This window comes from Phormidesmis sp. 146-20, assembly GCF_052939475.1.
On record NZ_JBJPHT010000006.1, the window covers coordinates 1 to 57,671 of the forward strand.

Annotated in this window: 47 protein-coding genes (1 of these 47 running past the window's edge); 19 read left to right on the forward strand and 28 right to left on the reverse strand. The window is 48.9% G+C overall.

Translation table 11 applies throughout. From position 1 onward, the window contains the following. Nucleotides 1-198: 198 nt before the first annotated feature. The 5 genes from rsgA to grpE all read right to left on the reverse strand — a co-directional run bounded on the left by rsgA (nucleotide 199) and on the right by grpE (nucleotide 5,966). Nucleotides 199-1,302 (reverse strand): small ribosomal subunit biogenesis GTPase RsgA, encoded by a 1,104-nt coding sequence (gene rsgA / locus ACKFKH_RS07040; protein ID WP_446857548.1) that lies wholly within the window; start codon nucleotides 1,300-1,302, stop codon nucleotides 199-201. Between the two features lie 17 nt (nucleotides 1,303-1,319). Next, entirely contained in the window at nucleotides 1,320-1,553 is a 234-nt protein-coding gene (locus ACKFKH_RS07045) for a sulfurtransferase TusA family protein (RefSeq protein ID WP_446857549.1), read from the reverse strand. Next, nucleotides 1,550-2,692, reverse strand: a complete 1,143-nt coding sequence (gene dnaJ / locus ACKFKH_RS07050; protein WP_446857550.1) for a molecular chaperone DnaJ — start codon at nucleotides 2,690-2,692, stop codon at nucleotides 1,550-1,552. Before dnaJ ends, ACKFKH_RS07045 begins: the two co-directional genes overlap by 4 nt. Before the next feature lie 173 nt (nucleotides 2,693-2,865). After that, nucleotides 2,866-4,833 carry a molecular chaperone DnaK gene (gene dnaK / locus ACKFKH_RS07055; RefSeq protein WP_446857551.1) on the reverse strand — a complete coding sequence of 656 codons (1,968 nt, stop codon included), beginning with the start codon at nucleotides 4,831-4,833 and terminating at the stop codon, nucleotides 2,866-2,868. Nucleotides 4,834-5,270: 437 nt separating this feature from the next. Next, on the reverse strand, nucleotides 5,271-5,966 hold the full coding sequence (grpE, locus tag ACKFKH_RS07060) for a nucleotide exchange factor GrpE (RefSeq protein WP_446857552.1): 696 nt from the start codon (nucleotides 5,964-5,966) through the stop codon (nucleotides 5,271-5,273). A 528-nt stretch (nucleotides 5,967-6,494) separates the two neighbouring features. Between grpE and ACKFKH_RS07065 the strand changes: the two genes are divergently transcribed. From ACKFKH_RS07065 to ACKFKH_RS07080, 4 genes are all read left to right on the forward strand, one after another. Next, nucleotides 6,495-8,492: a GspE/PulE family protein gene (locus tag ACKFKH_RS07065; RefSeq protein ID WP_446857553.1), complete on the forward strand. Its 1,998-nt coding sequence runs from the start codon at nucleotides 6,495-6,497 to the stop codon at nucleotides 8,490-8,492. A gap of 138 nt (nucleotides 8,493-8,630) precedes the next feature. Beyond that, the gene (locus ACKFKH_RS07070; protein WP_446857554.1) at nucleotides 8,631-9,740 is read left to right on the forward strand and encodes a type IV pilus twitching motility protein PilT; all 1,110 of its coding nucleotides are present in this window, start codon (nucleotides 8,631-8,633) and stop codon (nucleotides 9,738-9,740) included. Between the two features lie 195 nt (nucleotides 9,741-9,935). Continuing rightward, on the forward strand, nucleotides 9,936-11,165 hold the full coding sequence (locus tag ACKFKH_RS07075) for a type II secretion system F family protein (protein WP_446857555.1): 1,230 nt from the start codon (nucleotides 9,936-9,938) through the stop codon (nucleotides 11,163-11,165). Between the two features lie 107 nt (nucleotides 11,166-11,272). Beyond that, complete coding sequence (locus ACKFKH_RS07080; RefSeq protein WP_446857556.1) at nucleotides 11,273-11,857, forward strand: hypothetical protein; 585 nt, start codon at nucleotides 11,273-11,275, stop codon at nucleotides 11,855-11,857. Nucleotides 11,858-11,913: 56 nt separating this feature from the next. Here the strand turns inward: ACKFKH_RS07080 and ACKFKH_RS07085 are convergent, their stop codons facing one another. Genes ACKFKH_RS07085 through ACKFKH_RS07095 form a run of 3 tightly spaced genes read right to left on the reverse strand, consistent with a single transcriptional unit; the run spans nucleotide 11,914 to nucleotide 13,018 of the window. Next, nucleotides 11,914-12,381, reverse strand: a complete 468-nt coding sequence (locus tag ACKFKH_RS07085; protein WP_446857557.1) for a ferredoxin — start codon at nucleotides 12,379-12,381, stop codon at nucleotides 11,914-11,916. Continuing rightward, on the reverse strand, nucleotides 12,381-12,767 hold the full coding sequence (locus ACKFKH_RS07090) for a DUF1257 domain-containing protein (RefSeq protein ID WP_446857558.1): 387 nt from the start codon (nucleotides 12,765-12,767) through the stop codon (nucleotides 12,381-12,383). The genes ACKFKH_RS07085 and ACKFKH_RS07090 overlap by 1 nt, the downstream gene beginning before the upstream one ends. A 44-nt stretch (nucleotides 12,768-12,811) precedes the next feature. Beyond that, nucleotides 12,812-13,018 carry a DUF2997 domain-containing protein gene (locus ACKFKH_RS07095; RefSeq protein ID WP_446857559.1) on the reverse strand — a complete coding sequence of 69 codons (207 nt, stop codon included), beginning with the start codon at nucleotides 13,016-13,018 and terminating at the stop codon, nucleotides 12,812-12,814. Between the two features lie 541 nt (nucleotides 13,019-13,559). Here ACKFKH_RS07095 and ACKFKH_RS07100 point away from each other — a divergent pair. Then, on the forward strand, nucleotides 13,560-15,416 hold the full coding sequence (locus ACKFKH_RS07100; RefSeq protein ID WP_446857560.1) for a protein kinase domain-containing protein: 1,857 nt from the start codon (nucleotides 13,560-13,562) through the stop codon (nucleotides 15,414-15,416). Between the two features lie 62 nt (nucleotides 15,417-15,478). Here ACKFKH_RS07100 and ACKFKH_RS07105 read toward each other — a convergent pair whose 3' ends face one another. The 3 genes from ACKFKH_RS07105 to ACKFKH_RS07115 form a co-directional block, all read right to left on the reverse strand. Next, entirely contained in the window at nucleotides 15,479-16,834 is a 1,356-nt protein-coding gene (locus tag ACKFKH_RS07105; RefSeq protein WP_446857561.1) for a DUF4335 domain-containing protein, read from the reverse strand. A 22-nt stretch (nucleotides 16,835-16,856) separates the two neighbouring features. Next, nucleotides 16,857-17,468 (reverse strand): DUF3038 domain-containing protein, encoded by a 612-nt coding sequence (locus ACKFKH_RS07110; RefSeq protein ID WP_446857562.1) that lies wholly within the window; start codon nucleotides 17,466-17,468, stop codon nucleotides 16,857-16,859. A 212-nt stretch (nucleotides 17,469-17,680) separates the two neighbouring features. Continuing rightward, nucleotides 17,681-18,379 (reverse strand): diacylglycerol/polyprenol kinase family protein, encoded by a 699-nt coding sequence (locus ACKFKH_RS07115; protein WP_446857563.1) that lies wholly within the window; start codon nucleotides 18,377-18,379, stop codon nucleotides 17,681-17,683. Between the two features lie 258 nt (nucleotides 18,380-18,637). On the opposite strand from ACKFKH_RS07115, the gene ACKFKH_RS07120 reads away from it, so the two are divergent. After that, entirely contained in the window at nucleotides 18,638-19,747 is a 1,110-nt protein-coding gene (locus ACKFKH_RS07120; RefSeq protein WP_446857564.1) for an SGNH/GDSL hydrolase family protein, read from the forward strand. On the opposite strand, the gene ACKFKH_RS07125 is transcribed toward ACKFKH_RS07120, so the two are convergent. From ACKFKH_RS07125 to ACKFKH_RS07155, 7 genes are all read right to left on the reverse strand, one after another. Then, complete coding sequence (locus ACKFKH_RS07125) at nucleotides 19,707-21,353, reverse strand: B12-binding domain-containing radical SAM protein (RefSeq protein ID WP_446857565.1); 1,647 nt, start codon at nucleotides 21,351-21,353, stop codon at nucleotides 19,707-19,709. The genes ACKFKH_RS07120 and ACKFKH_RS07125 overlap by 41 nt on opposite strands. Nucleotides 21,354-21,553: 200 nt before the next feature. Beyond that, on the reverse strand, nucleotides 21,554-26,944 hold the full coding sequence (locus tag ACKFKH_RS07130) for a trifunctional serine/threonine-protein kinase/ATP-binding protein/sensor histidine kinase (RefSeq protein WP_446857566.1): 5,391 nt from the start codon (nucleotides 26,942-26,944) through the stop codon (nucleotides 21,554-21,556). Between the two features lie 302 nt (nucleotides 26,945-27,246). Continuing rightward, complete coding sequence (locus ACKFKH_RS07135) at nucleotides 27,247-28,266, reverse strand: aromatic ring-hydroxylating dioxygenase subunit alpha (protein ID WP_446857567.1); 1,020 nt, start codon at nucleotides 28,264-28,266, stop codon at nucleotides 27,247-27,249. Between the two features lie 73 nt (nucleotides 28,267-28,339). Beyond that, a complete protein-coding gene (locus tag ACKFKH_RS07140) occupies nucleotides 28,340-29,305 on the reverse strand; it encodes an ABC transporter permease (RefSeq protein ID WP_446857568.1) in 966 nt (321 codons plus the stop codon). Nucleotides 29,306-29,308: 3 nt separating this feature from the next. Beyond that, the gene (locus ACKFKH_RS07145; protein ID WP_446857569.1) at nucleotides 29,309-30,370 is read right to left on the reverse strand and encodes an ABC transporter permease; all 1,062 of its coding nucleotides are present in this window, start codon (nucleotides 30,368-30,370) and stop codon (nucleotides 29,309-29,311) included. A 3-nt stretch (nucleotides 30,371-30,373) separates the two neighbouring features. Then, nucleotides 30,374-31,918: an ABC transporter ATP-binding protein gene (locus ACKFKH_RS07150; protein ID WP_446857570.1), complete on the reverse strand. Its 1,545-nt coding sequence runs from the start codon at nucleotides 31,916-31,918 to the stop codon at nucleotides 30,374-30,376. An 83-nt stretch (nucleotides 31,919-32,001) separates the two neighbouring features. Further along, on the reverse strand, nucleotides 32,002-33,057 hold the full coding sequence (locus ACKFKH_RS07155; protein ID WP_446857571.1) for a BMP family protein: 1,056 nt from the start codon (nucleotides 33,055-33,057) through the stop codon (nucleotides 32,002-32,004). A gap of 696 nt (nucleotides 33,058-33,753) precedes the next feature. Between ACKFKH_RS07155 and ACKFKH_RS07160 the strand changes: the two genes are divergently transcribed. Further along, entirely contained in the window at nucleotides 33,754-35,145 is a 1,392-nt protein-coding gene (locus ACKFKH_RS07160) for an SGNH/GDSL hydrolase family protein (protein WP_446857572.1), read from the forward strand. Nucleotides 35,146-35,157: 12 nt separating this feature from the next. Here ACKFKH_RS07160 and ACKFKH_RS07165 read toward each other — a convergent pair whose 3' ends face one another. Together ACKFKH_RS07165 and ACKFKH_RS07170 are read right to left on the reverse strand one after the other, a co-directional pair. Next, entirely contained in the window at nucleotides 35,158-35,682 is a 525-nt protein-coding gene (locus ACKFKH_RS07165; protein ID WP_446857573.1) for a helix-turn-helix domain-containing protein, read from the reverse strand. 256 nt (nucleotides 35,683-35,938) lie between these two features. Then, nucleotides 35,939-36,805, reverse strand: coding sequence for a DUF2382 domain-containing protein (locus ACKFKH_RS07170; protein ID WP_446857574.1), 867 nt, complete (start codon nucleotides 36,803-36,805; stop codon nucleotides 35,939-35,941). 259 nt (nucleotides 36,806-37,064) lie between these two features. On the opposite strand from ACKFKH_RS07170, the gene ACKFKH_RS07175 reads away from it, so the two are divergent. From ACKFKH_RS07175 to ACKFKH_RS07185, 3 genes are all read left to right on the forward strand, one after another. Next, the gene (locus tag ACKFKH_RS07175) at nucleotides 37,065-37,616 is read left to right on the forward strand and encodes an alpha/beta hydrolase (RefSeq protein WP_446857575.1); all 552 of its coding nucleotides are present in this window, start codon (nucleotides 37,065-37,067) and stop codon (nucleotides 37,614-37,616) included. Nucleotides 37,617-37,927: 311 nt separating this feature from the next. Next, nucleotides 37,928-38,977 carry a YsnF/AvaK domain-containing protein gene (locus tag ACKFKH_RS07180; protein WP_446857576.1) on the forward strand — a complete coding sequence of 350 codons (1,050 nt, stop codon included), beginning with the start codon at nucleotides 37,928-37,930 and terminating at the stop codon, nucleotides 38,975-38,977. 79 nt (nucleotides 38,978-39,056) lie between these two features. Beyond that, on the forward strand, nucleotides 39,057-39,569 hold the full coding sequence (locus ACKFKH_RS07185) for a BON domain-containing protein (RefSeq protein ID WP_446857577.1): 513 nt from the start codon (nucleotides 39,057-39,059) through the stop codon (nucleotides 39,567-39,569). A 357-nt stretch (nucleotides 39,570-39,926) separates the two neighbouring features. Here ACKFKH_RS07185 and ACKFKH_RS07190 read toward each other — a convergent pair whose 3' ends face one another. The 3 genes from ACKFKH_RS07190 to ACKFKH_RS07200 form a co-directional block, all read right to left on the reverse strand. Beyond that, nucleotides 39,927-41,183 carry an allantoate amidohydrolase gene (locus tag ACKFKH_RS07190; RefSeq protein WP_446857578.1) on the reverse strand — a complete coding sequence of 419 codons (1,257 nt, stop codon included), beginning with the start codon at nucleotides 41,181-41,183 and terminating at the stop codon, nucleotides 39,927-39,929. A gap of 129 nt (nucleotides 41,184-41,312) precedes the next feature. Then, nucleotides 41,313-42,122: an ABC transporter permease gene (locus tag ACKFKH_RS07195; protein WP_446857579.1), complete on the reverse strand. Its 810-nt coding sequence runs from the start codon at nucleotides 42,120-42,122 to the stop codon at nucleotides 41,313-41,315. 3 nt (nucleotides 42,123-42,125) lie between these two features. Then, nucleotides 42,126-42,629, reverse strand: coding sequence for an ABC transporter permease subunit (locus tag ACKFKH_RS07200; protein ID WP_446857580.1), 504 nt, complete (start codon nucleotides 42,627-42,629; stop codon nucleotides 42,126-42,128). Nucleotides 42,630-43,015: 386 nt separating this feature from the next. Between ACKFKH_RS07200 and ACKFKH_RS07205 the strand changes: the two genes are divergently transcribed. The 6 genes from ACKFKH_RS07205 (at nucleotide 43,016) to ACKFKH_RS07230 (ending at nucleotide 49,617) form a co-directional block, all read left to right on the forward strand. Next, on the forward strand, nucleotides 43,016-43,717 hold the full coding sequence (locus ACKFKH_RS07205; RefSeq protein ID WP_446857581.1) for a GntR family transcriptional regulator: 702 nt from the start codon (nucleotides 43,016-43,018) through the stop codon (nucleotides 43,715-43,717). A 53-nt stretch (nucleotides 43,718-43,770) separates the two neighbouring features. Then, the gene (locus ACKFKH_RS07210) at nucleotides 43,771-44,178 is read left to right on the forward strand and encodes an allophanate hydrolase-related protein (protein ID WP_446857582.1); all 408 of its coding nucleotides are present in this window, start codon (nucleotides 43,771-43,773) and stop codon (nucleotides 44,176-44,178) included. 204 nt (nucleotides 44,179-44,382) lie between these two features. Next, nucleotides 44,383-45,309: an Rpn family recombination-promoting nuclease/putative transposase gene (locus ACKFKH_RS07215; protein ID WP_446857583.1), complete on the forward strand. Its 927-nt coding sequence runs from the start codon at nucleotides 44,383-44,385 to the stop codon at nucleotides 45,307-45,309. Nucleotides 45,310-45,391: 82 nt separating this feature from the next. Further along, nucleotides 45,392-45,964, forward strand: coding sequence for a nucleotide exchange factor GrpE (locus ACKFKH_RS07220; RefSeq protein ID WP_446857584.1), 573 nt, complete (start codon nucleotides 45,392-45,394; stop codon nucleotides 45,962-45,964). Nucleotides 45,965-46,127: 163 nt separating this feature from the next. Then, a complete protein-coding gene (locus ACKFKH_RS07225; protein WP_446857585.1) occupies nucleotides 46,128-47,696 on the forward strand; it encodes an Hsp70 family protein in 1,569 nt (522 codons plus the stop codon). Nucleotides 47,697-47,784: 88 nt separating this feature from the next. Then, the gene (locus tag ACKFKH_RS07230) at nucleotides 47,785-49,617 is read left to right on the forward strand and encodes an ATP-binding protein (protein ID WP_446857586.1); all 1,833 of its coding nucleotides are present in this window, start codon (nucleotides 47,785-47,787) and stop codon (nucleotides 49,615-49,617) included. 253 nt (nucleotides 49,618-49,870) lie between these two features. Here ACKFKH_RS07230 and ACKFKH_RS07235 read toward each other — a convergent pair whose 3' ends face one another. The 3 genes from ACKFKH_RS07235 to ACKFKH_RS07245 form a co-directional block, all read right to left on the reverse strand. Then, entirely contained in the window at nucleotides 49,871-50,089 is a 219-nt protein-coding gene (locus tag ACKFKH_RS07235; RefSeq protein WP_446857587.1) for a CopG family antitoxin, read from the reverse strand. A gap of 110 nt (nucleotides 50,090-50,199) precedes the next feature. Next, complete coding sequence (locus ACKFKH_RS07240; protein WP_446857588.1) at nucleotides 50,200-51,447, reverse strand: DMT family transporter; 1,248 nt, start codon at nucleotides 51,445-51,447, stop codon at nucleotides 50,200-50,202. Between the two features lie 92 nt (nucleotides 51,448-51,539). Continuing rightward, nucleotides 51,540-52,808 carry an inorganic phosphate transporter gene (locus tag ACKFKH_RS07245; RefSeq protein ID WP_446857589.1) on the reverse strand — a complete coding sequence of 423 codons (1,269 nt, stop codon included), beginning with the start codon at nucleotides 52,806-52,808 and terminating at the stop codon, nucleotides 51,540-51,542. Between the two features lie 99 nt (nucleotides 52,809-52,907). Between ACKFKH_RS07245 and ACKFKH_RS07250 the strand changes: the two genes are divergently transcribed. Then, nucleotides 52,908-53,396, forward strand: coding sequence for a hypothetical protein (locus ACKFKH_RS07250; protein WP_446857590.1), 489 nt, complete (start codon nucleotides 52,908-52,910; stop codon nucleotides 53,394-53,396). Nucleotides 53,397-53,450: 54 nt separating this feature from the next. Beyond that, nucleotides 53,451-54,164, forward strand: a complete 714-nt coding sequence (locus tag ACKFKH_RS07255) for a hypothetical protein (RefSeq protein WP_446857591.1) — start codon at nucleotides 53,451-53,453, stop codon at nucleotides 54,162-54,164. 95 nt (nucleotides 54,165-54,259) lie between these two features. Here ACKFKH_RS07255 and ACKFKH_RS07260 read toward each other — a convergent pair whose 3' ends face one another. Then, nucleotides 54,260-54,433 (reverse strand): hypothetical protein, encoded by a 174-nt coding sequence (locus tag ACKFKH_RS07260; RefSeq protein ID WP_446857592.1) that lies wholly within the window; start codon nucleotides 54,431-54,433, stop codon nucleotides 54,260-54,262. Nucleotides 54,434-54,785: 352 nt separating this feature from the next. Here ACKFKH_RS07260 and ACKFKH_RS07265 point away from each other — a divergent pair, with 352 nt between their 5' ends. Beyond that, nucleotides 54,786-55,499 carry an RNA ligase family protein gene (locus ACKFKH_RS07265; RefSeq protein WP_446857751.1) on the forward strand — a complete coding sequence of 238 codons (714 nt, stop codon included), beginning with the start codon at nucleotides 54,786-54,788 and terminating at the stop codon, nucleotides 55,497-55,499. A gap of 362 nt (nucleotides 55,500-55,861) precedes the next feature. Here the strand turns inward: ACKFKH_RS07265 and alaS are convergent, their stop codons facing one another. Continuing rightward, nucleotides 55,862-57,671, reverse strand: the 3' portion of a protein-coding gene (alaS, locus tag ACKFKH_RS07270; protein ID WP_446857593.1) for an alanine--tRNA ligase. Its footprint extends 812 nt past the window's final position; the window shows 1,810 of its 2,622 coding nt (coding positions 813-2,622); the start codon falls outside the window, past its right edge; the stop codon is at nucleotides 55,862-55,864.

Sequence of the window (57,671 nt, forward strand, 5' to 3'; positions counted from 1 at the left end):
GGGGGCAGAAGCGTTAAATACCGAAGCGAAAAAACTCTATCGAATTCACGTTAAAACTGGGGCTGACTCAAACTTCGACTCAAACTTCACAAAATCATCCTTGCTTCTTCAACGTTGAAATATTGCGTCTACTTAGTTGGCGTTCTGTAGAAACACTGCCCAAACACTGTAAATCCGCAAGACCTGTGGAAGGCAAATTTATTCTTCGTCTGCGTCAGTCTTCATCAAGCGATCAATGTCATTCTTCAGCGACTGAAGCGACTGTTGACGAGTCCGGCGAGATTCTTGGCGATACTTCTTGGTGTCTAGCCTCGGTTCGTACTTTGCCTCGCCCTTACCTTTTGATTTCAGCTTCATTACTGCATCGGGGTCAGCCTGCTGATTGAGTTGGGTTTGATAGTCGATCGCTTCCCCCAAAAAGTTCAAATAATGTTCATATCGCTCCCAATCCCCGCGCACGACACACCCCGGCTCATCTCGATGAGAGCAATCATTAAACTGACAACGTGCGATCGCCAGCCGCTCTCGAATCTCAGGGAAATAATTCGCCAGTTCTTCAGGAGCATAATCGACATCAGGCTGATTAAATCCTGGAGTATCCGCCAACAATCCGCCCAGCGGTAGCTCAAACAATTCCACATGGCGCGTCGTGTGCCGACCTTTTGCCAGCTTGCCCGATACCGCTCCCACTCGGATATCTAGCGTAGGAATGAGTTGATTGATCAAACTCGATTTACCCACACCAGAAGGGCCCGACACAATGGTAATTTTCTGATTGAGACGGTGCTGAATTTCGGTTAGCCCGATCGCCTGTTTCACACTAATAAACAGTGGCTCATATCCCCATTCAGACAAGCGTTTCCACCAGTGGTCTTTTTCTTCAACACTCGCTAAATCGCTTTTACTCAAGCACAGACAAACTTCTATCTCGATCGATTCAGCTTTGACCAAAAAACGGCTCAGTTGATAAGGCTCGATCGTCGGTTCCGCCATCGCAAACACCAGCAGAATTTGGTCTGCATTGGCGATCGGCGGTCTATCTAGTTGCGATCGACGAGGCAAAACCTGGGAAACTACGCCGCGCTTTTGTGTCCAGTCAGGTTCCTCTACCAAAACACGATCGCCCACCATGACGCGCTGACCGATTTTTTTGAGCAGCGATCGCCGCGTACAAAGCAAAACAGGCGGTTCTTCAGTCTCAGAATCCAACCGCACGGAGTAGTAGTTTGCTTGAACAGCCACCACTGTCCCCGTAAGGGAATCTGACGGCGCATCTAGAACTTTTTCCGACTCAGAACTCATAACGTTGAGAGGGCGAATCACCGACGCACCTTAACCGCAAAAAATCCCGATCGGTCTTCGATCGCCTCAATGCGGTAGCCTTCCATCGTCAAACTGTCGGGAACCTGTTCGATCGGCTCTCCGGGGTCAAGCCAGACTTCTAATAGCGAACCAGGCTGCATCTGTTCTAACCGCAGCTTAGTACGAACGAAATTAATCGGGCAGGGCGTGCCGCGCAAATCCATCTGCATATCAGAATTGAGTTGACTCATCCGCCAAAAACCTTGCCGAAGAATCCTTCAATGCCGCTCTTACCGATGCGATCGCCTCGCAGTTTAGCCAGTTTTTCCAGATGTTCCCGCTCCTCAGCACTGACGCGAGTCGGAATTTCAATCAAAATAGTGATCAAATGGTCGCCTCGACTGACCGGATTCCCCAGTTTGGGCACCCCTCGATTCTCTAACGTCAGAACGGTGTTTGGCTGTGTCCCGGCTGGAATAATCAATTCTTCGCTGCCGTCCACCGTGTTCACCTCAATGCGACAGCCTAAGATTGCCTGCAAATAGCTAATCTTGATCTCAGAGAGAATATTGATGCCTTCTCGCTGAAACTCAGCATCTTCATTGATGAACAGGTAAACATACAGATCGCCGGGCGGCCCATTCTTCTGCCCTGCGTCTCCTTCACCCGAAACCCGCAGTCGAGTGCCATTGTCCACACCTGCGGGAATTGTGATCTTCAGCTTCTTCGTTTCTTGCCGTTGACCATCGCCCCCACAAACCTCACACTTCTCCTCGATCACCTGACCCGTCCCATTACAGGTCGGACAAACCGAAACTTGAGTAAAGCTCCCAAACGGGGTACGAGTAGCTCGACGCACTTGACCTGCGCCAGAACAAGTCGGGCAAGTTCGAGCGCGAGTGCCGGGTTTTGCACCAGAACCACTACAGTTTGTGCAGCTCTCCAAGTGGCTGATGCGAATTTCTTTTTCTCCGCCGAAAACAGCTTCGCGGAAATCTAATTTGAGGTCGAGTCGAAGATCGTCACCTCGAACCGGCCCGCCTCTTCTGCGAGTGCCCGCTTGAGCACCTCCCGGAGCGCCCCCCGCAAAACCGCTGAAGAAGCTCTCAAAGATATCGGCAAAACCTCCCATGTCACCAAAGTCCTGGTAGCCAGCCGCACCCGCAGCCGAACTGACCCCCGCTTCACCAAAGCGATCGTACCGGGCCCGCATTTCTGGCTCAGACAGTACCTCGTAAGCGTGATTGATCTCTTTAAACCGTTCCTCGGCTCCCGCTTCTTTGTTGACATCGGGATGGTACTTGCGAGCTAAACGGCGGTAGGCTTGCTTAATATCTTCCTTGTCCGCTTCACGAGAGACACCAAGAATTTCATAATAATCACGAGCCATAGAACGCTGCGTCAGGGTAGAGGGGCTAGGGGATCAAACGTTTTTGTGAGGTAATCACGGATGCTTCAGACCTAAATCTAGCATTTATCTCAAGAATCGATGGAAATACGGATGGGGTTGTGGAAGGCAGCCACTCGCCAAAATCTTCCACATCCATTACCCTACAGGGTTATTTAGTCAACTGCCTCATAATCTGCCGTCATCGTGGCATCATCAAAATTTGCTGTTACTGTGGCATCGTTGTCAAAGTCAAAGTCAGGATCTGGGCTAGAGGGGTTTCTGGAAGTGCCGCCATTCACATCATTATTGTCGTCATCGTCATTATCATGACTGGTATCCCGGTAGACATCGGCTCCGATCGCAAAGAGAACCTGCTGTAGTGCGTCAATCCGTTGTTCTAGATCACTGACGCTGATTTTGGGATCAGAAATGGCGGTTTTGAGTTCGGCGACTTTCTCGTTTGCCTGAACTTTGAGCGTTTCGCTGATACGATCGAGATTTTCGCGCATCGTCGTTTCGTAGGTTGAAAATAGATTGTCTGCTCGGTTTCGCAGTTCCACACGCCGCTTACGAACGCTGTCTTCATCAGCAAAGAGTTCGGCTTCTTGCTTCATCCGCTCAATTTCGCTACCGCTCAAGCCGCCTGTATTGGAAATTTCGATGCTTTGTTCGCGTCCGGTTCCTTTATCTCGCGCTGACACTTTGAGAATGCCGTTGGCATCGATATCAAACGCCACTTCGATTTGAGGAACGCCTCTAGGGGCGGGAGGAATGCCCGTTAGCTGAAATTTTCCCAGACTCTTGTTGTCTTTCGCCATCGCCCGCTCACCTTGCAGGACGTGAATTTCGACCGAGGTTTGCCCATCCGTTGCCGTCGAGAAAACTTGAGTTTTGCTGGTGGGAATCGTTGTGTTGCGCTCAATGACTTTGGTAGAAACTTCACCCAGGGTCTCGATTCCCAATGAGAGCGGAGCCACATCTAATAGCAGCAGGTCTTTGACTTCTCCGCCCAGCACCCCTGCTTGAATAGCTGCACCCAGAGCGACGGCTTCATCAGGATTGATCGAGCGATCAGGCGCTTTACCATTAAAGAATTTGCGAAGAGCCTCTTGCACCGCCGGGACACGAGTCGAACCGCCCACGAGAATGATGCGATCGATGTCATCGGTTGTCAGTTCAGCGTCTTTGAGCGCAAATTTCATTGGCTCGATCGTGCTCTCTACCAGACTGGCGGCCAGTTCTTCAAACTTAGAGCGCGTTAGCTCCATTTCTAAATGTTTGGGGCCAGTGGCATCGGCGGTGATGAAGGGCAGGTTAATGGAGGTGCTCAGGGTTCCAGAAAGCTCAATTTTGGCTTTTTCTGCGGCTTCTCGGAGACGTTGCAGGGCCATTTTGTCTTCAGAGAGATCAATCGTTTCTTGCTTTTTAAATTCCTCCATCATCCACTGCACGATGCAGTCATCAAAGTCGTCGCCGCCCAAATGATTGTTTCCAGACGTGGCTTTGACTTCAAACACGCCATCACCCAACTGGAGAATCGAAACGTCGAAGGTGCCGCCGCCCAAGTCAAAAACGAGGACACACTGATCCTGGTCTTGCTTATCTAACCCATAGGCTAAGGCAGCCGCTGTTGGCTCATTAATAATCCGAAGGACTTCTAAACCCGCGATCGTCCCCGCATCCTTGGTGGCTTGCCGTTGCGCGTCGCTAAAGTAGGCTGGAACCGTAATCACCGCTTGCGTAACTTCTTCGCCCAGATGATTCTCAGCATCCTGCTTGAGCTTTTGCAAGATCATTGACGAAATTTCCTGCGGCGTATAGTTGCGACCGCGAATTTGCACATCAACAGTATCGTCTTTGCCTTTGACACAGACGTAGGGAACACGCGTCCGCTCGATCTGAGTGTCATCCCAGCGCCGCCCGATGAAACGCTTGATGCTGAAGATCGTGTTTTCGGCATTCGTGACGGCTTGACGCTTGGCTAACTGACCGACGAGGCGATCGCCCGCCTTACCAAAGCCAACGATGCTGGGGGTCGTCCGTCCGCCTTCAGAATTGAGAATGACGACGGGTTGACCACCTTCCAAAACAGCTACGCAACTGTTGGTCGTGCCCAAGTCGATACCGATGACTTTTCCCATAGCTCGCGGTGATGAAGGTGTATGAAGTGCAACGTAGAACTGAGTCTATGTAGATTTATGCAATCAAGTCAGCAATCTCTCCGTAAAATTGCAAACAATTTACAAAGTTGGCTAACCTACTCCGAATTATTCCCCAACTCAGGCTTTTCTTAACATTTGAGTCCTGATTGACTGACAAAACTATCAGCTCTCACGCCAACTCCTGTCTCTAGGGTCAATGGGAGTCAGCCAAGTTTTGTCCCCTCCTCCAGTGACAGAGGGCTATGGCGAGGGCAGTTCGGTTCATTTGGCAAACGATTTGTCAGTCAGCCAACATCAGTCAGTCCAAACTATGCAAACTGCCATCCTTTGAGCAGTTGGTTTCGAGAGTAGCATGGGCTTTCAGTCAGAGCAACTTAACGATCGCGCCCTGAGTCAAGAACTTTAACCAAATTCACTTATTCAGCCGCTGTTTCTACACTTCCACCATCTTCGGGAGGGGCTGCCACTTTTACCATTGCATGACGCAGCACCCGATCGCCCATCATGTAGCCGCGCACTAATTCTTCGATGACAGTGCCTTCTGGGTGCTCGCTGGTGGGCTGCCTCATGACTGCTTCATGTAGGTTGGGGTCAAACTCTTTGCCCTCCGATCGCATAGGGGCTACGCCAACCCGTTTGAGACAATCGACCAACTGTTTGTAGACACTCTGGTAGCTCTTGTGAATGTTCATTTCCCCGTCGTTTTGGGGTTTGATGTGCGATCGGGCCCGTTCAAAATTATCGACGACGGGCAGCAGTTCGTTGATCGTGTCGATCTTGACTTTGAGTTCAAGGTCTTCTTTCTCTTTTTGAGTGCGTCTACGAAAATTTTCAAAATCGGCCGCAATTCGCATATATTGGCTGCTGCGGTCTTCTAGCTGCGCTTTGAGGGCTTCGGCTTCGCGCTCTTTGGCGGCAAAAGTTGATCGCAGATCCATAAAGGCGGATTGATAATCAGTATCATCCGTTTCGAGGACTGCTTCCGTGGTCAATGGCTCAGTGTCCAGTTCAGACTCGGTTTGAGCGCCTTGGGGGGCTTCGCCATTGTCTAAATTATCTGAAGACTGTCCAACAGTTTGAGTGTCTTCTAGCTGCTTTTCTTCTTCGATCATCGTGCGCTATTCCCCTGTAAAAGTCGTTGGCCTATGGCTCACATTTTCATCCTACGTGAATTACCACAAACTGACTCACTCTACAGTGCAGGCTTCCCAATTCCTCAAAGACTGCCTCTACAAACTCCATAATCCCTTTGGATTTGTGTTCCTCCATCATAGAATTTTATTCTTAAGACCAAACTTTAAAGGCAATCGGCAGGGGCCGTTTTTGCTCGTCTGGTTTTCGTAAGCGCTACGGCGTGAATGGGCTGGAGTTTTGCATTACTTGTTTGCGTTACTTAAGCGAATACTCCAAAGGACAGAAAAAAGAGAGTTGCGTCTTGAAAAACTCCGACGAGAGTGATTGACACAGGGTATTATCTGTACTTAACTCGATCATCGCTTGGCTAGACTGCGAGTTCTCCTTCAGATTAAGCAGCATTTTTACGGCGATCGATGAAGTTTCTGTAAACCTTGTACGGCAGTTAGCGCGTCTTTTTAAAGTTTTGTGGGAATACTCTATAAGGAGATCTTCGTTCATCAGCTATGACTAACTCCTCATCTCAACGGCGTGCGCTTGTTGTCCAAAGTAACCTTTCCCCATTTGAAAATAAGCTGGTTCAGGCTGGCTATGCTAACAATGAGCAACTTAAGCAGGCACTCACCGAATGTCGAAAGTCTGGCAGACCGCTCACCCAGGTTTTAGTCGATATTACTGGGCAGGCGCTTCCTCCAGATCTGTTGCGGCAGTACAAGAAGCAGCAGCTATTTGAGTTAAAGATTCTCTATGGAGTAGAGTCGCTCGACCCCGAAATCACGCAGGTCGCCACCAATCAGGTTAGTCAACTGATCGATACGCTGATCCCGATCGAGCTTTGCCGTCGCTATCGCCTCGTTCCTCTGTCGCAAAGTGACAAACAGCCGCCCTTCGTTTTGGTGGCAATGGTTGATCCTGATAATCTAGATGCCCAGGACGATCTCAATCGCATTTTACGCAACAAAGGTTTCAGTCTTCAGCGGCTGGTCATCACCCTGGAAGACTACAATCGGCTGATCTCCAAATACCTCGACGAGCAGGTTGAGCTTCAGAGACAGCTAGAAGACCAAGCGAAAGTAGACGTAAAATCTGACCTCGAAGGCTTAGAATCGCTTGCAGAAAGCGACGAGCAGGACGCTGCTGATATGGATCTGGATGCCGCTGATGCCGAGGCAGCCCCGATCATCGCCCTTGTCAACAAAATTTTGATCAAAGGGCTTCAGTTAGGAGTTTCTGACATTCACATTGAGCCGCAAGAAGAAACGCTGCGAATTCGCTTCCGCAAAGATGGTGTGTTGCAGTTGGCCTTTGATCCGCTGCCCAAAAAGATCATTCCCGCCGTCACCGCCCGCTTTAAAATCATTGCGCTGCTAGACATTGCTGAACGGCGCGTTCCCCAGGATGGTCGGATTCGACGCATTTATGACGGTCGTAAAATTGACTTTCGGGTGAGCACGCTGCCCAGCCGCTACGGTGAAAAAGTTGTACTGCGGATTCTCGACAACTCAGCTACTCAGTTGGGACTCGACAAGCTGATCACCGATCGCACTTCTCTCGAAACCGTGCAGGAAATGGTTAGCCGTCCGTTTGGTCTGCTCCTCGTCACCGGGCCAACAGGGTCAGGGAAAACCACCACGCTCTACTCTGCCCTCGCCGAGCGCAACGCTCCCGGTGTCAACATCAGCACCGTTGAAGACCCCATTGAGTACTCTCTCCCCGGCTTAACCCAGGTACAGGTTCTTCGGGAAAAAGGCATGGACTTTGCCGTGATTCTAAGAGCCTTTCTGCGTCAAGACCCAGACGTAATTCTAGTGGGTGAAACTCGTGACCGAGAAACCGCTAAAACGGCGATCGAGGCCGCTCTGACAGGTCACTTAGTTCTTACAACCCTGCACACCAACGATGCGGCGGGAGCGATCGCTCGTCTTGATGAAATGGGCGTAGAACCTTTTATGGTGTCGGGTGCGCTGCTGGGTGTGGTTGCTCAACGGCTAGTACGGCGAGTCTGTGATGAATGTCGTCTGCCTTACACCCCCAGTTCGGCCGAACTTTCACGCTTTGGCTTGAGCAGTTCTAGCGAGACTCAACTGACACTTTTTCGGGCAAATACGTTACAACCTCACGAAATTCAAGAAGCGCGATCGCAGGGCACCCTTTGTCAAAAGTGTAGCGGCGGTGGCTACAAAGGACGATTGGGTGTTTATGAAGTCATGAAAATTTCGGAACGGCTGCAAACCATGATCAACGAGGGCGCACCCACTGAACGACTTAAAGAAGTCGCTGTCGAAGAAGGAATGCAAACTCTCCTTTCCTATAGTTTGAATCTGGTGCGCGAAGGGTACACAACGTTAGACGAAATTGAGCGCGTTACCTTTACTGACACTGGGCTAGAAGCCGAGCTACGCGCAAAACGCAAAACCTCGCTCACCTGTCGGGGATGTGGAGCCGAATTACAGCAAGAATGGTTAGACTGCCCCTATTGCACCACGCCCCGGTTCCAAGATTAGCCATCCAGCAATCTACCCGCATGTGACAGCAGTTCGTCTATCGCCGGGTAAACTTAAGTTCAACGACATTGCTTAAAACTTGACAAACTGACCACTCCAAACAACCCCCAATTCTTAAGTAATCAAGGAGCAAACCGCATGGAATTGATGATTGAAGATCTGATGGAGCAACTCATCGAAATGGGCGGCTCTGATTTGCACCTGACTGCTGGTTTGCCCCCCTACTTTCGGATTAGTGGACACTTACAGCCGATCGGGGATCAAGTTCTCAGTGCTGAAGAATGTCAGCGCCTCATCTTCAGTATGCTAAACAACACCCAGCGCAAAAACCTGGAGCAAAATTGGGAACTGGACTGCTCCTATGGGGTGCGTGGGTTAGCTCGCTTTCGAGTCAACGTTTACAAAGATCGAGGAACTTATGCCGCCTGTTTGCGAGCCTTGAGTTCTAAAATTCCCAACTTTGAGAAGCTTGGACTGCCCGACGTAGTGCGAGAAATGTCTGAGAAGCCCAGAGGCTTGATTTTGGTGACCGGGCCGACGGGTTCTGGAAAAACTACAACGCTGGCAGCCATGATCGATCTGATCAACCGCACCCGCGCCGAACACATTTTGACGATCGAAGACCCGATCGAATTTGTCTATGAACCGCTCAAAAGCCTCGTTCATCAACGCCAATTGGGAGAAGACACTAAGAGTTTTGCCAATGCTTTGAAAGCGGCTCTGCGGGAAGATCCAGACATCATTCTGGTGGGTGAAATGCGGGATTTGGAAACGATTTCCCTCGCCATCTCTGCCGCAGAAACAGGTCACTTGGTCTTCGGCACCCTGCACACGAGTTCAGCTTCTCAGACGGTCGATCGGATGATTGATGTCTTCCCCGCTGAGCGCCAAACTCAGGTTCGGGTTCAACTTTCCAACTCTTTAGTCGCTGTATTCAGTCAAACGCTGGTGTCTAAGAAAAATCCTAAGCCGGGTGAGTATGGACGAATTATGGCCCAGGAAATCATGGTCATCACCCCTGCTATCTCTAACCTGATTCGGGAAGGAAAGACTGCTCAAATCTACTCCGCAATCCAAACAGGCGGCAAATTAGGCATGCAAACCCTGGAGAGAGTGCTGGCAGACCAGTACAAAGCAGGGCTGATTACGTTTGAGGCCGCAATGTCCAAAACTTCTCGACCTGACGAGCTTCAGCGACTGATTGGAGGTACGCCTGCCGGGGCAACTGCGGGGGCCGTCAAGCGCTAGACTTCTCTAGACTCTGCTCTCTAGACTCTGCGTATTCAATCTGCTCAAGAGAAGCTGTTAAAGCTCTTAGCAGAAGTTCTTCAATTTCGACACTTGCCAGCAGAATGATTAGGAAGTCTGATCATTCTTTTAGAACAAGGCTACTATCTGTAGAGTTCACTTTCTGAGCCTAATTCTTCATCTAGACCCTGAACTATGCCTACCTATGTTGCCCGCGTCCGAGACGCAAAAGGAAACGCCAAGCGAGAAAAGATTGTTGCTGACACCCTGGGAGAAGCCCGCTCTGCCCTGCGAGATCAGGGTCTTTTTGTTCAAGAACTTAAGGAAAGTGAAGGATTTAACGCCAACAACGTTCTTGATCTCAGACAAATTCAATCTTCGATGGCGACGGTTTCGATCAAAGATAAAGCCGTCTTCTCCCGTCAGTTTGCCGCCCTGGTCAACGCTGGGGTAGCGATGGTACGCGGGTTGGGGGTGCTGTCAGAACAATGTACAAACCCCAAGCTAAAAAAAGCTTTGGTGGAGATTAGCTCGGATGTGCAGCAAGGTACAAACCTTTCTGATGCGATGCGGAAGCACCCAGCCTGCTTTGACAATCTGTACACGAGCATGGTGCAAGCAGGCGAGGTTGGGGGCGTTTTGGATGAGGTCTTAAACCGTCTCGCCAAGCTGCTAGAAGACGTGGCTCGGTTGCAAAACCAAATCAAGTCAGCAATGGCTTACCCCGTTGTCGTCGGCTTTCTGGCAACGACGATCTTCTTGGGGATGACGATCTTTTTGATTCCTATTTTTGCAGGAATTTTTAAGGAAATTGGAACTGAGTTGCCTGCATTTACTCAATTGATGCTCAACATCAGTGAGTTTCTTCGCAGCCCAAATGTAGTGATTTTGATCATCTTGATTCCCTTGGTCATTTTTGCTTATCGGCAGTATTACAAAACGCGGGTGGGACGCGAGACGATGGATCGATTCTTCCTAAAAATGCCGCTGTTTGGCGATTTGATTCAAAAGACAGCGACGGCTCGATTCTGCCGGACGTTTGGTGCATTGACTCGATCGGGCGTTCCCATTTTGACCTGCTTAGAGATTGTGCGTGACACATCCGGAAATCAAATTGTTTCAAACGCGATCGACGAAGCCCGCAAAGAAATTCAGACGGGCGGCATGATCAGCATTGCGCTTCAGAAAGAACAGGTGTTTCCCTTGATGGCGATTCAAATGATCAGCATCGGCGAAGAAACTGGGGAACTCGATAAGATGCTAATGAAGGTCGCTGACTTTTATGAGGATGAGGTGGAGCAAGCCGTCAAAGCATTAACCAGCATTATGGAACCGATCATGATTCTCTTTCTAGGCGGCATGGTTGGTAGTATCTTGCTTGCGATGTACTTGCCAATGTTTAAAGTGTTTGAGACTCTCGGCTAGTCGAGACGAGTTTGTCTTGTGAGGTCAGAGGTTAGACGTTGAGAGATTGGTTCAATCTTGCGCTCTAAGATCTTCTGGCCTCTTTTTATTGAAATGGGTTTAGAAAAATGTCAGTTCAAAAATCTCAATACGAAGAACTGTTTGCAACCTATAGTCAGTCTTCAGAGGCGATCGCGCTCCTTAAACGTCATCGTCCCTATCTAGAGCTTTTGCCCAGTATGCGTCGCCCGGAGGAGAGCGTCATTACGATCCCGTTACCGATCGTCAAGATTCGTCATGTAGTGCCCTCTCCTAACGGGCACTCAATCACGTCGGTCGAGTCGCTGATCTTACCCTGTGAAATCTCACTGCTTATGTGTGACCCAGAGTGGAAAATCAAGACAGGTCGAGAAATATTTGTTTTTATCCACCAGCCCGAAGAAGATTTTTCTGACCTGTTGGGTCGGTGGCGACGCACTCAAGTGCTACTAGGCAAGGATTATGAGTGGGTGCTGCCCCCTCGCTATCAGCACATTCTTAACGAAGGCGCAGAAAAGATTTATCCTCTGTTTGTTGTGTTTGAGGAAACGCCTGATCGCATCAAACGAGGACTCAAAGGCGCACATCTACCGTTTGTGACGCAAAATACCAGTGAGGAAGAAGCGGCGATCGAAGCCTCTCAAACTTCCGAGATTGCAACAACCGAGGAGTAGCTCTTTAAATCAAAAGCTTTAGTAGACTCTACTATCATCTAGAAGCTTAAACTTTCTCAATCTGGAGAAGAATTCGTTTTCCGCTTAGACTGCATTCTTTGTCTGCGGCGGTTTGTAGCAATTACAGCCAGATCCACCGGAAACCCAGCTACCGGAATGACTTGATACTTACGGTCTTCCTCCAGCTTCTTGAGCTGCGTAAAGTCAACCCAGTGAATGCAGTCTACGGGACAGGTGTCGATCGCTTCCTGGATAAGTTCTTCTGGATCGCCATCTTGCCGAATTGCACGGGAACGACCATAGTCAGGCTCAATGTAAAACGTGTTTCGCGCAACATGGGCACAATGCAAGCACCCAATACAAGTTAACTCGTCCACATAGACCCCCTTTTGCCGAAAGGCACCTCCCAACTCTGGCTCCAAACCCGATCGGGCTTCAGAATCACGCAGTAAGCCGCCAAGTTCTGGCTCTAGACCTGACCGAGCAGAATTATCTGGATTAGGCAGTTGGGAGGAAGTAGACATCAGGCACTCCAGCGTTGTAGCACGAGACGAATGGAGCCGTCTTGATGACGTTGCTGCTCGGCAACTTGGAAACCTTTTTGAGAAGATTCCTGGACGATCGTGTGATAGGCGTAGCGCTGGGTTATTTTGCTGAGAAAGTAGTCAATGGGGCTGTCCTGCTTCCAATACTGCAAATCGGCAACCAGTTCGTATTCCTGACCGTTCCACGCAAAACCAATGTCGTATTGGTTATCTTGCTCGATCACAACTTCAGCAGTGTGAGTTAGACCTTTGTACCCTCGAACGTCACAAGGGCCGGATTTCCAATCAATCTTTAAATCAGTCAAGGCAGACTTCAAAGCGGGAAGGTTACGGATCTGAGTTTTAATTTGGCTAAAGTGTGACATGGCTAGTTATTAACGAGTTGACTTGTTTTAATCGGACAAAACTTTTACCAGTCGCTAAACGTCGCTTGAGTCGTGACGGTTGCTGACTGCTGAACGGTCGCAAAATATTCGGAAGTCTGCTCTTGCGTAATGACTTGGCCAAGTTGAGCTTCGATCGCTGCTGTGACCTCCGCGCAAGACGCTCCAACGATACCCGTAACCTTCTCCTGCACACGCCCGTCTGGAAATATCACAAACTCTAATGTTTCCATGCTTTCGACTCAATAACGATGGGACTTTTGGGCTGGTATCGTCGAAACTGAGTCAGTGAAGACCCACTCATTCCAACCAATTTTGACAAATCCACTTACTCCTAATTGAAAAGTTACAGAACTTAGTAATAAAAGAGAGTGGTGTCAGCATAAATGTCAGTTTCGCTTAACTTCAGATTGCAGTCAAGATAAGAAACCAATGAGTATTTATATAAAGATTTATAAACTGATTTTTAACATGCTTCTTCTGTCAGGAGAGGGAGATGATAGAGCGATCGTGGCTCCCACTCAAACCTACGTATGAAAGATCAGTTGAGGATAAATTATTTTACACCGTCAATTAGAAGCCCTCTGCATTAAAGCCAATTCATTATTATTCTTCGTTCTAGGCTTAACGTCTCAAACACCTTCACCTTAATCGTTCTATTAAGCTGGACTGACTGCTAGTAGGGGGTCATGCCCCATAAGGATTGCTAGAAGCCTTGAGTAACAATAGTTACCGTGGATGCTAATTCCACCGTGTTAATTGTTCTCTGAAGCTATGCAAACTGAGATGGTATCATCGATTCCTTTGGGAACTCTCCTCCGACAGCGCTACCTGGTCAAGCAGATTTTGGGTCAGGGTGGCTTTGGGCGCACGTATCTGGCGATCGATCAGGAGCGATTTAACGAATCCTGTGTCCTCAAGGAGTTTACAGTTCCCTATCAAGACGATGCCCTGGTCGAAAAAGCAAAGTCTCTCTTTCAACGAGAAGCCAGTACGCTCTACCAAATTCAGCATCCCCAAATTCCTCGCTTTTGGGCGGCCTTTGAAGATGAGCAACGGCTTTTTCTCGTGCAAGACTTTGTAAAAGGACAAACCTACCGCAGTTTGCTGCAAACGAGAAAGCTTCAGGGAAGGCCCTTTTCTGAAGCAGAGGTTCTCCACTTTCTCAACCATTTGCTGCCTGTTCTAAGCTATCTGCATGATCGCGACATCATTCACCGCGATATTTCACCTGAAAACATTATTTTAAGAACCCCGGACACTGGGATGCTGCTTGGGCAGGCATCGATCGACAATTTGCCTGCATCGCTGCCTGTTTTGATCGATTTTGGCGCAGTGAAAGAGGCCGCGAGTCATTGGCCGATCATTTCAGCGATCACCCGCGTCGGCAAAGTAGGATATGCGCCACCAGAGCAGCTTCAAACTGGAAATGTCTCTCCCCACAGCGATCTTTACGCGCTGGGAGCGACCAGCTTAGTTCTCCTAACAGGTCGAGAACCGCAAACATTGTTAGACAGTCAGACCCTTTCCTGGCAGTGGCAACCCTATGCAAGAGTCAGCGATTTGTTAGCGACCGTTTTGCAAAAAATGCTGGCGTTGCAGCCCAATGAGCGGTATCAATCCGCACGAGAAATCTGGGCAGATTTGCAGCCTCTCATGGAAGAATCGCTACAAAGTACTTTGCTTAATCCGATCGCGACTCTCCCTGACCCGGTTCATCAAGACATCGCACCCGCCGCTAGAGATATCAGCGCTCAGGTGAACACCACTATCAAAACAAAATTGTTTATGGCTAGTCATCCAGAAGGCGCACCCTCTCAGCCGCCGCCTAGGTCAAATGCCGCCCACCGACTCCATTCCCCTCGCAAAGTGGGAGTTGGCAGTGCGATCGCGGCCAGTCTCCTGGTTTCCCTGGGAATTGGAGCATATTTGTTCAAGATCACCCCGCCTCTGGGCACAACGCAAGCGATCGACTTGCAGGCAACGCGATCGACACCTCATCTTCCAGCTAACAACGGACAACCCCAACGAATTGAGTTTCCGCCCAACGAGATTTCTGCAATGGTGCAGGGAAACTTGCAAGATAAAAATGCCCAACTCTACATTCTCGAAGCCTCACAGGGGCAGATTATGACCGTGACGCTAGAAGGATCGGGGGTCGTGATGGATATCTTGCGATCCAATGAGCAGCGTGTCGATAACTCTGCTTACCAAACTCGCAATTGGATTGGTCAACTTCCAGTGGATGATCAATACATGATTCGAGTTACGGGATCGGGGAATTATTCGGTGGATGTCGCGATCACGCCTCTATCACGGACTGAATCTTCAGAAACGCAGCGTATTAAATTTCCGCGAGGCAAAGCTGAAACTACGGTTACAGGCACTACTCAGCCCAACCAAATTCGGCGCTATATCTTGAAAGCAAAGGGCAACCAGATTATGGGCGTGAAGGTTTTGCAAGGAAAACACATCACTTTGAATGCACTGGCTCCTAATGGTCAGCGGGTAGGTGGAAGTTCGCGTCGATCGCGCGATTGGCACGGCAAACTAGCAGTGGATGGCGACTATACGATCGAGGTCTCCTCCCCTAAAGTTGGAGACTTTGCCCTTTCTTTTGAGGTCTACTAACGCCAATTTTCTGAACTTCTAACGAACTCGTAGGGAATGCTGATTGTGAGCATCTCCCTTTTTTATTGGGACTCATTAAAAGCTTGGACGCTGCCATCTTGCCCTAGTACAACCCGAATCACAACTGAACGGCTAGTTTTGGGGGGAGAAACAAAAGGCGAATTATAGAGAGGCATCCCAACTTCGGGTCGATCGAGAAACAGTCCAGCCGCTTCGTTGAGGGGGAGATTCTGTTGTAGTGAGCCGTCGGGGTTGAGAACTAATCGGTACTGCAAATCTCCAGGAAGTCCTGCGGGAGGGTTCCAGCGCCCTTTGAAGTACTGTCTGACCTCAGCGACTTGAGGAATGGTGTCAAAAGCAGTGCTGTCTTTGCTGGGGGCTGCTGAGGCGGCGGCTCGTTCTTGCGGTTGGGCAGATTGAGCATCAGCGGGAGCGCTACTAACTCTGGCTCTGGGCTGACTGGGCGGAATTGGATCTGGAGAGGGATTCGCGGGAGCATCTTGAGGAAGAATTGGACTCACCGCAACAGAGCCTTCGGGAGGCTCGACAATTTTAATTTTTGGAGGCGTTTTGGGGGTCTGAGGAACCGTTACCTTGGCATCACCCGTAGCGCTTTGGGAGCCAGCAGAAGCTGGAGAATCGGGGAGCGCCAATAGGGGGGGCGGAGCAGTAGGCAAGGGCAGAGGCGAAGGAGAAGCACTGGGAAGAGGTTGGAGGGCAAGACGCTGGTCAGAACTACTGGCTCCCTGACTCGTGGTTGGCGCTTGAGCCGTTTGGGAGGCGGGGCGATCGAACAGTCGTAGTGCAGAAGTTGTCAACCCCACAGCAATCAGGAAGGTCGCGGCAATGCTCGTCCACTGAGGCGGATTTTTGAGCCAGTTGGGGCGATTTAGATTAGGCAGAGCCGTCACGTCAGCGGCGTATTCATCCAGCGCGGTTGCTAGATCCGCTAACTGGACAGCACTAAGTCGGATCGAAGCCCCAGTCTCTTCGGTGGCTAACGTTCCCAGAAATAGCTCGTGAGAGAGGATGCCTCTAGGCTGGATCGAAAGGTCTGCGGTGAGATCGGAGGGGGGCAGACTGGGAGAATCTACGACAGCGATCGGGGAGACCGTTCCATCCAGGGTTGCGCCAAAACGCTTTGCTAAGTGTCTGTCTTGTAGCAGCGTATTGGACTGGTTGAGAAATTGCTGAACGTAGGTTGTGACAGTCTGGCAAAGGCTTTCTAGCTGAGACCGATCGCCCCGCACGGTCATCCATTGGTCTTCGCTGATTCGAGGGTCGTCAAAACTGAGTCTGAACCGCAGATGTTTGAGAACCGATCGACCTGCCCAGCGCGAGAGAGGAGAGTTTTTGGCTGAGATTTCTAACGTGCAGGTGGGCGGAGTGTACTTGCGGAGAACAGAGTTGGAAGACATGGGCAAACAGCAGGAATGGGGGTTAGGAGGTAGGAAGTGGGGTGTGGGGGATCGATCGCTCTAGCAGGGTCATCCACAGTCGCCGAACGCCGTTGGGGCTGCCATAAAAAAGCAGGTCGATCAGCAGTTTGAGTGCCAGATGAGTCAGGGTCTTAGTGGGGACTGTTTCTCCGTCTTCCATGCGTTCTTGATAGGTGTTGTGGAAGGCATCGAGGTAGTTTCCCAACAGAGAAGCTTCGTGGGGTTCGCGGCTTTGCTCGGTCAACTGTTCTAAAAGGGCAACGGCTCGACGAATCAGTTCATTATGCTCTTTTGCCAAATGACAGCTAATCAGAGAGAGCGCCCGCGCTTCTTCGACATCTAGCTTTTTGCGACCGCCTTGTCCTTTCCGCAAGGGACTGGATTGGCGCAGCCGCCAGAGAGAGACGCGATCAGCAATCATGGATTCTAGATTTAGATCAGTCGCCGCTTGCAGCATGGCCTCCGAACTGATGCCCGCGATCGCCTCGAGTGCCAGCAAGATCAGATCCAATTGGGCTTTGATGTTATCTAGCTGATCGGGGTCAGGCTGAGAAGTCAGGGGAAGATCTTCCCATTGGGGGGCGGGGCTGGCGGGCTTCACGGTAGAGGTCATGTTTTCAGGATATGAGGCAATCTGAGCTGGGGTGCGATCGTTACCAGTCTTGAAACAGCGACTTTCTAAGGCTAGGAAATGTTTCCGTTTGATTGCAAACCAATTTCAGTCTACCGATAGTGGTGTCGAAACTATTCACCCGATCGGCGGATTTGGAGGAATTTCAATCAATTAGAAAATATTGAGCCTTTCATTCAGCATCCTTCCATCGCCTACGGCAGCAGAACTTGTGTAAGAAAGTAAGCGATCGTAGCACTGCCGATCGGCACTGTCAGATTATCAATGCCGTATTTTGAGAAGGCTTCTAGACTGGCGGCGATCGCTCCTACAATCAGAGAAATCAGCCAGACTTGCCAGAGATTGCCCTGAGTGGTCAGCAAAATCGAGGCGCTGACGACAAAACTAATAACCGCCATTGCCGACGAGCCTTCCCAACTTTTTTGCATATTCCACAGCTTGTAGGGATGGCGACCAAAGCGTTGACCGATAATGGCGGCAAATCCGTCTCCCCAAGTCATGACGAGAATGCCCAAGGCGGCAAATTGCGGTAGATTGAGCGTCCAAAACCAGGCGACCAACACCCCAATGCTGACGGCATAAAAGAAGGTACCTAGACTCTTGCGGCCGATGCTGTTGATGCTGGGGAGAATGGGAACGTAGTACGAGAGTAGCGCGATCGCGCTAAAGACAATCGAGGCCGAAACGCCGACCCACATGGGAATCTTGAGCCACCAGGCGATCAAAATCACATTCCCGGTGCCAATGTGAACCACTTTGCGAACCATTTCAGAACCAGCCTGGGTAAAGCGATTGACACCTTCGGCGAGGAGGGCGACGATCGTCAGCCAAACCAACACGACGGCGACTTGAAATCCCAGATTTGAGAGCGGAATATTAGAACGTTGCAGCAAGGCTGACCAGGGAAGCACGGTAGATTCGGAGATGGGGTAATCCTCTCATTCTAGAGTTGAGCGCTGCTGGTGTTTGGATTCGACAAAAGACGCAACGATCGCGGCACTTATTTCTTCCGTAGAAGTTTGTATCTTCGATGAAGATTGTGTAAACGAGGGGTGTAGTCTTACTGAGCTTTGCTGTAATGGTGACACCCTCAGTTAATTTCTTCAAAACCGTAGAAAACTTGTAAGCCTCAATTTTAAGGTAGAAAATACGTGACTTTATTCAAAATTGCGTCCAGAGTTTCTCAGGCGATCCTTCGGATATCTGCCCAGCAGATCGCAGTGACGGCCCTACCGATCGCCTTTATGACAACATCCCCCAAAGCCGCAGAAGCCGCCAGTTTTAGCAACCTCTATGTGTTTGGTGACAGTTTGTCGGATGTTGGCAACACCCTAAATGCTACAAAGATTTTTCCTGCTACCCCTTTTTATACGCCTGGACGCTTCTCAAATGGGCCGGTTTGGGTGGAAGGCCTTGCCTCTAAGCTAGGAAAAACCGTTACAACTGAGAATAATTTTGCCTTTGGTGGAGCGAGAACGGGCAGCGATAATGGCTTGAATCCACTTTTTCCAGGGCTTCAGCAGCAAGTCGGCTCCTTCACTGCTAAGAACACGCAGGCGGATGGAGACGCTCTCTACATTCTCTGGGCTGGAGCCAATGACTATCTCAATGACCAGCTAAATTTTGCTGCGGACGGGGTGGCTGGAACGACGATCGGGAATGCGGTCACCAACCTCAGCACTGCCATCACCGACTTAGCTAAAGTGGGTGCCAAAAACTTTTTGATTCCCAATCTACCCGATTTAGGCAAAATTCCTCAATTCAATAAAAATCCTAATCCGTTGATTCCATCTGGTTTGAGTGCAATTACTCAAGGTCACAACACAGCATTATCTCTGGCATTGCAGTCGCTTTCGGCGAATCCGAATTTGGGCTTAAATCTGATTTCTCTGGACGTTTTTTCTCTGGTCAATCAGGCTATCAACAATCCTGCGAGTTTGGGCTATACCAACGTGACAGACCCCTGTCTGAATGCTCAACCGCCTTTGTTTAGTGGAGATTGTGGCACTCCTGACCAGTATTTGTTTTGGGATAACCTGCATCCAACCGCTAAGGGGCATCAACAAATCGGCGACTTGGCTTACTCAGTTCTGCAATCAAAAGCGCCTGGTAAGTCTGTGCCCGAATCTTCAACGGTGGCAGGTGTGCTAGTGATTGGAGCATTTCTAGGAAGTCGATCTCTCCGAGTTACCCGCAAGGGGTCGCTGCGCCGCAAAGCCGTCAGCAAGAAGCCAGCAAAAGCTCCTGTGGGGGTTGAGTAAACTGGGCGATCGCACTCCTCAAATGCTTTTGCAACGTCGATGGGGGCAAGGCTCCTTGCAGGTGACTCCAGGGTAAGACTTGCTCCAGCGGCCAGTTTTCGTAAACGTAAAAATCGAGATCGGGAATCTGTCCCCGCAGTTCTTTGAAGGCACGACGGTAGCTGCCGAGGGAGTCGCCGTAGTGTCGGGTCAGTTGTAGCAGTTTGGAGAGACGACGATCGCCCCGCGACAAAAGAGCCTGGATCACTGACCAATTGTAGCTTTCGGGACGAAAATCAATGCCCTGGGGACGCAGTTGTTTTTGTAAAAATTGCAGGCGCTTTTCGGCTTGAGTGTTGACCCCAAACCACTGAAACGGCGTGTGAGCCTTGGGGACAAACGTGCTGCATCCCAGAGTTAGCCGCAGACCAGGAACAGACTTTTTGAGATTCCGCAACATCGTGACGGTCTGTTCGAGGTCGTCAAATTCTTCGCCTGGTACACCTGCCATGCCGTATAGTTTAACTGCGTTGAGTCCGCCTGCTTTAGCGTTGATGACAGCCTGAGTGATTTCGTCGTTAGTTAGCTTTTTGTTGATGATCTGGCGCAGGCGATCGGAGCCGCTTTCGACCGCGATCGTGATCGATTTAGTGTCATGCTTCACCAGCGTTTGCGCCAGCTTTTGAGTGACGGTGTTAGTTCTCACAGAGGCGATACTCACCCGAACTTGATCGTGCTGGGGCTGATTCAAATAATCCAATAAAGTCTCAAATTCGGGATGTTGTGTAACGGATGCGCCCAACAGACCAAGACGATCGGTGACTTTTAGACCTCGTTCGATTGCGGGGATTAGCGATTCCTCGACATCAGCAATCCGGAACGGGAGTGTCAAATAGCTGGCCAGACAAAAGCGGCACATTTCAGGGCAACTCCGCACCACTTCCACCATGTAGATATTCTCCCAGGCGGCCTTTTGAGTGACGACAGTGGAGGTCGAAAGCGTGTTACCTCGATAGGTTTGCTTTTCAATGCGAGGGGGAATGGTGGAATCGATCGCAGTGATTTTGTCAATCGGGCCATCAGCACGTTTATACGTCACTTCATACAAGCTGGGAACGTAAATACCAGGAACTTGGGCAAGGTGACGTAATTGAGTGTGGCGATCGTCGTGACGCACTTCTTGATATGCATTGATGAATGCATCTAAAACGATTTCACCATCGCCCAAGAGAAACACATCAAAAAATTCTGCGAATGGTTCTGGATTAGCCGTGAGAACCGGGCCGCCGCCAAATACAATGGGATGGTGATCGGTACGATCGCTCGTACTTAATGGAATTTCTAACGACTCCAACAGATTCAAAATATTGACGTAATCCAACTCCCAGGACATCGAGAACCCCAGAATTTCGGGTTGGGAAGGCAGCGATTCATGCACATCGGTAAACAGCCGACTCACCTGCAAATCACTTCGCGCCGCCAGCGTTGCCCAGACCACTTGATAGCCCAAACTCGTGATGCCCACGGTGTACTCATTGGGAAAGGCAAAAATCAGTGGAATCGCCTCTGCGTCAGGCGTTGCAGGGGTAAAGAGGAGTCGTTCGGAGGGAAAAGGAGAAGTCGTCACAAATCAGCCTAGCGTGCAACAGTGTTTCGACAGGACATACAACCGCGATCGGTTTTTCAAATCTGTCTAACTCCAGCCTAGCACTCAGCTTTACTGATAGGAGTGTCCTTTTGATGACAGCAGCATTTCATTTAGATATCAATTACCAACATTGAGGTTTGTTTGATAGCGGCGTGAGAAGTTTTAGCGCTAAAGAAAGCTTAATTTAGGGGGATTTTGATTTGAAATTCGGTGCCCTGTCCCAGTACAGATACACAGGTCAACTGTCCGTTGTGATTTTCTGTGACAATTTGGTGGCTGATCGATAAGCCTAACCCGGTTCCTTTTCCGGCTGCTTTGGTGGTGAAAAAGGGAGCAAACAAATGCGGTTGTGCAGACTCTGGAATACCAGATCCGTTGTCAGAAATTGTTACCACTGCAAACATATTTTCTACACTTGTGCGAATCCGAATAGCAATACTACGATCGCTCACTTCCTCTAGCGCATCGATTGAATTGGCCAACAAATTCATAAACACTTGGTTTAGCTGTCCAGCATAGCAATTGACGAGGGGCAATTCACCATATTCTTTCGTTAATTCGATTGCGGGGCGATTGGTTTGAGCTTTGAGGCGATGCTGCAAAATTAGCAGTGTGCTATCAAGTCCAGCGTGAAGATCAGCAGGTTGTTTGTCGGTGTCTATGCGCGAAAATGTCCGTAGCGATGACATGATTTCGCGAATTCGACCTGTCCCCAGTCGCATTGAGGAGATGAGTTTGGGCAAGTCTTGTAGAAGATAATCGAGGTCGATCGCTGCTCTATGTTCCTCAATTTCAACGGGTGGTGGAGCCAGATGCTGTTGATAAAGTTCTAGATGTTTTATTAGATCGTTTAAATAGGTCTCAGCGTATTGCAGATTGCCCGTGATAAAGCCAACGGGATTATTGACTTCGTGGGCCACCCCTGCAACCAGTTGACCCAGACTAGAAATTTTTTCGGTTTGAATTAGTTGCGCCTGAGTTTGTTGTAGCGTGTGCAAAGAGTGTTCTAGTTGAAGGGCCCGTTCTCGTTCGCGAGTTTCTGATTCTTGTAGGGCAGTATTAGCCGTTTGCAGCGTTTCGTAGAGCTTGGCGTTTTCGAGAGAGACGGCAATTTGAGACGATAAAAGAAAGAGAATCCGAAGTCGATCGCGTGTAAAAGCATGAGTTGTCTGGTTATTTTCTAAATAGAGAACCCCAAATAAAGCACTCTGGTAAACGATCGGGAAACACAAAATCGATTTGGGCTGATTGTCTAGCACGTAAGGATCAGTGGCACAGATTGAGTCGATCGTCGCGTCATGAATCAGCAGTTTTTTTCGAGTGCGACTGACATAGTGAACCAGCGACATCGGCACCGCTCGATCAATTGTTAACGGCACAGACTTGAGAATGGTAATGCCCGTTGGTTTGCTAACCGCTTGAGACATAATCGCCAACTCGCCCTCTGTTTGCAGTAAGAGCGTTCCTTTTTGTGCTCCTGCACTTTCGAGAACAACGCTCATTAAAGTTTCTAGCAAGCGATCGAGTTGGATCTCCTGTGAAATCGCCTGAGATGCTTTGAGAATTGCGGCTAGATCCAAAACTTGGGAACTGCTCGTACTGGTTGAAGAAATGTGCGTAATTGAGAGAGTCTGGTCTGTCGAAACAGATTCGGGAGGATGGTGAAGGTCTTTGAGAAGTCGAGGATAGCGCTGGTCAAGGTCTTTGAGTTTTGCCTTAGCTCCCCAATTTTGATAACCGCAGTAGGCTTCAATTAAATAAAGTTGAGCAAATTTCTCTTTGCCTTGAGCTAACCAAAACTTAGCTGCCAATTCATTAGCCAGGGCATAGTCTTGAATAAATTCGTTAGCCTTGGCGAGTGCGATCGCCTGATCATAAAGGTCAATTGCAGTCAGAGGATTGGCAGACGATCGCGCCATTTCTGCCTGCACTAAAAGATATTGATGTAGGAAATTATCGGGACAGTTTTCTGCCCAAATTTGTAATTGTTGTTGGTTAGTTGTCAACTGTTGCCAGTCTGCTTTTTGGTCGTCAGCGATCGCATCGGGATATCGAGCCGTGAGAATTAATGAGTAATAGAAATTAAACGCCGCTAATGAAATGCAACCTGGAAAATATTGGAGTAAGTTTTTAGCATTTTGAATACATTGCAAAGCGTCGAGGGGACGATCATATAAATATAAAATTTGTGCTTTAAAGATGAGATAGAATCCGATTCCGGCGGCACTCGATCGTGCTTGACAACCTGTTAAAAACTGTTGTTCATCGAGAGTTTCAGTCTTAAATTCTAGAGGATTAGACTGAGTTGACTGAAGGTTAGCGATCGCAAGTTGACACGCCAACAGCATATCTTTAACCAGCGGATTATGCGTCTGTTCGGCAAACTTTAAGTAATCAGGAATTTTTGCCGCCAAAAAGTCTAAATCGACCCCTTGATACAACGAATTGATAATTTGATGTCCGATATTATATCCCGCAAACTGTAGCTCTCCTGACTCCAATCCGGCTTGATACCCTTCCATAAACGTAACGGCATCTTCTTTGAGCGGTCTCACCCAATGATTAACAGAGCCACCAATTACAAGACAGACTTTACACTTCTCTGCCTGGTCATTAAACTTCTCGCTTACCTTGAGACTTAGCTGACCAAACTCGTATCCCGCCTGATAGTCACCTAACATCGAACCGAGAATTAAACCATATTCAGAATATCCATAAGTGGACTCAGCAAGCTGACCGTAATGAAGGGAAAGATTGACCAGCTTCATAACTGCTAGGAGCCAAAGATCATGATTTGAGAAATAAGTAGGCGAACCCAGCGCCATGAGTAATTTTGCGGCGGCTCTTTTCTCCAGGCTTACCATTTCTGGCTGATGAATTAGTGCTGCAATTTCTTTGTTATGTAAATACTTTTTGGCAGTTTCCAGTTCACTTTTTAGTGCCACTTGTAGATCTGAATCAGGAAGGTCGATCGCTAGCAGCTTTAGTCCCTCGCGTCCCGCTTGAATGGCTCGATCGTACTGAGCTTGTAGAGTGTAGAGGACAATCATCAATCGATAGACTTCTACTTTTTCAAGAACTGATTTTGCTTGTTTTAAAGTTAAGTCAATCAGTTGCTTGGATTCTTTACAATTACCAATTAAGTATTCGATTTCTGCCTGCTCTCGATGCACGGCAAACGTTAGGTCATAGTGTTCTGACCAGGAGTTGTGGAGATGTTGTCTAGCTTGATTGAGATATTCACTGGCGGCTGAGTAAGCGGCGGCACTTTTTGCTTTTTTGCCTGCTTCTAAGTTGAGGGTGGCTAATGTGATTTGTTTTTTAGAGTCGGTGATTAAAGCCTGACCAATATTCAAATGTTCGACCAGTTCAAAGAGGCGATCGCTGCATTCGAGCAGGCTCATGTTTGCGTAAAGAAGTTGACCAATTTGAAGGTGAACGGATTGCTTTTGGCTCTCGTCAATTAGGGCATAGGCGGCTTGCTGGACTCGATCGTGCAGGAATTGGTAGTTGAGGCAGATTAAACTGGCTGAGATAGTTTCTGTCTGAAAAACTTCGGGTTCAGAGGTTGGTACAATCAAGCCTTCTTGAAGGGCAGGTGAAAGAATTTGAGAAATCTCCAGAACAGTTTTTGAACAGATAGTAGACAGCGTTTTGAGATGAAATCGATTGCCAATACAAGCAGAAAATTGAAGAACTTCTTGAGTTGCAGACGGCAATTTCTTAAGTTTGCCAATCATCAATTCGACGACGTTATCTGTGATAGCGATCGCTTCAATTTCAGTAATATTCCACTGCCAGATCTTCTCAGCAAAATTGAATTTCAGCAGCCTTTCTTGATAAAGCGTTTTGAGAAATTCGTTAACAAAAAATGGATTGCCTTCTGTCTTTTGCATCACCAAATTGGCTAATAGCTGAATGCTGGATAACTCGCCACGCAACGTATCAACAATCAAGTGTGTAACATGCTCTAAGGTGAGGGGAGCCAGTGTCATCTGCGCCGGAAAAATTGCAGAGTGCTGCAACTCTTCTAGCAAAATCATGAAGGGATGGGCAGAGTTTACTTCGTTGCTGCGGTAGGCTCCGATCAAAAACAGGTGGCGAGTTTGCTCATCCGTCAGCACCACTTTGATCAACTTCAAGGTTGCCGAATCCGCCCACTGCAAATCATCTAAAAACAGGACGAGCGGATGTTCTGGCTGACAAAACACGCGAATAAACTGCTGAAATACTCGATTAAACCGATTTTGAGCCTCAATGGGGGCCAACGTAGCAACGGGCGGCTGTGAACCAATAATCTGTTCTAGCTCAGGCAGCACATCAATGATCACTTGGGCATTTGCCCCCAAAACCGCGGCCAGCTTGTTGCGCCATTGGTTGAGTCGAGGTTCGCTCTCGGTTAGCAGTTGTCGCATCAGCGATTGAAACGCAACCACGATCGCTGAATAAGGAATATTGCGCTGAAGTTGATCAAACTTGCCAGAAATAAAGTAGCCGCACTGCCGCACACTGGCGTGGTCAATCCCTTTGGTTAGCGGCTTATAAATCTCTTGAACCAGCGACGATTTGCCCACCCCGGAGTAGCCCGTCACCAGCATAAATTCGCTCTTTTGGCTGTGCATGACGCGATCGAAGGCGGTCAATAACTCAGCAACTTCGGCTTCTCGCCCATACAGCTTTTCGGGAATCTGAAAGCGATCGCACTGATCTTGCTGTCCCAGGCGAAAAGGGTCAATGTCTCGATGAAGCTGCCATTCTAGCTGACAGATTTCGAGGTCATGCTGCAACCCAGATGCACTTTGGTAACGGTCTTCTGCCATTTTTGCCATCAGTTTCAGCACGATCGCAGACAGCATTTTGGGGATGTTGGGCTGACGATCGCTGGGGGAGATCGGCGCTCTGGCGAGGTGACAATGGACGGTTTCGAGCGGATCAGAGGTGTCAAAGGGCAGATGATGGGTCAGTAGTTGGTAAAAAGTAATCCCTAAAGAATAGAAGTCAGTCCGATAGTCAATGCCGCGATTCATCCGGCCGGTCTGCTCTGGTGACATGTAGGGCAGCGTGCCTTCTAGCCCATCGGGACTGGTTAAGACTTGCGTTTCTTTGGGCAGGAGAGAGGCAATACTAAAATCGGTAATTTTGACCTGTTTGGTGGTCGGATTGATTAGCAGATTGGCAGGTTTGATGTCTTTGTGAATGACGCGATTTTGATGGAGATCGGAGAGAATTTGGGTGATTTGAAGGGCGATCGCAAAGAATTCGGCCAACTCTATGCGATGCCCCTTGCAGTAATCTTTGAGAGAAACGGCCCCAAAATCCTCCATCACTAAAGCCAAAAGATTGCCAGACGTTTCCAAACTGTATGGGCGCACAATACTGGCTAAATTTAACTCGTTGGCTAAAGTGAACTGTTTGCGAAAAACCGCGAGTTCTCTAGGGGTTGAATTTTTGTTTTTTAGAAGTTTAATAATGACAGGTTTTTGATCCGTCGATCGCTCTCCTCGATAAACCAAAGTTTTAGAGCTTTCGTAGATCTTATCTGCAACTTGGTAGCCCGGAAGGGTGAGCATGATTGTTCCTTGCGATCGAAGTGAAGTCTAACAGTTGACCCTTAGATTTCCCTAGATAACAGTCTAGCCATCAGGTTTATTTTGAGTTATTTCATGGAAAAGCCAATTTAGCATGATAAATCTTACGAACGGTTTTTTACTTTGACAAAAATTTAAGTAGATAGATATTAATAGTTTTATCAATTCGTTCGGCAACTAACTTAAACATTGCTCTGACTACGAAATAAGATAGATGAAGGAATGCATTTCTGATAGCGATCGTAGAACCAATAAACCACGATCGCTATCAAATTCTGAATCGATCAGGTGATTGCTCCATAAGTTAAGCCAAGTTGCTTAAGCCATTTGCGATAAGCCAGCGAAGCCCGATCGCTCGGTAGATGAAACTCAGCTTGGAAATCCAACGGTAAGCGTTTGGGCTGATGAGATTCTAGGTTAGCGACATCTTGAAGAATCACCTTATCTTGAAAGGCGACCATCTCCGCTTCTGGAATTTCATGGGCATAGTTGAGCGCACCCCACATCCAACTAAGACATTCTTCTTCTGAGATAGGCGTAACACAATAGAGCAACACCATATATTGACCGTCAGACACTTCTTTACGCAGAGATGCGGTGAGTGGACGCAAGGCCCAGTAGTCATAGGAAGCAATTCCTCCTTGCCCGGTGCCATCGGGGTCAGGTTGCCAAATGCGAATGTCGTGCAGATAGAGACCATTGTCGTCGGTTGACACTTCATAATCTTCGATCACGGGTTGATCCGGTTCGCCAAGCAGCCCCGCATGGACAAACGGCAAATGGGCCACATCGAGAAAGTTTTCGATCGCTCTCAGCCCACTACAGCGACAATAATGCGGCCCACTTAGATAAGTACGATAGGTGGAATCATTCCATTCTGAAAACGCCACAACCTCCTTTTGCGGAGCGCCCAACGAAACAAAAATCACGCCATACCGCTCCTGCACTTTAAAGGTTTTGACGCAGGCCTGTTTGGGTGGCACATAATCGGGATGAGCCGGGACTTTGACGCATTGCCCATAAGGGTCATACGCCAACCCGTGATAGGGACACACCAGCGTATTGTCTACCACTTTGCCTCCAGAGAGTTTGACACTGCGATGTGGACAGCGATCTTCCCAGGCAGAAATCGTTGTTTCGCCGCGCCAAAGCACTAAATCGGTTTCCATTAAGCGCGATCGCAACACTGTTCCAGGCTTTAAATCCTGTGATCGAGCTAACGGATGCCAATCATCTAAGAGGACGCGATCACAAACTTTGCCATTGGTCTGATTGGATAGACGCACCGAGATTGCTTCAACCATTACACCATTCTCCAGAACACACGATTATTTGACTGACTTAACTTTGGACGAGTTCATTCCTCATCTCTCTCACCTAACGCTTACCTTTAACATACGGAATTCCCAACGCTGCCGGGGCCTCACTGCGACCTGTTCTTAACATCAGCACCACCAAGGTTAATACGTAGGGCAACATCAACAAAAATTCATAGGGCAAATCCTTAAAGCCTAGTGCTTGAATGCGATATTGTAGGGCATCTGCAATTCCAAATAAAAGCGCACCTATCATTGCCCAGAGCGGTTGCCAGCGAGAGAAGAAGACAAGTGCGATCGCGATCCAGCCGCGCCCTGCGGTGATATTTTCGGTAAAAATGTTGAGTTGAACGACGGTTAACACGGCTCCGCCCAAACCTGCCAAACCAGAACCGAGCATAATCGCCCGATAGCGAATCCAATTAACGCTCAAGCCCGAAGTTTCTGCGGCGGCTGGATTTTCGCCCACGGCTCTCAGTTCGAGTCCCCAGTTGGTGCGAAAGAGCAGGAACCCACAGAGAAACACCAAAACTGCGGTGAGATAAACCATCGGATTGTGATCGAATAGGATGTCACCGACGATCGGAACCTTAGACAATTCCGGAATCGCCCAGGACTCCAGACCTTTGACTCGCGCCCCAGACAGTCCCGTTTTTTGTCGAAATAAGTAAGCTGTAACGCCCTGACCTAACAGTACCAGTGTCACCCCTGTCACGACCTGATCGCTTCTCAAGGTGACGGTCAGTACGGACAAAATCAACCCCATTCCAGCGCCCGCCAACAAGCCAGCCAGTAACCCAACCCAGGCAGCAAGACTGGCCATTCCGGTCGCTTGCTCGACGCTGTAGGCTGCCATAAAGCCAGATAGACTGCCGACTAACATCACGCCTTCTAGCCCCAGATTCATCACGCCCGATCGTTCGGTGATGATTTCGCCCAAAACCGCCAACAGCACAGGCACTGCCAACCGAATCCCCGCCGTCAGCAGCGCCACCAAAAAGCTCCAGGTTAAGATTTGTTGCGCCATCGATCAAGACTCCCGTTGGGAAATTGCGTGACCTGCCAACACCAGAAGGACGACGATCGCCTGAATGACTTGCGCGATCGCAGAAGGAATTTGCAACACTACATTCAGCGATTGGGCCCCGACCATCAAGGCAGAAAAGAGCAGCGCTGCCACCAAAACGCCGACGGGATGAAGCTGTCCCAATAGGGCCACGAGAATGCCACTAAAGCCGAAATTATCCGAGATATCACCTTTGAGTCGCGTGTAGGTATAGCTGACCTCGATCGTACCTGCCAGACCCGCCAGCCCACCGCTCATCATCAGGGCTATGAGAATACTACGACTCGTGTTAATTCCTGCACACCGCGCCACACTGAGCCGAGACCCCACCGCCCGAAGCTGCAACCCGATCGCAGTCCGCCACAGCAGCAGGTAAACGATCGCCACCAGCAAAACCGCCAGCCCCATTCCCCAATGTAGTCGAGTGTTCCACAGCGTCGGAATCTGAGCATTGACGCTAAATTGAGCCGATTCGGGTAGAAAGCCTTCGGGCTGTTGGAGTGGCACCCGTGCTGCATACTGAACGAGCAAAATGCCAATGTAGTTGAGCATCAGTGTACAAATGATCAGATTGACCCCGCGTTTGAGATAGAGCAATCCTGCGATCCCACTCCAAATCGCTCCACCCAAGACACCCGCCATCAACATCAAAGGAATCAGCCAGTAAGCCGCCAAATTTGGCAGATTTAACGCGACGACACTACTACAAAGCGCCCCCATGTAATACTGTCCTTCTGCGCCAATATTCCAGACGCGACAGCGAAAGGCGATCGTCATTCCCAATCCAATAATCAACAAAGGAGTGGCTCTGAGCAACGTTTCGGTCAAGGGTCGCCCTCCCCCAAAGGCACCCATCACCATCACACCATATGCCTGTAGCGGATTGGCTCCACTGATTAGCAGTAGTATTCCCCCCAGTATCAGCGCCAGCATTCCTCCCAGCAACGGTGCAAATGGTTTCAATCTCAGCAGAATTCCTTGAGCGATCGATTCCACTCCCGATCCCAAAACGATTTCATCCCTCATTCCTCATCCCTCATCCCTTCTTTTCTCCTCGCGCAGCGGAGCAAAGCTCTCCCTCATCCCTTCTTTCCTCCCTGCCATCAACAACCCAATCTCATTCACATTCGCATCCGCTCGATCGATCAGCCCCACGATCGCTCCTTCATACAAGACGGCAACGCGATCGCTCAAGCTCAAAATCTCATCCAATTCGGTCGAAATCAGCAAAATGGCAGTTCCTGCATCTCGTCGTGCCAGCAGTTGAGCATGAACAAATTCCGTCGCTCCGATGTCCAGTCCTCTAGTGGGTTGAGCCGCGAGTAAAACCTGGTGATCACGAGTCAATTCTCTCGCCAGCACAACCTTTTGAGCGTTGCCCCCAGAGAGTTTTCCGGTTTGAGTTTTGATCGACGGAGTGCGAATTAAGTATTGCTGAACCAAGTCGATCGCATGTTTGAAAATGTAATTTTGGCGTAGAAATCCTTTCCACTGAAACGGTGGACGCTGTACGTCTTTGAGAATCAGATTTTCTGCGATCGAGAACTCTGTCAAAATGCCCATCGACGTGCGATCGGACGGAATGTGAGCCAGTCCCTTCACCAAAATCTCACCTTGACGAATGGGGCGCAAGCCGACGATCGCTTCTTCTAATTCTCGCTGACCATTGCCATCGACTCCCGCCAATCCGACAATCTCACCGGGACAAATCGCCAAATCAATTCCTCGCAGCGCTGGAAGATTGCGATCGCCCATTACCCAAAGATTTTTTAACTCGAAGGTGGGAGGGGGGTGAGGGGTGAGGAGGGGGGTGGTTTCGCGGCGAGAAAGGTTGACTTCCCGACCGACCATCATTTGGGCCAGCGACTGCTCACTGCACGCTTGAATCGCCACTGTATCAACCGTCTGCCCATCTCGCAACACCGTCACCCGATCGCAGATCGCCATCACCTCATTGAGCTTGTGAGAAATGAAGACGATCGCCGTTCCTTGGGCAGCCAGCGTTCTCAGCGTGACCATCAATTCCTGGGCTTCCTGGGGAGTCAGAACGGCGGTTGGCTCATCTAAAATCAGCAGATTTGCTTTGCGGTAAAGGGCCTTGAGAATTTCGACGCGCTGCTGCTCTCCGACCGAAAGCTGCCAGATTTGCGCCGCAGGATCGAGCCTCAATCCATACTGATCCGCCAATTTTTGTAGTCGCAGATTCAAGCGTTTTGGTGACTCGCGCAGCGGCGATCGATTCGCTCCCAGAACAATATTCTCAGCCACCGTAAACGGCTCAACCAGCATAAAGTGTTGATGCACCATCCCAATTCCCGCAGCAATGGCATCCCTGGGCGATCGCAACTTCACAGGCTGACCGTTGAGCCAAATTTCTCCAGCATCCGGTTCGTACAGCCCACAGAGAATATTCATCAACGTGGTTTTACCCGCGCCATTTTCGCCTAACAGCGCGTGAATTTCTCCAGCCTTCACTTCAAAATCGATCGCCTGGTTCGCCATCACACCGGGAAAGCGCTTTGTAATCCCCCGCATTTCTACCGCTAGAAAAGGAGTCGATCGGGCAAAAACCATCGTATGCAAATGAATGAGAGATCACTGAAATCGGCTTGGTGAGGAACGATGAACCGTTATCAAATCCACCATTCCTCGTCAGCCTACTTGGGCACAAACGGCACCTTCAGTTCACCAGAAGCAATTTTGGCGCGGGTCGTTTCTAGGGTCTGAACCTGATCGCTCGTCAGCTTGTCTTTAAACCCTGGAGCAACTTCTACAGCGATCACCCCTTCTGCAATCCCCATTTTGTAATACTGATTGGTGAAGGATTTGGCTTTGGTGTCCTCGACCATTTTGTTAAACAACGGCTCCATATTCCAGAGCAAATTCACTGCGACTACCTGTGGGCCCAGCGGAGACATATCACCGACATAGCTTGTGGCATATCCGCCTTTGGTTTTGGCTGCTTCGATCTGCCCGATCGTCGGCCCTTGTCCACACCCAATCCAAAAATCAACGCCAGTTTCTGCCTGAGACAAAGCGGCTTCTTTGGCCTTGGCCACATCGTCCCAATTGCCAACGGCCGCACTGGTCAATGTGGCATCGGGTCGGACTGTTTTTGCCCCCGCCAGCATGGCCTCGCCCATTGAGTGACAAACGGGAATATCGAAACCATACAGCGCTCCCAGCTTGCCCGTTTTGCTGAGTTTGGCTCCCATCAGACCCACCAGATAAGCCCCCTGGTAAAAGGGTTGGTCATAATCCGCCACATTGGCGGCCGTTTTGTTGATTCCCCCGGCCCAGGCAAAATTGACGTTAGGAAACTCTTTGGCAACCTTAAAAACCGCGTCTCCGTAGTTAAAAGAGTGAGCGACGATCGTGCCATATCCCGATTCCGCATACTGCCGCAATACACGCTCAATGTCTGCCGGAGAAACGGACTCAGACACAGCAACGTCAATGCCTTTTGCCTTTAGGGACTGGGCAGCTTCAACGGCTCGCTGATTCCAGGATTTGTCAGTGGGCGGCCCATTGATGATCAAAGCAAACTTGGGAGCTTTTGAGTCAGCGGTGGGACTGGCGGCTACAGGGCTGGCGGTTGGAGATTGAGAAGTCGTCGGAGTCGAACTACAGGCCACCATCAGCATAAGCGGTGCCGCCAATACAAGACTTGCCGCTGTCTGCTCAAAGGTCTGAAAAAAACGTTTTGGATTCATCACAAATACTACCGGGATTAAAAGTGCATCGAAAGGCTGCTTAGATATTCCCCCGCCCAACTTGAGAAGTAAAGGGGGTTCAATAGATACTAAGAAGATTTGAGTGTATCAAGGCGGATGAAGCCTGTTGTGTAAGAAGCTATACTAACCCGATCGCGCTAGTCAATCATTTTCATTGCGTTGTCATTGCAATTTGCAGTTTGAACTCATTGCATTAGGGTTACTCTTGTCGCTAATTATCATTCCTCAAGGTGTTATTTTTTCAGTACATTGATTTTGAGTAGGGCGATCGAGAAGTTGCTGTTGACTTGAGAAAAATATTGAGAAAAAAGTTGAGCTTGTGATAGTGGTTGCGTTTAGTAGTAAAATGCTTAACCTATCAGGAGGAGTCCCGTAACTTTTGGGGTTAAGCTGGCTAAATTTCTAGACAAGCCAATCATTTTGACGTTCATCGAGCGATCGGGTGTTGCTATCAATTTTCTGCATGAATTGCTTTCTACGCTATAAAACCTGAATTAATCCTGACTTCACGCGAACTGAATTTAGCTTAATCAACTGACCTGCAAAGTTACTCAAGGATTACTTCTAATGATTAGATGTAAATGTCTTGGCGTGATGTTAGCTGACAAGCTGAATTGACTGTGAAGTTAGCCCAAGCCTTGAAAGGCGCTGTTGATCGTTTAAGGAATCTGCTGAATGTTTCGGACTAGCCGCAAAACTTATCGGTCTGGCTTCTCGTCGTACCAGAAGAAAAAGAAATCGCTGCCTCGCTGGTTGATTTTGGGGTCGATTCCATTGATTTTGATTGGCTTAGAGTTAATGGCCCGTCTGGGTGTTGGCCTCGCTGGCAAAACAGCAGAATTTGCAGCCTATGAAGGCGAACCCTTGAGCATGACGGCTTACCGCTTGAGGTATCTTGATCGCACCAATCAGCCCTACGATGGACTGCCCGATCGCGGCCGCCTCAAGGTCAGACGCAGTTCTCTTCTGGGGTACAAACTGGTTGGCAATCAGCAAAGTAATGCCTGGCGAATCAATGAGCAAGGGTTTCGAATGGAGCAGGCGATCGCGCCCACCAAGCCCAAAGATGAAGTGAGAATTTTTGTTTTGGGTGGCTCAACCGCATTTGGACAACTGAGTTCTAGCAATCAAGCCACCTTTGCTAACCAACTCGAAACTCGCTTTAATCAACAAGTTGCGACCCAAAAAACAAACTCTGCTAAGTTTCGTCCCGACGTGTTGCCCTACTACGCCGACGAGTTGACCAAAGCAATGGCCCTGCCGCCTCGCATTCGAGAAAGCCGCTATCGAGTCATTAATGCGGCTGTCCCAGGATACGCCTCTAGCAATCAGCTTGCTCAACTCACGCAGCAGGTTTTGGCTTACAAGCCCGACTATGTGGTGATTGTCGATGGCTATGCCGATTTGTTGTTGCCCAGTACTCAAGAAGGAGCCGACGTTCCGGGTATTGAGGGGATGTTGGAAAATGCTTCTGGACACTTCACGACTGCCCTTTCAGAACGGTGGAAATCCTGGTTTAACCAATCCTATCTAGTCAAGAGCATTCAATACTGGCTGTTGCGTCCCCAAGATGCTCCGGCTCCCATGATTCCGCCTGATACAGGAGTCGCGATCGACCAGCGCCTGCCCACCGACACAAATGAATTAAACCGTCGCGTGTCTCGCTATCGCAATAATTTAGAACAGATTGTCCGTCTGACCACGAGCGCCAAGATTCCGCTAATTGTCGCCCTGCAACCCGAAATCACTAGCCGGACAGACACGCTGACTCAGCGCGAGAAAAAGATTCTTAGCCAACTGGGGTCAAGCTATCCGCAGCAAGTTAAGTCTGGATATAAAGAACTTCAGCAGTCGATCGCACAGGTCAAACAAGCCTCTCCTCAAGGAGTTACCACCCTCAATCTGTACGATGCGACTGCCAGCCTCAAAGACGATGCATTTCACGATCCGATTCATCTCACTGATAAGGGCAACGAAGCGATCGCCAACAAGCTCTATGAGTCGATGGCAAATTCGCTAACCGTCCAGCCTAAACCGTTTGCCCAACCAGAACCACCTGTAAGATAGTAGAACGGCCGGCTAGATTGGAGTTTCGTCTCTGGCTTGGGAAGTGGGATTTCGTCGTTTTGAGGTTTTTCGACCTTTGAGAAATTGTGTTTTTACAACTTCAAAGGCCTGCTTGTAGATCTGAAAGTCGGAGGGCTTTTCGACATCGGGGACGCTGCGGGTGACATAGTGGAACGCATGGAAAATCGAGTTGAGTCCGGCGATCGCGTCTTCCATTGGAATCGGGCGGGTGACAGACGATCGCTCCACTTTGATGATGTAGTTTAGTCCGCCTAACTTTGCCAAATTTTCTAGCTTGTTTTCGTGGACAAGTCGAGCAACTTTGGTCAGGTCAGCCCCAATCACACTGGCAATTCTTTTGGCGGTTTCTTCGTCTGGGCCACTGCGTTTGAGGCAGATCCAGCCCAGCCCAGCACGAGAAATGTTGACCTGTCGAGCAAGCTGACTCATATTGGTCTGCGGGTTTTCTTCAAGGTACTGTAAAACGAGTCGTCCAAAAGCTGAACAGTCTTCAGGACGCAACTTCAGAGGATTCATGTCAGATCTTAAGACTGGAATTTCTAAATATTTTGCAACATGGAGAAGAGTTCTTAGTATACTTGTTCCTTACGGAAAGCTGCATTCTCCCAAGGATGGCAAAGGCAGAGCCAACGATAGCCCTGCCCAAAGAGTTTTCAACGCTGATTACAAGTTGACGTGAATTCAAATCAAGTTTTGCTTCCTCATTCAACCCTTTGATCCTGCGATCTTGCCAAAGTTGGGAAATAAGGGTTCGATCTGAAATCTCGTCAGGCTAAATTGATCGCTGTCCAGAGCGCGTGTCTATCCCTTGATCGACAACAGGGCGACCGTCTGTATCAACGTCTAACTCTTCACGGCGCAGTTGCTCTTCCGCTTGAACCGTTTGCTGATCGACTTCTTTTCTCACAGTCACTTCTTCGCGCACAAAAGCTTCTTTGCGAATGTCAGGCGTTTCTTCGTAGACTTCCACTCGCGCCACTTCTCCTTCGGCAAAGGCACCCGCATCCGGAGCAACCGTTCCCGCGTTAACGGGAGTCGTGCGCTCAATGACCACGCGCTCTTTTTCAACGGGGACAGAGACTTGTGTCGTTTCGGTTTCGACGCGCTTACCGATCGCCACTTCTCCAGTTTTTTGGCGAGTCTTGCTGGCGATCAATCGCTCTTCATAAAGTCTGAGACTCTGGTGTTTTTGCTCGTCAAGGTTGTAGAGGTCGGGTTCTCGATCGTAGGTGTAGCTGTTGCGATCGTACAGGGGGGCATCTAGCGGAGCCGAGTTTTCTACAGCAGCGGGACGATATACGCCTCTGACTTGTTCTTCCTGGTCGTAATCGATCGCGGTGCCTTCTTTATATTCGGGAAGCGCTTCGACCTGGGCACGAGTTAGACCGTTGGCATGAACGCAGTGAGCCTGGTTGTCAATTTCAGCACGACCGATCGGAAGTAAAACATTTTTGCCCAAAATCCAGCCGCCTGTGTGAATGACTAGATAGCGAAATTTGCCAGCGTCATCAACAAGTAAATCTTTAACTGCACCCACTTTTTCGCGGCCAGAGTAGAGGTCATACTCCAGAATGTGTTGTTCTTTGTCAAAGTGTTTGCGGTAGTCAGGATCAAAATCTTTAATGGAGTGAAGTGACATCTTTTGTATCCTATGTAAAGTGTTCGTCTTACTTTTACTTAAAACTAGAAGTTGAGAAATTACACTTCCTCTCTCTTAAGTCAGATTGCTTCGGATTTTATAAGAGGTTTTAGAACAGGGCGAGAAGACCTTCTTTTACATTTCTAGGAAAATAGTTGTCTATCTCATAAGGCTTAAGCAAACTGTCCCTTGGGCAAGAGGAAGGTTTAAGTTCAATTCGATAAGTTAAAAAAGTTTGTCAACCACTTTGAGACTTATTATGAAATTGGCTATTCGTTCTTTTTGTCAAGCTATCGTTTTAGCGATCGGAGTCACCATTCTCAACAACACTGCTGAAGCGATCGCCGCTGAAAGAGTGACTTTGAAATACAAGATTTTTCGAGAATCTATCTCTGTTCCCCAACTGGTGACCTTTGCTAAAACGGGCGAGGTTTCTCAATCTTTGCGGTTTTATCTAAATGCGACTCGGCAAAACCCAGAAGATGTCAGACGGGTCTTAAACCGACCCATTGATGTGAATGTTGTAACCCTCGATCGTACCCTCAACAGCCGAGTCGGAGAGTTGCTGCTCGACCAGGTAGGACAAGCCATTCACCCACCCGTTGAAGAAGTTAATCGGCAGGCACTACGATCGGCATTGGTGTTATCGGCTCAATCAGATAATCAAATCTCACTGATAGAAGTGCTGCAAAACTATCCGACGGCAGAGGTCGAAGTCGAGGGCGAACGGCTGGTGCAAGCTTATCGCCAACTTAGTGCACTAAATGGTCGTCTTCGCAATGTTGCAGAAGAGTTGATTAGACGGCTGTAATCATCCGTTAAATCTGTTGGTTTAGGTTTGCTGAAATCGCAGCATCTTCTCTAAACTCTGATCAAAAAATGGACTTTTGACTTTGTTGGATGATTCAGTTTTTCTTCTTTTAAAGCAACTCAAATCGTCAAAAAATTGCTCGATCTCTATCTCAGTTGTGAGAGCCTTGAGCACGATCGTCTTGCTTTTGATAGAGGAACAGCCTATCTAAATAGCGATGGCTTTTCTGTCTAGAAGAGAGTTAATGATGATGTAGCAACGAAGTGTTTTTACTTTAGTTTGCAAACTTAAAGGATTAGGAGAAAAAGAACATGGCTTTAGGTCGTCAAGACAATATGATGAGCAATCAACGTGCAGTGGGTGTATTTCCGACTCGTCAGGCCGCCGAACAAGCGCTCCACGAATTGAGAGACTCTGGCTTTAGCATGGATAAGGTTTCTGTTATCAACAAAAATGCTGATCATAGGGATGGCATGTCGGGTGCAGAAGTCAGCGATCGCGTTGGCAACAAAGCAGACGAAGGCGCAGGAGTCGGAGCGGTGTCGGGTGGGGCACTCGGTGGACTCACAGGTCTGCTGGTTGGACTGGGAACGCTGGCAATTCCGGGAGTTGGCCCAATCATGCTGGCCGGAGCAACCGCAACTGCTTTGGCAACGACGGCTGCGGGTGGTGCGATCGGAGCCGCTGCGGGTAGCTTGCTGGGCGGATTGGTCGGTCTGGGCATCCCCGAAGCAGAAGCCAAACACTACAACGATCGCATCACTCAGGGTGGCTATCTTGTAATTGTGGACGGCACTCAAGATGATATTCGTCGCGCTGGAGCTATCTTGAGCCACCGAGGAATTACAGACTGGGCGGTGTATGGTGGTTCTTCTGAGTCTCGAATTGACGCAATGCCTGTGGCTCCAGTGGCCACACCTGTACAAGCGACTCGTCAAACGGCCCCGACCACTGACGCTGAATCAATCAAGCTGTATGAAGAGCGTCTCGTGGTTGATAAAGACCGGGAAAAAACTGGAGAAGTCGCGATCGGTAAGCATGTCGAAACCGAAACAGCACGAGTTTCTGTGCCGATCGAGAAAGAGCGGGTTGTCATTGAGCGCACGACCCCGGTTAGCGCTGAAGCGGTCGTTCCGGGTGAGATGGCTTTCCAATCAGGCGAAACAGTGCGGGTAGAAGTCTACGAAGAAACGCCCGACATTCATAAAGAAGCCTTTGTGCGCGAAGAAGTCACCATTCGCAAAGAAGTTGAACAAGAAACCGTGACGGCTCAAGAAACGCTGCGTCGCGAAGAACTGGAGATCGATACGGAAGGTCGTCCTGTTGTGAATGCCGATCGTAACTTGAACGATCGCATCTAGTTTCTGTGTCGGCGGCCAGGTCAGCCCTGATCTTGCTGCCGATTACCTTTTCATTCAAACTGATAGGATTACTAGGACAATGAAAAAATTTGCATTTCTTCTATTTAGCGGTGTTTTGGCGATAAGTGTGTCAGCCTGTGGGCCAGCTAAAACCAGCAGCGAGGCACCCAACACCACGGCGGAGGCTAGTCCAAACATGGAGAAACCGACCGCTCAAGCCAATCAAGATGACGCAACGAACGAAACGCGCAGAAAACAATTGAATTCTGATATTCGGGCTGCCGAAGAGCGCAACAAAGTAGCGGGTGATCAATCGGTCAAAACTAATAATGACCTACAAAGTCAGGTGCGATCGAAGCTAGAAGCCAACCTGCCCGCAAGTGCTTTGGCGGTTGAAGCAAATGAGGGTAACGTTACGGTGACAGGAACCGTTGTCAACCAAGCCCAGCTTCAAAAGATCGAATCGCTTGCTAAAGAGATCAGCGGAGTCAAAAGTGTAGATATCAAAGCAACGATCAACACCGCCGCGAAGCCAGCAGCACCCAAGCCCGGATCAGCCGATCTAACCAAGGAGTCTACGGGAGCGAAGTAAGCTTTCTGGAGTCCTGCTTAATATAAACAAATGCAGAATGATGAATCCTAAATGCATGTTGTGTGATTCATCATTCTGTAGGTTTGGCAAAAACTAATGTAGTGCCCACGATCGTTCAGGTTGTGGGTTCTGTTTTGGTTAGATAAGAAGATTCACCAAAGCCCAATACAAAATCAACGTTGAGATAACACCCAACCAGAGATAAGTTTGTTTCACGACAAATCACCTACCTAGACTTATTCCATTCATAAGCTAGACAAAATACTAGGATTCTTCATCTATCGGAAAGCTGGAATGTGTCTTGTTTGAGTGGAAGCGATCGTGACTTCACCAATTAAAGTTTTTGAACCCCAATAGTTAACTCAAGGAGTCGATCGTATACATGCGATCGAGCCTCAACAAGGTTTCTAACAGCATTTCTACACCTTGAACACATTGTTCGGGTGACGTGTACTCATCTTCCGCGTGGCTGATCCCTGCGTGACTGGGGACGAAAATCATGCCCATGTCGGTAAAGAGTCCCATTTCTTGAGCATCGTGGCTGGCGCGGCTAGGTAAATGACAATAGCTAAATCCTTTCTCCTGGCAGATTTGCACAATTACATCTTGAATTTTGGGAGTTGCCAGAACTGCTTCAGTGCGGAGAATTGGAGCGGCTGTGATCTCGGTTTGGGTGGCGGCGGCGATCGTGTCCAACTGCTCCATGAGTTGAGCGGACAACTGTTTGAGATTTGCCAAGTTAATGTCTCGCATGTCTACCGTCAGTTCCACCAGTCCGGGCACGATGTTGGCCGCGTTGGGAAACACATTCAAAGCGCCCACGGTGGCGACTTGCTGACCGGGTGTATTCTTAGCCAGCCCATTCACGGCTAGAACGATTTGAGCGGCGGCGACCAGCGCATCCTGTCGAAGATCCATTGGCGTAGTGCCCGCATGATTGGAACGACCTTTGACAACGATTACATCGCGGTGTTGCCCCACAATTCCTTCGACGACTCCAATTTCTTTGCCCTGATGATCGAGAACGCCGCCCTGCTCGACGTGTAACTCGACATAAGCCGCAACCTGGGAGCGATCGCGTTTGGCGGTTTGCAATTGTGACCAGTCTCCGCCGACTTTTTTGAGGCAAGTCTCGATCGCCGTTCCATCGTCTCGTCGGTAGTATTCAGCTTCTTCAAATGCGGTTCCTGACATGGCTTTGCCGCCGATCATGCCACCTTCTTCGTCGGTGAAGACGATCACTTCGAGGGGGTGATTCATCTGAATCTGGTTGTCGCGTAGGACTCTGACGACTTCGATTCCGGCTAATACGCCCAGCGTGCCGTCGTAGCGTCCGCCTGTAGGAACGGTGTCAATGTGCGACCCGGTGACCAGAGAAGGGGCCTCAGCGACCCGTCCGGGGTAGGTGCCAATTAAGTTGCCAGCCGCATCAATTCGCGTGGTCATGCCTGCTTCGACCATCCACGATCGCACCAACTCACGCGCTCTAATATCTTCTGGACTGTAAGCAATGCGCCGCACACCCCCGTTAGAAAGTTTGCCGATCGCGGCGAGTTGATCAATTGTACGGTTGAGGCGATCGCTATTGATGAGAGAAGTCAGAGTCAGAGTCATAGAAAAGTTTTGAAGGTTGAGGGTTGGAATTAATCGGTAGTTAGTGATTAGTCAGGAGTGATTAGTCGTAAATCAATTACTAATCACTAACCACCAACCACTAACAAACTGATTTAGAACGGCTATAGTTCATTCAGTTTGGCGGCGCGTAAAAAATTGAATATCAACTAATGCTAGTCCAATCATCAAAAAAGAAAAGGCAGTTGTGAGCGTGCCCAGGGCATAAGGTGACGGATTGGTGACATTGGTGGTCATGCCAAAAATTTCGAGCGGCAGCGTGTTTTTTTCACCTGAGATCAATGAGGTGCGGGTGAATTCGTCATAGGACAAGGTGAACCCAAACAGCGCCACTCCGATCAGGCTGGAACCAATGAGCGGTAAGACAACCTGCCAAAACGTTTGACCGTCTCCTGCGCCCAGATCTCGTGCGGCTTCTTCGTAAGATGGATCAAATCGATTGAATACGCCCACCATTGTCAGAAATGCGAAGGGCAACGTCCAGGTGAGGTGTCCTGCTAATGCTGAGGTGTACCATTGATTAGGCAGTTTTAACAAGCTAAAAACAATGCCGATGCCCAAAGAAATGAGAATGCTAGGAACAATCAAACTGGAAACGGTGAGATAAAAGAACAGGTTAGAGCCAATGAATCGTTTGCGGAACGCCATCGCAGCCGGAACGCTAATCAGTATCGTCAACGCCATAACCAATAGACTGAGCGTGAACGATCGCCCAAACGCTTCGACAAAACTTCCGACGCGCTGCTCTCCAAAAACGGCACCAATCCAATAAAAGCTAAATCCTCGCATCGGAAAAGTTAGCTCACCTTCGGGCCCTTGCAGAGAGAGCAAAAAGATCGCCGAAAACGGCCCATACATAAACAGCACAAACAACCCAAAGAACGCCGCCAACAAGTAAAAAGACAACGGGCGCTTTTTCATCGCTTATAGCTCCTTGCGAATGTCAACCACGCGCAAAATTGAGAACACCAATAGGAGGGTAATGGCTAACAAAATGACTGCGTTTGCGGCGGCTAGGGGATATTGCAAACTGCCGATTTGATTTTTGATCAAATAACCGATCGACGACGACTGTCCCCCACTCATCAGACGAACTGTTGCAAACTCTCCCATGACTAAGGTGACGACAAAAATGGTGCCGATCGCAATCCCCGGAGCCACCAACGGTAAGATAATTTCCTTCTGAATCTGAAAGCCAGAAGCTCCAGCATCTTCGGCGGCGGTAATCAGAGCGCGATCGATTCGCATCATGCTGTTAACGACCAGATAGCAATAACTTCCCGCAGCGACTTCCAGGTTTAAATTCTCAATCGCTGTAAAGCTACCGTATTTTTTGGTCACCGATCGCAGAGCAACCCCTTGAGTGCTGTTAAAACTTTTGACAACAGGGTCGCGCTTGGTGGATGGGTGGGAAGTTTCTGTCGGCATGGCTTCTCCAAGTTAGAGGTAGGAACTCACACATTCCTAAAGTCAGGATCTCATAGAGCAATTTGGGAAAATGTGACAATTTATGCAGAAGTTGAGCCGACTCAGGACTTGTATCGCATAGATAAAACTCAATGATCAACCAATTTCTGATTCTTTCAACCACCCCTGACAACGGAGGCAAGTGTTTGATAGGATTATTGCACTCAAGGCATGTAGACTGTATACCGTCTTCGATAAATAGTATTGTGTTTTCCTAGACATTTTTGTGGCTTGGGCATCTGACTTTATGAGAAAGAACCGACCTTAAGGACTGGATCGAGCGTTCACAGTTCTCAGGAAATTGCATATACAATTTGCTTCCGCTTGCAAGGTGAAGGAGTATTATTTTGACCCTATCTCCGCGATCGCTACAGCGCAGTTTGTCGCTTCAAGAACAGACCTATCAAGCCCTCAGAAGTGCGATTCTGGCTGGAGAGCTAGTACCAGGAGCGAGACTGGTCGAAACTCAGTTAGCCAAACAGCTAGAAGTCAGTCGGACTCCGATTCGGGAAGCATTGAGACAGCTTCAGCAGGCAGATTTGGCCATGCCAGACGCAAATGGAACGTTGCGCGTAGCCACCTTTTCTCAGAGTGACGCGACGCAGCTTTATGATTGTCGGATCGCTTTGGAGCAGCTATCTGTAGTAGGAGCCTGTCAAAACGCCACTCAGCAGCACTTTGAAGAGTTAGATGTGCTAGTCATGCAGGCCGAAAAGATGGTCGAGAGCAAGCGATCGCACTTCAACAATTACCAACTGTTGGATCTGGATTATCAGTTTCATCGACTTCTAGCCAAAAGCTCTGGCAATCTGTGGTTGATGTCGCTGCTCGATCAAGTTTTTGATAAGATGGCGCTGCTACGAATTCAAACCATGCAAAACAATCCCCAGGTGTTAGAAATTCGGATTGAGCATCGTCACATTTTTGAAGCGATCGTTCAGCGAAATGCAGAAGCGGCGATCGGCGCGATCGGGCAACATCTGGCAGCCAGTCAAACACGAGTCATTCGAGAAGTGCGATCTCTGCAAGAGAATGTAGTAGAAGGGTAGGGGGAATGAAAATTTCCTGCGAATCGATCGTCTACTATTGAATTCTTTTCACCATGACAGCAACCAATTCTGCGGACACTAAGCGCGTTTTTATCTGTGGCTCGGCACTCAAAGGACAGCCTGATCACGGCAATCTGCAATCTGCAACGTTTCTGCGATCGGCTAATACCCAACCGTTATATCGTCTCCATGCCGCACAAAAAGGCTGGCACCCCGCGATTTATCAAGTCGAGGAGAATGGCATTAGCATTCCGGGTGAAGTGTATGAACTAACGATCGCTCAGTACGATTATTTAGTCTCCACGGAGCCGCCCAATATGTATCCAGGCGATGTCATTCTCGAAGATGGAGAAGTCTTGACAGCGATGCTCTATCCGCGTGATCTGGTTGAAAAATATCAGTGGGTTGACATTTCTGATCTGGGTGGTTGGGCAGCTTACAAGAAACAATCTGCAACGTAGTTGTTCTAAATCTAATGAACATCCTAATGAGTTGTGGGAGTTTGGTGGTTAGTGATTAGTCGTTAGTGATCAGTCGCAAACTAATGGCTCAGAACTAAAGACTAACAACTTGACCATTTCAAGATTCTCACAACTGATTTAGGATTTCTATCGGTTCATCTAACGCTTTAACTTCTGATAAAAATGCTGTCTCTAGATTTGTAAATGACGATCGACCACGACCAAAACTTCAAAGAACTGATCTCCACTTTCTTTTTAGAGTTTTTGGAACTGTTTTTGCCTGAGATCGCTAGGACGATCGACCCCAATTCCATCACCTTTCTACAACAAGAATACTTCGCTGATCTGGTTGAGGGTGAGGAGAAAATTATTGACCTGTTAGTAGAAGTTAAACAAGCGGGACGAGATGCAACCTTTTTAGTCCACATTGAAGCGCAGGCATCCAGTCAAGCTCACTTTCACCGCAGAATGTTTTATTACTTTGCAAGACTGCATCAGCGATATGTGAAAGACATCTATCCGATCGTGATCTTTTCCTTTGATGAACCGTATCGAGTAGAAGAGAACACTTACAAAGTGGCGTTTCCGACTCGGAAAGTGCTGGAGTTTAGTTTTGAGTCGATTCAACTCAATCGGCTAAACTGGCGGCGCTATGTCAATCAGCCCAATCCAGTGGCGGCGGCGCTGATGGCAAAGATGAAGATTGCGAAGAAAGACCGCGCCAAGGTCAAAGCAGAATGTTTACGATTGTTGGTGACCCTGCGCCTCAATCCTGCTAAAACCCGATTGGTTTCCAAGTTTGTAGACACGTATCTCCGGCTAAACGTCAAAGAGGAGCAAAGGTTTCAATCCGAAATTGATAAAATGAATCCTAGCCAGAAGGAGGAAATTATGCAGAACCTGACCAGTTGGGAAGAGAAAGGCATGGAAAAGGGCATGGAAAAGGGCATGGAAAAGGGGCGGCGATCGCTCGTGTTTCTCCTTTTACAGCAGAAAGTGGGACAGTTACCTCAACTTCTAAGCGATCGTATCTCAACCATGTCTGCTAACCAACTAGAAGCACTTGCGATCGCGCTATTGAACTTTAGTACGATCGATGACCTGACAACTTGGCTAGACAATCAAGGATAGCGTTCGTAGCTCAGATGATCATTGGCAGTACATTGATCAACTATAAAAGTTTGTACAGGCAAGCGATCGCACCCTATCCATCATGCACGAATCCAATTTTTTCTGGTTTGGCTGGATCTTGACGTTTGTAGTGTCCTGTATTGTTCTGAGTTTGTCCTCAAGGAGAAAGACGAATTCGATCAAAAATCCAGTTGCTTCGCAGTTACTTAGAGAGGCGATCGCAACCTCAAAGCAGACTGATTTAGAGCAGCAGTGTTTGCGGTTGAGAGAACAGCTTCAACAACAAAAAATACAACTCAATCAGGACTTTCAGACTGACACCTTTGAACAATTGCAAACGCTGCTAACTAATTATCCTAGTGCCCGCAAAATGGCAGCCGCCAATCCCAATCTTCCGGCCCAAAACTTATCCGCCCTTTTTACACCATTAGAGAATCTGCTTGAAAGCTGGGGTATCGAAGCGATCGGTGTTCCCTGGAGTCAAGTACCCTACGATCAGAGACTACACCAACCCGACATCGAAGACCTGTCAGCAGGTGAACTCGTCTACATTCGATTTGTGGGCTATCAGCAGGGCGATCGTATTCTCTGTCCCGCCAGAGTCAGTCGGACGCTGCCACCCGTTCAGACGATTAAATCATCAAACAAAAGTTAAGATGTCTGATATTGCTATCTGATTTGAATTGTGGAAATTTAGTTATTGATGGTTAGTCACAAATCAATGGCTAATCAATGGCTAACAACCTATTATTTGACGGTTCTCATAGACAATTTAGGACTTTCTATAGCCCCTGTTAATTCTGATTTCAAAACGCTCCATGACTGCGATCGCCATCGACTTCGGCACGAGTAACACTGTTGTTAGCATTCTTGAACCCGACACCCAAGCTCCCAAAACGCTGCGGTTTCCAACCATTTCGCGGCTGTTTCGCTTGACCAAAAACGGAGAAAAACTCGAAATTCCTGTAGTGCCAACGGTGATGTTTGTCAAAAGTGCAGACGAATTTGTGGTGGGAGAACAGGTACGACCGCAGCGCTTGGGACTCACTCAACCCGATCGCTTTTTCAAGTCGTTTAAGCGGGATCTGGCTGCTGATTTTCAACCGCCGCCTCGTCAGATTGATGGAATTAGCTACAGTGTTGAATCAGTTTCTAACCAGTTTTTACAATACATTTGGCAACAGATTAAACAACAGAATATTACCCCCTCTCAAGTAATTTTTACCGTCCCGATCGGAGCCTTCGATCGCTATCATGATTGGTTTCGTCACCTAGCAGATCGGCTGGAGGTATCACAAGTGCAATTGGTAGACGAATCAACGGCCGCCGCTTTGGGATATGCCATTCAGCGTCCGGGGTCTCTCGTTTTGGTGGTCGATTTTGGTGGCGGAACGCTAGATCTGAGCCTTGTCCGAACGGTCGCGGGAACGTCTGGAATCCATCGAGCCGAAGTGTTGGCTAAATCAGATGCCTACATTGGGGGAGAAGATATTGATACCTGGATTGTGGAAGATTATTTACATCAAATCGGGGCTTCACGAGAAACGGTAGGCGCGATCGGTTGGCAAAATCTACTGGCGATCGCCGAACGTCTCAAAATCCGCTTGTCCAGTGTCGAATCAGCAACCGAAAGCTGGCTCAATGAAGAAACCTTTACCTCCTATGATCTGAAGCTCGATCGCACTCGGCTAGAAACCATTCTCGAATCGCGTCACCTACTCGAACAGTTGCGCCAGGCGCTTGATGAAGTGTTAACGATCGCCCTGGGTAAAGGGATTCGTAAAGGTGATCTGGAGCAAGTTCTTTTAGTTGGAGGAAGTTGTCTAATTCCCGCCGTTCAACAGCTTGTTCTCTCTTACTTTGGGCGGCAGCGCGTCAAGCTCGACAAACCCTTTGAAGCGGTTGCTCACGGAGCCTTGGCGCTGACTCAACTGACTGGAATTGACGACTATTTGCGCCACACCTACGCAATTCGATTATGGGAACCTGCGGCGCGATCGTATACCTACTTTCCGCTCTTTGACCAGGGCACCTCCTATCCCTGTCAGCGTTCCGAAGTCTTGACCCTACAAGTCGCCACAACGGGACAGCAAGAAATCCGCCTCGATATTGGAGAAGTGGCCGCTGCCTCACAAGCCGAAGTCACCTACGACGCTCAGGGCAGAATGACCAGCACCCCTTTACGCCAACAAGAAACCTATCGCCCCCTCGCCCATCAGGAGCCGTCCGTTTGTGTTGCCCACCTCGATCCACCCGGACAGATTGGACTCGATCGCATCACCGTCCAGTTTGAAGTCACCGACCAGAGAATTTTAGTCGCTACTGTGCGAGACTTGCTAACCGATAAACTTTTAGTCGAACGGGGAGCGATCGCCAAACTTCAATGAGAGCAAATTTAGCCCTATTCCTTGAGAAGGTTACATCAATACCATCACCATCCTAAAGTGTTGAATTGCATTCTCTCCCCAAAGCACTGTGAGCAATGAGAACCAAAGTGACCCACCTGCACCCACCCCTCATGAATTGCCTGTGTTTAGAGAGCCGCTTGAATGGTTACGGCGATCGCCCCCCTGGTTACAAGTCGTCTTAGTCGTCACAATTTATTTGACCCTTTGGTATGGACTGGATCTCATGGCTGTGAGATTTGAGTCAGCCCCCGAAATTCAAGTCTGGTATCCGCCTTCTGCCCTGGATGTCGTTCTTTTGCTGGTGTTTGGTCTGCGCTTTTGGCCGACCCTGCTGCTTAATACTTTCATCCATTACTGGTTTGTGAGTCCTCGCCAACTGCCGATCGAGACGCTGATTGTCTTTGATGTTGTTACGACGATCGGTTACACCGGGGCTTGCTGGCTTTTACTCAAAGTCTTAAAAATTAATCCTCGACTTCGGCAACTGCGCGATGTGATTTGGTTTACGGTGATCGCGGCTCTGATTGCCCCCCTGATTATTGCGTTCTTACAAGTCGTTAATTTTGCCACGATCGGACTGATTCCCTGGTCACAGTGGCTCATGCTTACATTGCACTACTGCGCGGGCGACTCGACAGGAATTGGGATGTTAGCCCCTTTTTTGCTGGTATTGCTGCGAAAGGTGCCCTGGATCTGGCTACATCGAGAAGCGCGACCCCTTGCGGGTAACTCGAAGAGATCGCCTCAAGATTCGGGTGGAGATGATGAGTTGCGCTGGCCGTCGCGTCAAGGAATCCCGGTTCTGTTGTTTCATGTGACACTACTGGCAGCAGGAATCTGGGTCGGCTATGGCACTCCCCGTGGCACAAGTTTGGACTATACCTACTTTGTATTTTTGCCGATGATCTGGATTGCGATTCAGTATGGGTTTCCGAGAGCAACGGCGACTGTTTTGGGGATCAATCTGGGCGTAGCGTTCTTAGTCGGTTCTCGGAGCGGGGCTGCCAATACGCTGGCGCTGCAATTTGGTCTGATGGGCTTTACGCATACCGGGATTGTGTTGGGAGCGATCGCCACTGAGCGCAAACGAGCCGCCCAAAGACTCAAACAAATGTATCAGCGAGTCAGAACGTTAAATCGAGGGCTAGAACGTCAGGTTCACGAGCGCACGGCTCAACTCAATCAACAAATGCAGCAGCTTCAGCAGTTGGGTCATCTCAAGGATGACTTTTTGAGTACCGTTTCTCACGAATTGCGAAGTCCGATGGCCAACATGAAAATGGCGATTCGGATGTTACAACTGTCTTCAAACCACGAACATCGCGATCGCTACTTAGAAATTTTGCAGCACGAGTGCGATCGCGAAACAGCCCTGATCAATGATTTGCTGGATTTACAACGGATCGAAGCAGGCGCAGACATTGCAGAAATGCAATCACTTTGTCTTCAAACTTGGCTCCCAGCGATCGTGGACACCTTTCAAGAACGCGCTCAGTCGGGTCAACAAGTTCTCCGCCTCCATCTAGACAGTCACCTGCCTGCTGTGCTTACCGACCCCGCCAAATTAGAGCGAATTGTCACAGAGCTACTCACCAACGCCTGCAAATACACCCCGCCGGGTGGAGAAATCACCATCTGTGTCACTTTGCCCCCTCCAGAAGTCGAAGCCGTGACGCTAAGAGTCTGCAATACCAGCGTCGAGATTCCCCCAGCCGAGTTGAGCCGCATTTTTGAGAAGTTTTACCGCATTCCGATGGGCGATCGCTGGAAACAAGGTGGCACTGGATTAGGACTGGCTCTCGTCGAAAAATTAGTCGGGCAACTAGGCGCACAGATTCGAGTTGAGAGTCGATCGCTTCAAATTGTTTTTACGATTGATTTGCCTTCTACGCCGCCCTAGGTTTTTTGCATTCTTTGCCACTGAACTGATGCTTCAAGCTTGAAGGGGTGGCTTGAGAAGATTGTTGCAATAGGTACTTTACAAATGCTCTGCGATCGCCTCATCGACAACTCCAAAGCAACTTGAACACCCCATAGACAATTTACCAATACTGTCTCAACCAAGAGTGAGCCGCATGACGGCTAAAGTGAGTAGCAGCAGACATCACGGAAACGAAGCGCAGAGAGTTTATACCATCCGCTCCAGTGCGTTGTTAAGCTTCACCTATCCACTCCAATGTCGGCTTGCGCTGCGACTTTACACAGTCCTGCAAATATAAATTAATCAAACTTTGGTAAGAAATCCCTGTTTCCTCAGCCAAACCCTTAAAGTACTCAACGATATCCTCTTCAAGTCGAATTGTGACTTGCTTTTTCAGCTTCTTAATGTGTGGATTTTTCACAGATTGGGAGAAGTCATAATTATCTTTCATTAGATTTCGCCTTGCGCTCATCCCATTCAAATCTCAACTCATCTGTACCTACAGTGTGACCACAATGTATGTCGTAATCAAGTTGGATGCTTTGGAAAGTAAATTTCTAACTACTTAGCGGCTTTGGCCCGTCCGATCGAGCGCATTCGTTCAAAACTTAAAGCCGTCACGCCGATCGTCACTAGAAAAATTCCAATGATCTGTTCGCTCAACAGAGGAAAGTGCAAAATCAGAACCGCTAACAATGCCGTCACGACTGGGCCGCTAGAGGCCACGATCGACGCTCTCGCCGCACCCATTTGACGCACTCCAAAGTTATTCGTCAGATAACCTACCAGCGTCAACGCTCCCAAAACAACGCCGCCCACTAGAAAGCCCCACCGCTTTTCAGGCAGCACAAACACACCTAACTGCAACGGCAACGACAAAATCAAGCTCGACATAAAGAAGATTGTCACAAACTGCACCAGACTCACGGGCACCGGATGAAGCTTCTTGAAGCCAAGCTGCATAAAAATTAGATAAAAGGCAAACGCCACACCCGCAAAAATCGCAGCCATAATGCCCGTCGAAGACACTGTGCCCGTTTGTTTGAAACTGGGAACGGCGGTAAAAATCACCCCTAACAAAATCGTCAACATCACACCCAACCGCAGGCGCGTCGGTCGATCGCCAAACAGCCACCAAGCCAACGGCACCGTCACCAACGGATACATAAACAAAATCGTGACTGCAACACCTGGGCCGACCGCTCCGATCGCAATATAGATCAACACTTGAGACAAAAACAAAAACCCACCGCTACAAATCACATTGGACAAGGGACGGCGATCGCGATCCAACAACAATTGCTTAATATCACTCCACACAGGCGGATAAAGCCAGCCCGCAACGATCGCCATCATCGGCACGACCACCAGCATTCTCATCCACAAAATCAAGAGCGAATTACCCAAACTTGGCCGAATAAATCCGCCAAACGAAAGGATGCCAAACAAATCGATCGGAGTCCCAATGATCATGCGAACAATCACATTGTGAATCGAGAGCGCCAGCGTCGAAATCAAAACCAACAGCAGCCCAAACTGCGTCACCCGTAATTGAGTCAGCCTTGTGCGAAACGGAAGCGGAGCAGCAGGCACTTCTAAAGGAATCGGATAGGCGCGTCGAGCAGACGGCTGGGGAGGTAACTGAGCCTGCAAATCAGCAACTTCTTGCATCAGCCGCATTTTTTGGGCCTGCAACTGATTGATCTCGTAAGACAACTTGGCGCTCATCTCTTGCAGACGCTTGATGTCGGGCGATTCAGCGTTTGCACCCTCAGCCCCAAAACGGTTTCGCTTATCCTCTAGACTCATGAGTGTTTGTCCTTGCCCCTGCTGTTCGCGGTCAGGCTTTTCGTCTTCACAAAAACTTTATCAGCCTGTTTGGTATTGTTCCCAATAAAACATTAGTTGAGCAGAATGGGTAGGAATCTCTGAACAAGCGATCGCGCAATCACAAAAATTACGGCGCTGAGTCCGGCTGAAATGGGGATGGTCACAAGCCAGGTGAGGGCGATCGATCGCAGCGTTTTTCCTTGAATTGATTTCAGTCCTTGCACCAGTCCCACGCCGACGACTCCCCCCACCAGCGCATGAGACGTAGAAACGGGCAAACCAAACCGAGAAGCCACCAAAATCGTCGTTGCGGTTGCTAATTCTGCACAAAATCCGCCGCTGGGCTGTAGAGAAATAATGCCTTCGCCGATCGTCGCGATCACTTTTTTTCCCAAAACTGCCAATCCTGCCACGATGCCCATGCCGCCCAGCACAAGAATCCACAAAGGAACTCGAAAGTCTTGTAGGGGAACGGTTCCCGTTTGGGAGATAGAGACGATCGCCGCCAACGGTGCGATCGCGTTTCCTACATCATTTGAGCCGTGAGCAAACGCCACAAAGCAAGCGCTAACCACCTGAAACCGGGCGAGAAAGGCTTCGGGAAGCGGCTCTTTTTTTTCTAGCTGTCGCCAGCTCGTGAAGGTGAGCGCGATCGCTCCCATGCCGCCCATCACCAAGGGAATATCGTGAGCGGGAATGAGCAGGTGAAGCCGATCGCTAAGAACTTTCTGAATCGGTTCGCTTAAGGTGGGCAGCACAATCACGCCAAACACCCCAATCAACACAGCACTCAGCCAGGGAATCCATTCTTGAAGTTGGGCGATCGGGTCAGGCTGATCGAGAATCCAACGCTTGATCACACGATAGAAACTGGCGGCGATCGCGCCACTGACCACGGGCGTGACGACCCACGTTAAGGAAATGATGCCGAGCGACGACCAATTCACCGCTTGCGGATTGATCGCAACACAGGCAAACCCGGCGATCGCGCCCACCGTGGCATGAGACGACGAAACCGGAAAGCCAAACACGGTTGCAACGTTGAGCCAAATGCCCGCAGCAATCAGAACGGCAATCATGCCCAACAAAAAAATCTGCGGCATTGAGGCAAACGATTCTAAGTTCACCACGCCTGTTGCCAATTTTGCAGAAACTTCTTGCCCAAAGAGAACGGCTCCAGTGAATTCCAAAATGCCCGCAATGACGATCGCTTGCCTCAAGGTCACCGCTTTGGAGCCGACGGACGTTCCCATTGAGTTTGCGACATCATTTGCGCCCAGATTCCAGGCGAGGTAAAACGCCAAAGCACTCGTCAAAATCAACAGAAAAGGCTGATCCATAAATTCGGGAATCCTAAAACTTTAAAGTGAAGCTTTCCATTGATTTCGCTGCATCTACAATTTTGGCGCTTCTCAACCCTTATCAAAGCAGCAATCCGCATGAATTTCGTTCAGCAAATCCAAGAAAATTTAGAAAACCCCGCCGAGTTAGAACGACTGTTTCGAGAAGATGCAGAGGCTTTTCGAGTTGCTTTTGAATCTGTGTTTGCCGAAAATCCCGATGCGATCGTTCTAAACGTTTGGCAAGAACGGCTGCATTTTCAGGAGACTCAACCTGTTCAATCTCGCCAGATTTTTGCGGACAGCAGTTTGATTTTGATGCTCTGTTTACTGGCAGGCACGATCGCAAAACTCCCCACTTACTTTCCTCAGATCACAGAAAATTGGTTTTATCCAAGAAACATTGCTTTCATCATTTTTCCAGCCCTTGCTGGTTACTTCCTAACTCAAAACAAGTCTGGTAAAAGCCTTGCAGGAGCCAGCCTCGCTCTGTTTGTTCTACCGCTTGTGTTTATCAACACGCTGCCAAATTCAGATACCTCCCATACGCTTGTTTTGTCTTGTTTACATCTACCTTTCTTTTTGTGAGCAGTTTTAGGATTTGTCTTTGCGGGTAGAGACTTTAGAAACTCCGATCGCCGGATGGACTACCTGAAATACAACGGCGAAATGCTGATCTACACAACCCTCTTGATCATCTGTGGCAGCTTGCTAGTGGGCATAACAGCGGGACTTTTTTCTATCATTTCGGTCAATATTAACTCGTTTTACTATGAATACATTTTGATTTATGCCTTGTGTGCGGCTCCGATCGTGGCCACTCATTTAACTCATGCCCAAAGTCGTCTAATTGGCAACCTGGCACCGACGATCGCCCGAATTTTTAGCCCATTAGTGTTACTGACTTTAATTGCATATTTAATTAGCATTTTGACTTTGCGACGCAATCCCTTTATCGATCGAGAGTTTTTGGTTGTCTTTAACGTCATGTTATTGGGAGTATTAGCGATCGCTATTTTCACCCTATCCGAACGAGCCGCTACCAGTAAAAAACTGCTGGGGGATTACATTACATTTGCGCTGGTGGCAATTGCATTAATGGTGGATGGCGTGGCATTGGCCGCGATCGCGTTTCGTCTAGCCTCGTATGGCACTACACCCAATCGAGTCGTTGTTTTAGTTGCAAACCTATTAGTCTTTGGCAATCTGGCTGGAATGCTCGTGCAGTACGTAAGATTCTTTCTTGGGAAAGCGTCGATCGCATCGATCAAAAACTGGATTACAAGCTATCTACCTTATATATGGAATTTGGGCAGCGATCGTGCTATTCACATTTCCATTTCTCTTTGCCTTTAAGTAAGCTGCCCCAAGCTTTTCTTTTCAATTGTTCAAATTCTCTAAGTCAGCTAAGTCCTGTAGTCTTCCTGATGCTTTTTTATTGATCTTCAAGTTCATGTCTGCATAATATTGGTGGCATTGTCTGGTGCCATCTCGATCCAAATATCAATATCTTTTGTGTAGCGAGGATAGCCATGAACCGCTACCGCATAGCCGCCAATCACAAGATAGCGAACCTGATTATCGTTTAATAACTGTATAAACTCTTTGAAATCCTGGTTCAGCATGATATTTCCATTGATGGAACTCTTGGCGGATTTCCTCTAAGGCAGCAAGACGCAAGTGATGAGGCTGATCTCGCCAATAAGCAGTGTCCTGTTTAGCGGATCTCATACTGGTTTTCACAACTTGAATTGAACGGCGAGTATAAGAATGCATCGGCAAAACTTACAGGCTTTCACATAAGTGCATTATAAACCGCAGAGTTAGCCAAAATTGCATCGAACGAAGCCGCGACCCTTAGCGGGTAACTCGAAGCGACCCCTTGCGGGTAACTCGAAGAGATCGCACCCATCAATTCCACAACGTCTACGATACAGTTATACTACATGGATATTACAAAACTTATAACCAACGGTGATGAAGCCTTTAGGCATCAAAAATTACGGGCATATTCCGCACCTTCCTGGCTCCCGACTTGGCACAGGAGATCACACCTGCAATCCAGGACAGGCGAAAATTGCGACCAAAAAACTTCGCGATCGGCGTGATCAAGTGATCGTTCAAGAAAAACTAGACGGCTCAAATGTAGGTGTAGCCCTTCTAGATGGCAAGCTGTATCCCTTGATTCGATCGGGCTATGTGGCGAACGCTTCGCCCTATGAGCAGCACCAATATTTTTATCAATGGGTTTGGCTACACGAAGATCGGTTTCGCAGCGTCTTGAAGAATGGAGAACGACTAATCGGAGAATGGCTTTTGCAAGCCCACGGAACGCGCTATCACCTGACTCACGAACCGTTTGTCGCCTTTGATGTGATGCAAGCAGGTCGGCGGGTGAACTATGAAGAATTTTGCGATCGCCTCGCCCCTACTTTCACGATTCCCCGATTGATTCATCAAGGAGAAGCCTTTGCGATCGATCAAGCCCTAACCGCACTCTCAACCTCCGGACATGGAGCGATCGATCCCGTCGAAGGAGCAATTTGGCGCATCGAACGAGACGGTAAATTCGATTTCTTGTGCAAATTCGTCCGCCACGACAAGCAAGACGGCTGCTACCTCCCAGAAACCTACGGTCAAATCGTCTGGAATGTGGAACCTAAAAGCATTTTGGCGATTAGCGCAAATTAATCTAACGTGATATTCGATGAGAGTTTTTCCGCTTCGTTGTTCACGGCTTTTGCCCCAACCCCCAATTTTGGGGGACTTTCAGAGAGGAATTCTGGTTCAAAGTCCCTCACTCGTGGGGGATTTAGGGGGCGTTCCTGGATCTAAAAGCGAAGCGAAGCGTTCATGGAACTGACGTTAATTTAACGTGATATTCGATGAAAATTTTTGCTGCGGTTCGTCAGTTCGGAAACATCCCCTAACTCTTCGACCAGTGAGAGACTTTGAACTAAAGTTCTTGTCCTAAAGTCCCCCAAGATTGGCAGCTTGGAGGGCAGAAGACCAGAACAACGCAGCGAAAAACTTTCATCGAATTCAAGGAGCGGCTACTGTAAGCCTGATTTAAGTTGATTTTGAGCTTCAGCGAGGGCATCGGGGAGCTTGCTGGCATCACGTCCACCGGCCTGAGCCAGATTGGGACGGCCGCCACCACCACCACCACAAAGTTTAGCGATCGCTCCCACCAGTTTCCCAGCCTGCAAGCCTTTCTTAACCACTGCTGGACTGAACGCCCCTACCAGACTGACTTTTCCGTCTTCAGGAATTGATCCCAAAACCACAGCGCCTTCGCCTAGTTTTTGGAGAAGTTGTTCTGCGGCGGTTTTGAGCGATTCGGGATCGACGGATTCGAGTTGGGCGACCAGAATTTTGAAGTCACCAACCGATTCAGCCTGGGTGAGTAGCTGATCGGCTTTGGCAACCGCAAGCTGACCTTTGAGCGTGTCGAGTTGTTTTTGGGTGGTTTTGAGTTCGGTTTGCAGCGTCGTAATGCGATCGGGAATCTCTTCGGGCTTGACCTTAAAGCGATCGCTCAACTCGCGCACAATGGTGTCTCGCACATTCAGATATTCCAAAACGGCGGTTCCGGCGATTGCTTCGATCCGACGAATGCCAGCCGCGACTCCAGACTCAGACACGATTTTGAAGATGCCAATTTCTGCCGTGTTGCTGACGTGAGTTCCGCCACATAGCTCCATTGAGACACCGGGGACATCCAACACGCGCACCGTTTCGGAATATTTTTCACCAAACATTGCGATCGCGCCTTTCTCTTTGGCTTCGGTCAGCCCCATGACGTAGGTGTTGGCGGTGTGTGCCTCAGCGATCCAGGTGTTGACCAGTTCTTCGATTTGGTGCAGTTCGTCTGACGTAATCAAGCGAGGGCAATTAAAGTCAAAGCGCAGGCGATCGAACGACACGAGCGACCCTGCTTGAGAAATGCCGTCATCGACAATTTTCTTTAAGGCAGACTGCAATAAGTGCGTTGCGGTGTGATGCGCCTGGGCCCGACGACGACATGCCAGATCGATCTGAGCCGTGACAGACTCGCCAACGCGCAAGGTTCCCCGTTCAATCCGTCCAAAATGCACCGAGAAAGCGGATTCTTTTTTCACATCCTCAATTCGCACCAAAACGGACTCGCCGGAGAGATAGCCACGATCGCCAATTTGTCCCCCGGATTCCGCATAAAACGGCGTTTGATCCAGGATGACTTGAACTTGTGCGCCTGCCTCTGCTGATTCGATCGGTTCGCCTTCGACAAGTAAAAGCTGAATCGTGGATTGGCTCGACGGTTGAGAATATCCTAAAAACTCAGTCGCTTGAATCGTTTCAGCCAGTTTATCGAGTTCGCCTTGAACGGTAAGGTCGATCGTTTTGTGAGCCGCTTTTGCCCGTTCTCGCTGCGCTTTCATTTCGGCTTCAAAGCCTTCTGTATCGACGGTTAATCCCTTTTCTTCGGCGACTTCTTGCGTCAGTTCTAGCGGAAAGCCATAGGTGTCATAGAGAACAAAGGCATCTTGTCCAGAAATTTGATCCGTGACGTTTGACAAAATTTCATCCAGCAGTTTTTCGCCCCGTTCTAGCGTTTCTCTAAAGCGGGATTCTTCTTTTTGCAGTTCGTTTTTGATCGTGTCTGCTTTTTGCCGAACTTTGGGATAGGCGGATTCTGAGAGGTCGATCGCCGCTTCTGCCACCTGTGGAGTAAATTCGTGATTAATGCCGATCAATCGTCCATGTCTAACCACTCGTCGGATCAGCCGCCGCAACACATAGCCTCGACCTTCATTCGTCGCAGTGATTCCATCCGCAATCATATGAACGACTGCCCGAATGTGATCGCCAATGACTTTTAGC

Excerpts from the sequence above, each read along its gene's own strand:
- ACKFKH_RS07265 (WP_446857751.1), top strand. The coding sequence starts at position 54,786 with ATGAAGCCTTTAGGCATCAAAAATTACGGGCATATTCCGCACCTTCCT.
- ACKFKH_RS07095 (WP_446857559.1), bottom strand. The coding sequence starts at position 13,018 with ATGGAAACATTAGAGTTTGTGATATTTCCAGACGGGCGTGTGCAGGAG.
- ACKFKH_RS07135 (WP_446857567.1), bottom strand. The coding sequence starts at position 28,266 with ATGGTTGAAGCAATCTCGGTGCGTCTATCCAATCAGACCAATGGCAAA.
- ACKFKH_RS07085 (WP_446857557.1), bottom strand. The coding sequence starts at position 12,381 with ATGTCTACTTCCTCCCAACTGCCTAATCCAGATAATTCTGCTCGGTCA.
- ACKFKH_RS07220 (WP_446857584.1), top strand. The coding sequence starts at position 45,392 with ATGCACGAATCCAATTTTTTCTGGTTTGGCTGGATCTTGACGTTTGTA.
- ACKFKH_RS07165 (WP_446857573.1), bottom strand. The coding sequence starts at position 35,682 with ATGAATCCTCTGAAGTTGCGTCCTGAAGACTGTTCAGCTTTTGGACGA.
- ACKFKH_RS07045 (WP_446857549.1), bottom strand. The coding sequence starts at position 1,553 with ATGAGTCAACTCAATTCTGATATGCAGATGGATTTGCGCGGCACGCCC.
- ACKFKH_RS07225 (WP_446857585.1), top strand. The coding sequence starts at position 46,128 with ATGACTGCGATCGCCATCGACTTCGGCACGAGTAACACTGTTGTTAGC.
- ACKFKH_RS07080 (WP_446857556.1), top strand. The coding sequence starts at position 11,273 with ATGTCAGTTCAAAAATCTCAATACGAAGAACTGTTTGCAACCTATAGT.
- ACKFKH_RS07150 (WP_446857570.1), bottom strand. The coding sequence starts at position 31,918 with ATGGTTTTTGCCCGATCGACTCCTTTTCTAGCGGTAGAAATGCGGGGG.
- ACKFKH_RS07070 (WP_446857554.1), top strand. The coding sequence starts at position 8,631 with ATGGAATTGATGATTGAAGATCTGATGGAGCAACTCATCGAAATGGGC.
- ACKFKH_RS07215 (WP_446857583.1), top strand. The coding sequence starts at position 44,383 with ATGACGATCGACCACGACCAAAACTTCAAAGAACTGATCTCCACTTTC.
- ACKFKH_RS07185 (WP_446857577.1), top strand. The coding sequence starts at position 39,057 with ATGAAAAAATTTGCATTTCTTCTATTTAGCGGTGTTTTGGCGATAAGT.
- ACKFKH_RS07250 (WP_446857590.1), top strand. The coding sequence starts at position 52,908 with ATGAATTTCGTTCAGCAAATCCAAGAAAATTTAGAAAACCCCGCCGAG.
- ACKFKH_RS07065 (WP_446857553.1), top strand. The coding sequence starts at position 6,495 with ATGACTAACTCCTCATCTCAACGGCGTGCGCTTGTTGTCCAAAGTAAC.
- ACKFKH_RS07155 (WP_446857571.1), bottom strand. The coding sequence starts at position 33,057 with ATGAATCCAAAACGTTTTTTTCAGACCTTTGAGCAGACAGCGGCAAGT.
- ACKFKH_RS07100 (WP_446857560.1), top strand. The coding sequence starts at position 13,560 with ATGCAAACTGAGATGGTATCATCGATTCCTTTGGGAACTCTCCTCCGA.
- ACKFKH_RS07090 (WP_446857558.1), bottom strand. The coding sequence starts at position 12,767 with ATGTCACACTTTAGCCAAATTAAAACTCAGATCCGTAACCTTCCCGCT.
- ACKFKH_RS07140 (WP_446857568.1), bottom strand. The coding sequence starts at position 29,305 with ATGGCGCAACAAATCTTAACCTGGAGCTTTTTGGTGGCGCTGCTGACG.
- ACKFKH_RS07110 (WP_446857562.1), bottom strand. The coding sequence starts at position 17,468 with ATGACCTCTACCGTGAAGCCCGCCAGCCCCGCCCCCCAATGGGAAGAT.
- ACKFKH_RS07190 (WP_446857578.1), bottom strand. The coding sequence starts at position 41,183 with ATGACTCTGACTCTGACTTCTCTCATCAATAGCGATCGCCTCAACCGT.
- ACKFKH_RS07180 (WP_446857576.1), top strand. The coding sequence starts at position 37,928 with ATGGCTTTAGGTCGTCAAGACAATATGATGAGCAATCAACGTGCAGTG.
- ACKFKH_RS07175 (WP_446857575.1), top strand. The coding sequence starts at position 37,065 with ATGAAATTGGCTATTCGTTCTTTTTGTCAAGCTATCGTTTTAGCGATC.
- ACKFKH_RS07260 (WP_446857592.1), bottom strand. The coding sequence starts at position 54,433 with ATGCTGAACCAGGATTTCAAAGAGTTTATACAGTTATTAAACGATAAT.
- ACKFKH_RS07255 (WP_446857591.1), top strand. The coding sequence starts at position 53,451 with ATGGACTACCTGAAATACAACGGCGAAATGCTGATCTACACAACCCTC.
- dnaK (WP_446857551.1), bottom strand. The coding sequence starts at position 4,833 with ATGGGAAAAGTCATCGGTATCGACTTGGGCACGACCAACAGTTGCGTA.
- ACKFKH_RS07130 (WP_446857566.1), bottom strand. The coding sequence starts at position 26,944 with ATGCTCACCCTTCCGGGCTACCAAGTTGCAGATAAGATCTACGAAAGC.
- ACKFKH_RS07200 (WP_446857580.1), bottom strand. The coding sequence starts at position 42,629 with ATGCCGACAGAAACTTCCCACCCATCCACCAAGCGCGACCCTGTTGTC.
- ACKFKH_RS07075 (WP_446857555.1), top strand. The coding sequence starts at position 9,936 with ATGCCTACCTATGTTGCCCGCGTCCGAGACGCAAAAGGAAACGCCAAG.
- dnaJ (WP_446857550.1), bottom strand. The coding sequence starts at position 2,692 with ATGGCTCGTGATTATTATGAAATTCTTGGTGTCTCTCGTGAAGCGGAC.
- ACKFKH_RS07160 (WP_446857572.1), top strand. The coding sequence starts at position 33,754 with ATGTTTCGGACTAGCCGCAAAACTTATCGGTCTGGCTTCTCGTCGTAC.
- ACKFKH_RS07245 (WP_446857589.1), bottom strand. The coding sequence starts at position 52,808 with ATGGATCAGCCTTTTCTGTTGATTTTGACGAGTGCTTTGGCGTTTTAC.
- rsgA (WP_446857548.1), bottom strand. The coding sequence starts at position 1,302 with ATGAGTTCTGAGTCGGAAAAAGTTCTAGATGCGCCGTCAGATTCCCTT.
- ACKFKH_RS07195 (WP_446857579.1), bottom strand. The coding sequence starts at position 42,122 with ATGAAAAAGCGCCCGTTGTCTTTTTACTTGTTGGCGGCGTTCTTTGGG.
- grpE (WP_446857552.1), bottom strand. The coding sequence starts at position 5,966 with ATGATCGAAGAAGAAAAGCAGCTAGAAGACACTCAAACTGTTGGACAG.
- ACKFKH_RS07210 (WP_446857582.1), top strand. The coding sequence starts at position 43,771 with ATGACAGCAACCAATTCTGCGGACACTAAGCGCGTTTTTATCTGTGGC.
- ACKFKH_RS07235 (WP_446857587.1), bottom strand. The coding sequence starts at position 50,089 with ATGAAAGATAATTATGACTTCTCCCAATCTGTGAAAAATCCACACATT.
- ACKFKH_RS07145 (WP_446857569.1), bottom strand. The coding sequence starts at position 30,370 with ATGAGGGATGAAATCGTTTTGGGATCGGGAGTGGAATCGATCGCTCAA.
- ACKFKH_RS07170 (WP_446857574.1), bottom strand. The coding sequence starts at position 36,805 with ATGTCACTTCACTCCATTAAAGATTTTGATCCTGACTACCGCAAACAC.
- ACKFKH_RS07240 (WP_446857588.1), bottom strand. The coding sequence starts at position 51,447 with ATGAGTCTAGAGGATAAGCGAAACCGTTTTGGGGCTGAGGGTGCAAAC.
- ACKFKH_RS07105 (WP_446857561.1), bottom strand. The coding sequence starts at position 16,834 with ATGTCTTCCAACTCTGTTCTCCGCAAGTACACTCCGCCCACCTGCACG.